A 57,671-nucleotide genomic window follows, 5' to 3' on the forward strand; every position below is an offset into this window, starting at 1 on the left:
CCGCTACCCGGACATGGCCGCCGTCGAACTCCGCGAACGGATCGCCCGGCACCTGGGCGTCACCGTCGACGAGGTGGCAGTGGGGCCCGGCAGCGTGGGCGTCCTGCAGCAGATCATCACCGGACTGTGCGACGCCGGGGACGAGGTGGTCTTCGCGTGGCGCTCCTTCGAGGCCTACCCCATCCTGGTGGAGCTGGCAGGCGCCCGGCCGGTCCGCGTCCCGCTGGACGACGCCGAGGGCCACGACCTCGACGCCATGGCTGCCGCCGTCACCGGCCGCACCAAGGTCATCCTGCTCTGCACGCCCAACAACCCCACCGGAGTGCCGATCAGCCACGGCCGCCTCGAGGCCTTCCTGCAGTCCGTCCGCCCCGACGTCCTGGTGGTGATCGACGAGGCCTACGTGGAGTACGCCGGCGCCGGCAGCGGCCCCGATTCCCTGGCGCTTTACCGCCGGTACCGTAACGTTTGCATCCTGCGCACCTTCTCCAAGGCCTACGGGCTCGCCGGCCTGCGCGTCGGGTATGCCATTACGACGGCGGCAATCGCCGAGGGCTTGCGGCGCACCGCCCTGCCGTTCGCCGTGAGCGCGCTGGCGCAGAAGGCGGCGATCGCGTCGCTGGATGCGGGGGAGGAGATGGCAGCCCGGGTGGCCGCGGTCAAGCGGGAGCGGGCCCGGATGGCCGCGGAGCTGGAGGCGCAGGGCTGGATGCTGCAGCCGAGCCAGGGCAACTTCCTGTGGATTCGCGCCGACGATGCGCTCCTGGCGACGCTGGTGGATGCATTCGACGCCGCGGGCATCATGGTCCGCGCGTACCCGGGCGACGGCATGCGGATCACCGTGGCCGACCCCGCCTCCAACAACCGCGTGCTCCGGCTCCTCGCAGCCCACGCCGCCTGACAACTTCCTGACCTTTCCCCAATCCGTTCCACCCACAACCAGAGGAATCCCCATGGAACAACAGACAAAGACGTCTGCCCGCCCCCTCGGCGCGGCCCTCAAACCCCGGCAGCTCACCATGATGGGGCTGGGCAGCGCCATCGGCGCTGGACTGTTCATCGGCTCCGGCGCTGGCATCCAGGCCGCCGGCCCGGCGGTGCTGATCTCCTACCTCGTGGCCGGCACGCTCATCATCCTGGTGATGTGGGCCCTTGGCGAGATGGCTGCCGCCAACCCGGACAGCGGCGCCTTCTCGGTCTACACCGCCAAGGCCTACGGGCCGGTGGCCGGTGCCACGGTGGGCTGGCTTTGGTGGATCCAGTTGGTGGTGGTCATCGCCGCTGAAGCGCTCGGCGCGGCGGGCCTGCTGGCCACCATCTTCCCGGCGCTGCCGGTGTGGCTGATGGCCTTGGTGTTCATCGTGGTGCTGACCGCCGTGAACCTGACGAGCGTGAAGAATTTCGGCGAGTTCGAGTTCTGGTTCGCCCTGCTCAAGGTGGCCGCTATTGTCGGGTTCCTGCTGGTGGGCTTCGCGCTGCTCTTCGGCCTGATTCCGGGCGTGCAGTCACCGGGCCTGAGTAACTTCATGGGGGAGGGCTTCGCGCCCAGCGGGTTCGGCGGTATTGCGACGGCGTTGTTCGTGGTGGCGTTCGCGTTCGGCGGCACCGAGATTGTGTCCGTGGCCGCAGCCGAAACCGCCGAGCCAGCCCGCAGCGTGAAGAAGGCCGTCCGGACGGTGCTCTGGCGCATCCTGGTGTTCTACATCGGTGCCATCTTCGTGATCGCAGCTGTGGTTCCGGTTGGTTCGGCAGGACTGAAGAGCCCCTTCGCCGCGGTGCTCGAAGCTGCCGGCATGCCCGGCGCAGCCACCGCCATCACCCTGGTGGCCGTCGCGGCCCTGCTCTCTGCCCTCAACGCCAACCTCTACGGCGCCTCCCGAATGGCGTTCTCCCTCGCTGAGCGCGGCGAAGCGCCGCGTTGGCTTGCTTCGGTGTCTTCGGCGCGGGTGCCGGTGGTCGCGGTCCTGGCCAGTGTCGCCTTCGGCGTAGTCACGGTGGTGCTGGAGCTGATGTTCCCCGAGATGGTCCTTGGCGTTCTGCTAAACATCGTGGGGTCGACGTGCCTGCTGGTGTGGACGTCCGCGCTCCTGGCCCAGCTCGCGCTGCGGCTCCGAGCCGACCGGGACGGAACGGAGCTTCCCTTGCGGATGCCCGGGTTCCCGTGGTTCACAGGCCTTGGCCTGCTGATCCTGGCCGCGATCTTCACCGTGGGCTTCATCGGCGAGGACTCCCGCCCGCAGTTGCTCAGCACCTTTGCACTCGTGGCGGTTCTTGCGGCGGCCAACTGGCTGAACCACCGGAAGCGCGACGCTCTGACCCACGTGGAGTCTTCGGACGATGACAAACAGCCGGTGCTCATCGACTGACCATCGTGAGTGGCCGGTCATACGAGTGTGGAGTGTGTCCGTATGGCTTCGACTGCGTCTCTCCGCCCAAAACCCGATTGGGGCGGAGAAACGCATGTCGGATGCTGCGCGGACGGCAGAACTAGGAAGTCATGAAGTCAGAGCGTCTCGCGTATCTCTTCAACTATCCATTCTGACCACTCCAGGAGGTCAGCGGCGGAGGTTGAGTGCAAGGTGCGCGATTCCACTGAGCATGCGTAGCCGGCCCCGGCAGGAAGAGACGCAAGGAGCTGGTTGCGGAGGCGTTTCTGGCCACTCTCAATGCTCTTCATGTCGAAGTCCCCAGCGGTGGTGTTCCAAAGGCCTGAGGCCTTGGCTGTTGCTTCGGAGATCATCGGAATGAAGACCACGCGTTTGTCGTTTCCGCCTAGATACCATCCCCTCGCGGCGCCGACCAGCCTGACTTCAGGATCGCTGGTGTCGCCAGCCGCGTACTTCTTGGCTAGCTTGCGGATGAGGGTGGCCGCCTTCGGAAGCACATCCTGTTCCAGCTTGTCAGGATGGGGCACCCGCGCATAGCGGGAACCGATACAACGACCGAAATTCGCCCGCTGAGGCGCCGAGAGGGGATGGAGGACTTTAACGCTAGGGTGCAGTAGCGCAGTTTTGTCGACACTGGTGAGAAACCTCAGGTCGGCTATGGGGAGCTTTCCGTCCATCCCCGGAAATTTGTCATCCGGAAGTGGGAAGTATCGCGGGGACCTCGGACCTGAGGCCAGGGCTTGCCAGTCCTGGGATGGAACGTACTTGACGGGGCATACGACTAGACACGGCTCGATCTGCGGGGACCGTGCAATATCGCAGTCTTGTGTGATCACTACGTACCACCCCACATCGCTCTCAATGCTAAGAGACCACACTTCCTCCCCTGGCTCTATCTCGGCAAGGCCTTCATGCTGTGCAGTGGAGTTCCAAGCAGCACTGTGGCCTACTCCAACGATATTGACCGCACCCAGAGAAATTACGTCCCCTTGGGAAATGGTGCTCAGGCGAGTCATAACGTTGGCCAAGGTCAGTGAGGACTGTTGTGCGGCCGTTTCGTTCATGTCTTCTCTTCTGCTCGGAGTCTGGTTTGCAATTAGTCATTCATCGGCTGGCTGCGACAAGCACCCTTCGCGAATGACCTAAGACCTCATCAAACACGGAGTTGCTGCTACGGCCATCCGTTATATCGTCGGCCGGGCTTTCCGCCGATTCGAGTGTTCGAGTCGCCCGCAAATCCTCCTGAAGCAAGGACTGTGGGCTGACCTGCACCTCTGGGCCCGCAATGAGCTTCCCACCCTTAAATTCGGGAGAAGCTCCCAGACGCAGAGGCTGGGGAGATAATGCTGAGGCAAGTGCCTCTCGAACCTCCTCGACGTTGTAACGTCGATGTCCCTTGGGGGTTACCTCGAATGGAATGAGGCCTTCCTTAGCGTAACGAGCGACTGAATCAACTGAGATACCTAGAGCTGTTGCGACTTCCTTGGGAAATTGGGTACGTGAAACTACTGCACTCATAAGGAATCCTTTTATTTTTTATTCGTATTATTTGTCGTTTTTAGGATTTTTAGATTTTTATTTTTAGATATTTTATTTGTCTTTTGAGTGGTTTCGCTAGCCGCATCCCGCGCGAAAACCCTGAGCTTGCAGGTGTTGCAGTGCTTGCGGGTCTTGCATGGTTTGCAGGTTTCAAGCATGCGATAGTTCGTGCTGAACGTCAAGATGGGACACCATGCGAGCTGGCTGACCCGCGGCATCCCATGCTCCGACTGTGATCGCTAGTAGCCTGGCGCGGTGACTAACTTCTTTGGGGGATTGGCAGCTGGACAGCTGCCCGAGGGCCTGTACGAGCTGCTCAACACGGATGGGCTCGGCGACCATCTGAAGCAAGAGCAAGGACTCCACCCAGTCTTCGCAGACATAAAGGACGAAGACTCCGCGGACGTACTCGCCCGCCACGTCGCCGACGCCGTCCGGCGCGCCCTCGCCTCGGCCCAACCCACAGACCGCGTCGCCCTCGCCAACAGGCTCCTCCAGGAACTGAACACTCGAGACCGCATCGCCCCGGGTCCAACCCAGCTCCAGTCTCTCCACCGCCCGGATAAGCTCAAAGGTCGCAGCCTGCGCCGCCCCTACACCAAACTGAGCGATTCCGCCTTGCTGACTAACAGCAAGGACGAACCCAACCTGGCCGCGGAACTCCGAGCCGAAATCGGGTCCGCCGACACCGTGGACCTTCTCTGCGCCTTCGTCCGGTGGACCGGACTGAGGCTGCTGGAACCAGCCCTGCAGCAACTCAAGGAGCGCGGCGCCAAGCTCCGGATCATTACCACCACCTATATGGGTGCCACCGAACGCCGTGCCATTGACGAGCTCGTCAGCCGGTACGGGGCCGAAGTCAAGATCAGTTACGAAACCCAGGCCACGAGGCTGCACGCCAAAGCATGGCTGTTCCGTCGCAACACCGGATTCGACACCGCCTACGTAGGCAGCTCCAACCTGAGCCAGGCTGCGCTCCTCGACGGGCTTGAATGGAACGTCCGCCTCAGTTCCATCGCAACGCCCGCCCTCTTGCAGAAGTTCGAGGTCACGTTCGACAGCTACTGGGAGCAGCGGGCGTTCCAGAGCTACGACCCGGAACGCGACGGCGAAAAGCTGGACGCTGCGTTGGAACGGAACGGCGGCCGGCGCACCGCGGCGCCGGATGCAATTACCGGCCTTGAAGTTCAGCCGTTCCTGCACCAGGAGGAGATGCTGGAGGACCTGGAAGCCGAGCGGTTCAAGGGCTTCAATCACAACCTGCTTGTCGCGGCCACCGGGACCGGCAAGACGGTCATCGCCGCCCTGGACTACAAGCGCCTTACCGAGACCGCCGGAAGAAGCCTAAAACTCCTCTTCGTCGCCCACCGGCAGGAAATCCTGAAGCAAGCGATGCGCACTTACCGTGACGTCATGCAGGACGGCGCCTTCGGTGAGCTCTACGTGGGGGACCACAAGCCGCGGGAGTGGAAGCACATCTTCGCGTCCGTCCAGTCGCTGTCTTCCCTCCGCATCGAGCAGCTGGAGCCGGATTTCTTCGACGTCGTCGTCATTGATGAGTTCCACCACGCCATGGCGCCCACCTACCGTCGCCTGCTGGACTACCTGAGCCCGCAACTGCTCCTTGGGCTCACCGCGACACCTGAACGCGGTGACGGCGTCGACGTCGCCAAGCAGTTCTTCGAAGGCCGCACGGCCAGCGAGCTGAGGCTGTGGGACGCTCTGGACGCGGACCTGCTGGTCCCGTTCCACTACTTCGGCGTCTCCGATGACGTCGACCTGAGCCAGTTGGAGTGGAAGCGCGGCAACTACGACACCACGCAGCTGAGCGCCCTCTACACCGGAAACGACGCCCGCGCCGCCAAGGTGATCCGCGAACTTAGGGACAAGGTCACCAGCACCGACCAGATGCGGGCCATCGGCTTCTGCGTCTCCGTCCAGCACGCCCGCTACATGGCCGAGGTGTTCAACCGAGCGGGCATTGCCTCCGTCGCCGTCGACGGGACTACTGACAATGCTGACCGGGAGGAAGCCCTCAGGCGCCTGGGGCGGCGGGAGATCAACTGCATCTTCGCCGTCGACCTTTTCAACGAAGGCCTGGACCTGCCGCAGGTGGATACCATCCTGTTGCTCCGGCCCACCCAGAGCGCCACGGTCTTCCTCCAGCAGCTGGGACGCGGGCTGCGCCGTGCCGAGGGCAAAGCCGTGCTGACGGTCCTGGACTTCATCGGCCAGCAGCGCCGTGAGTTCCGCTTTGATCTGCGCTACCGGGCATTGACCGGCTACGGGCGCAAGGAGTTGGAGAAGGCTGTCGAGGACGAGTTCCCGTACCTGCCGTCCGGCTCGCAGATCGTGCTGGACCGGGTGGCGCAGAAGGTGGTCCTGGACAACATCAAGGCACAGCTGCGGTTCAACCGGGCACAGTTGGTCCGGGATATCGCCTCCTACGCCGAGACCGAGCTGGAGGCCTATCTGGAGCGGTCCGGGAACGACGTGAAGACGATCTACCGGTCCACCAGGGACTCGTGGACCGGGTACCTCCGGCAGGCGGGACTGATCGAGGGGCTCTCACCCCTGGAGACCGTGTTGCGCGGGAAGCTCGAGGAGCTGTCGGACGCGGAGGAGAAGAAGCTGCTGGGCCGCATGGCCGCGCTGATTCACGTGGACGATCCGGAACGTGCGGCCGCCTATTCGATGCTGGTTGCCCCCAACTCGCCCCGCTATGCGGACCTCGGCATGCGTGAAAAGGCTTTCGCGCGCATGCTCTTCTTCACGCTGTGGGATGACGGCGGCGGGTTTACAACGTACGACGGCGGACTGGACCATCTGCGCGGCTACCAGTTTGTGTGCCGCGAGATCCGCCAGGTGGTGAAGCTGGGAGTAGCGGCGTCCAAACATGCAGCGAAGAGCCCGGGTGCAGGGTTGCAGCATATTCCGCTGTTGTCGCATGCCACCTACCGGCGCGAAGAGGTTCTGGCTGCGCTGCAGTACGGCTCGCTGGAACAGGGCAAGAACGTCCAGCACCGGGAAGGCGTTGCATGGTGTCCTGCAACTTCCACAGATGCCTTCTTTGTCACCCTGAATAAGGACGACAAGAAGCACTCCGCGACCACGATGTACAAGGACTACGCGATCAGCCCGGAGCTGTTCCATTGGGAGTCGCAGAACGCTACATCACCGAATAGCCCGACCGGGCGCCGATATCTGGACCGGTCCTCCCACGGCTCGAGGATTCTGATCTTCACGAGGGACACGGCCGACGACGAGACCGGGCTGACAGTTCCTTATACGTGCCTCGGGCAGGTCGACTATGTGCAGCACTCGGGGGAGAAACCGATTGCGATTACCTGGAAGCTCCACCGGCCGATGCCGGCGGATGTGTTCGCTACTGCGGCAGCCGTGGCGCACTAAGGCGGGCGCGGCTAAAGGTTGCCGTCCTCATATCATTATGCAAATATAACAAACATGACAGATCTAGCGATTGATCCTCCGCTCCTGCAAACGATTCGTGCCAACCTCGACCTTACTCAGGCTGAATTGGCTGAGCGGCTGGGTGTATCGTTCGCCACGGTCAATAGGTGGGAGGGGGGCGTGAACAAGCCTCAGAAGGCCCAGCTGGCCAGGATCACTGCATTGGCCGAGGAGGCAGGTGTTGATCTCGACGTTCCTCCTGTCCTTGGAGGCACTATTATCACCCGTCGACGGGGTCGCCTGGCCAAGCCGGCCACTCCGACCACCAAGCCGATGGAACAGATGCTGTGGGATGCGGCCTGCTCGATCAGGGGAGAGAAGGACGCGCCCAAGTTTAAGGACTATTTGCTTCCTCTCTTGTTCCTTAAGCGTTTGTCGGATGTATTCGACGATGAGATTGACCGGCTCTCGGAGGAATACGGCGACCGCAACGTTGCCCTTGAGATCGCGGACAACGATCACGACCTTCTCCGCTTTTACTTACCTGCAGAGGCGCGTTGGGCTGTTATCAGCGGCCGTGCACAGCACGATTGGCCCGACGACGAGCGCGGCCGTTCAACCCGGCCTCGCGACATCGGTGAGCACCTTACCAAGGCCGTGCGGGCGGTAGTCCGGTACAATCCGAGTCTCGCTGGTGTTATCGACGTCGTCGACTTCGCTGCCGAGCGTAACGGCGAGCGTGACATCAATCCGGCTAAACTGAACGGCGTCGTGGAGACGTACTCAGATCCTCGCTATCGTTTGGGTCTCGCTGACGTGCAGCCCGACTTCCTCGGCCGGGCCTACGAGTATCTGCTCCGCAAGTTCGCGGAGGGGTCGGGTCAGAGCGCTGGTGAGTTCTTTACCCCGACCGAGGTGGGGTTCCTGATGGCCCGCATCCTCCGTCCTAAGCCGGGGCAGTCCTGCCATGATTACGCTAGCGGTTCGGCAGGGCTACTCATCAAATTGCAGCTCGTTGCCAACGAGCTAGACCCTACGGCAAAGGTACCGTTGAAGCTTTACGGGCAGGAGCTCCAAGCGGAGAGCTATGCAGTTGCACGGATGAACGCGATCATCCACGACATGGATGTCGACCTGCGCCGTGGTGACACGATGATCAATCCGAAGTTTCGTACCCCGTCAGGATCGCTCGATCGGTTCGACCTCGTCGTCGCGAATCCGATGTGGAACCAGCCATTCGACACCAGCCTCTTCGAAGACGATCCCTACAACCGTTTCATTCCGAATGGCGGCGTAACGTCCGGCAAGGGCGACTGGGCTTGGCTGCAGCACACTTTGTCCGTTCTTAAAGACACTGGACGCGCTGCCGTCGTCCTAGACACGGGCTCGGTCACCCGTGGTTCGGGCTCGAAGAACGAGGACAAAGAGCGCAACATCCGCAAGTGGTTTGTCGATAATGACCTCATCGAGGGAGTCATCGTGCTTCCCGACAACCTCTTCTACAACACGACCGCCTCAGGCGTGATTGTCGTTATCAACAAGCGAAAGCCCGAGTCCAAAAAAGGCAAAATCACGCTGGTTAACGCCAGCAAGCGCTTCACGAAGGGCAAACCCAAGAATCACCTCGCCGAGGCGGACGTTGCCCAGCTTGCCCAGCTCTACAACAATGGTCAGCCTGTCGACGGCGAGGTAGCAGTTATCGATCTCAGTCAGGCTATAGCTAAGGACTACAAGCTCAACCCTAGCGAATGGGCGAGCACCTCCAGCAAAGTCGAGGTGAGACCCCTGCATGAGCTGGTCAGCGAGCTTGAGGCCCTGGAGGATGAGAGCCGCCGGCTTACCGAAGCCCTATCCGCTGTACTGGCAGGAGTCCTCAATGAGTCTGCTTGATCTTGCTTTCCAGGATGGTCGCCCCTGGGCACGGATCGGTGATCGCTTTGGTGTGACCAGGAAGCCCCGTTCGATAAGGCGGCACGAATACGAGACCCTCGCTTTCTTCCCGATGGACGTGATTCCGCAAGGCGGGGCGTACGCTCCAGATAGATTTGTCGTAAAAGCCCCTGGAGAGATCACAAGCGGTACTTATTTCGAGCGAGGTGACGTGCTGGTCGCCAAGATCACGCCGTCGTTCGAAAATGGCAAGCAAGCATTGATCGATTCCCTGGAACAGCCCTACGCCTATGCCACCACCGAAGTGATCCCACTCCACGCCCTGACAGCCAAAGACGATCCACGATTCCTATTCTTCTATCTGCTTCATCCGGATATCCGGCACTACGTCGCCGAACGAATGGAAGGCTCTACTGGACGTCAGCGAGTCTCTGAGGAGTTGCTTCTGAACCTTCCAATGCCTGACATCGGTATTGTCGCTCAGTCACAGGCGGCGGATGCGCTTGAGCTGATTCATGTTGCTGCCACGTTCGAGAAGAACGCAATTGCAGTGGCGTTGGAGACGAAGGCTGCGGCCATGAAGGAGTTATTCACGCGGGGACTACGGAGCGAGGCGCAAAAGGCCACCCAGATCGGTCCTGTCCCCGAGAGTTGGCAACTTGTTCCTCTGGGGGAACTCGGTAGGATTGGCAACGGCTCGACCCCAAAGCGATCCACTAGGTCCTACTGGGACGAGGGAAACTTTCCGTGGCTGAATAGCGCGAAGGTCTACGACCGTGATATTCGGGAGGCGGAGCAGTTCGTGACGGACCTTGCCCTGAGGGAGTGTCACTTGCCTGTGCTCGAACCCGGGGCAGTTTTGGTTGCCATCACTGGACAGGGGAAGACCCTTGGTCATGCCGCCGTTCTAAGCGTCCCAGCGACGATCAATCAGCACCTGGCCTACCTTCAGCCGGATCTCGAAAGGGCCGAACCCAAGTTTATACGCGGGTACCTGGAGACTCAGTACGAATACCTGCGTGCAGTCGCTTCGGGTGGGGGCAGCACCAAGGGGGCGCTGACGTGTGGCTTCCTGCGAGGGATGATCGTCCCGATGCCGCCGACCCTCGAGGAACAACAGGAGATCGTCGCGGCACTGGATGCGATCGATCGCAAGATTGACCTTCACCGCCGTAAGCGAGAGGTCCTGGACCAACTATTCGAATCATTGCTGCACAAGCTGTTGACTGGCGATGTATTGGTCGGGGATCTCGACTTCAGCGCTCTGCACCGGATCAATGGTAGGGCGTCATGACACAGATCAAGATTTCCGAGGCCAAATCGGTGCAATTCCCGATGGTCAACCATGCATCAGGAGTTGGCTGGGAGCAGCTCACCCCCGAAGAGGCGGAGCGTATGCGTCGTGGGCGGGCGAACATGTTGTTCTCAAATGTCCTGGAGAAAAAGCTCCTGGAGCTCAACCAGTGGCTAACTGAGGCGCAGGCGCGAGACATTGTAGAGAGAATTGAAGCACTTCCGGCCACTATCGAGGGCAACCGGGAGGTGCTTCGGTGGCTGCGAGGTGAGCGCCAATGGAATGATGAAAATGAGCATCGTCACCGCCCAGTTTTGGTTGTGGACTACTCCTTCCCCGACAGAAATGCTCTGCATGTCACGTGGGAGTGGAAGATCGAGCCGCCGGCTCGAGCCAAGGGAAATCGTGCTGACGTAATGTTCGTAGTTAATGGCATCCCGGTCACGATCATCGAGCACAAGAACCCAAAGGATCGCGACGCCCTTACCAAAGCCGTCACCCAACTCCGACGCTACGAAATGGAGACCCCCGAGCTCCTCGCCCAGGCGCAACTCCATAACGAGACGCACTTAATCGACTACTGGTACGGCGTCACTTGGAACGTTAACCGTCGCATGCTCTTCAAATGGAAACACACGAGTGACGAGTCCTACCGGGAGGCCGTGCAGGCGTTCTTCGAGCCGCATGACTTCTTGCGAACGCTTCGCGAGTGGGTGCTCTTCTACATGGAGGACGGCGAGACCAGAAAGTCTGTTCTCCGCGAGCATCAGAGGCAGGCCGTCGACGCCGTAGTCGAACGCTGCGAGGACTCGACGAAGAACCGTGGGCTGGTTTGGCACACCCAGGGCTCGGGTAAAACCTTCACATTACTGACCGCGGCTCAATTGATTCTGAGCCAGAAGGACCGTTTCAAGAATGCCACCGTCATCTTGGTCGTCGACAGGACGGAGCTCGAAGGCCAGCTTAAGGAGTGGGTCGAAAGGCTGCTTGGTGAGATGCAGGCGAACGACATCCCGGTCCGGCGAGCCAACAGCAAGGACGATCTGCAGGACATCTTCGACTCAGGCTTCCGCGGGCTCGTAGTTTCGATGATCCACAAGTTCGAGACTATCCGGAAGGACAGCTCCAGCCGCGAGAACATCTATGTCTTCATCGATGAGGCCCACCGCTCAGTAGCGGCCGATCTAGGCTCCTATCTGATGGCCGCGGTGCCCAACTCCACAATCATTGGCTTCACTGGCACGCCGGTCGGAGGAACAGACGGAGGCGGCTCCGGCTCGTTCCAGATTTTCGGCTCTCAGGACGACAAGGGCTATCTGCACAAGTACTCGATCATCGAATCGATCGATGACGAGACAACGCGGCCAATCAAGTACATGTTGGCGCCTTCCTCGATGTCTGTGGGACCCAAGGACCTCGATGAACAGTTCTATGCCCTCGCGTCTGACGAGGACGTGACGGATATATATGAACTCAATAAGGTCTTACAGCGAGCCGTCGGAATACGCACTTTCCTCGGGGCTGACAGTCGTGTCAAGCAGGTGGCCGAGTTTGTCGCCGATCACTTCAAAAAGAACGTCGACCCCCTCGGGTACAAGGCTTTCCTCGTCGCCGTCGATCGCGAAACATGCGCGAAGTATAAGCGAGCGCTCGACGAGCTCCTGCCGGCTGAGTGGTCCGAGGTGGTCTACAGCGACAATGTCAACGATGTGGTCGACCGCCCCGATGTCCATGCACTCCAGTTGTCGGCTGACCGGGAGAAGGAAGTACGCCGACAGTTCAAGAAGCCCGACCAGCATCCTAAGATCCTCATCGTCACGGACAAACTACTCACCGGCTACGATGCGCCCGTGCTTTACGCCATGTACCTCGATAAACCAATGCGCGACCACGTCTTGCTTCAGGCGCTCGCCCGTGTGAACCGACCATATATCGACAGCGAGGGTGTGCAAAAAAAGGTAGGGCTCGTTATTGACTTCGTCGGCATTCTTAAGGAATTAGACAAGGCCTTGCGTTTCGACTCAGAGGACGTGAAGGGTGTACTTGAGGACCTTGATGTTCTCACGGCGGACGTGCTTCGTAAGATCGGCGCCGCATCGAAGGAGTACCTCCAGGTTGATAATGAACAGGGTGCCGACCAACAGCTGGAGAGCCTGGTGTATGGCAAGTTCATTTCGCCGGAGGAACGCAAGAAGTTTTTTGACGACTACCGTGATATTGCGTCGCTGTGGGAGATCCTCTCGCCGTCGGCGGAGCTGCGCGATCACATCGCGACTTATAAGCGGCTTTCTGTCCTGTATGCGGCGGTTCGCAATGCCTACTCTGAGGCCACCAGCTTTACTGCCGACCTTGAGCACAAGACCAAACGCTTGATTGAGGAGAGCGCCACTCAGGAACGTCTTGGTCGTTTCACTAAAGTGGCCACCTTCGACGTGCAGACTCTCCAGGCACTTGGCAACGATGACGGCCCTCCGGAGGAGAAAATCTATAACCTTCTCCGCGGTTTGCGGAAGGAAATGGAGGACAGCCCGGCTTCGGCAGTAGTGCTACAAAGCATCAAGGAGAAGGCGGACCGCGTCATCGAGGGCCTCGAGGAACGCAAAGTTAGCGGCCTCGCCGCCCTGAGCAAGCTGAAGACTATAGCCGAGGAGAAGGACAAGCTGCGTGAATTCGCAAGAAAGAGCGGCCTGTCTGATCGCGCCTTCGGTATCTATACGACTCTAAGCAAGGCGCCGGCGCTGGTGGAGTCGGCCGCGGACATACAGGGAATCGCGACGACAATTGAAATTGCGGTGGATCAGTTCCCACACTGGAAGCAGAACATTGACGAGCGTCGTCGCCTCCGCAGCGGTCTTTACAAGCCGTTACTTGACAGCAAGGTTCCCGTCAAGGAGTGCAACGAAATCATCGAGAACGTCATGAATGTCTTGGATAAAGTCTGATGGCACGACCAAAGATGGTCTTGACCGCCGACCAGATCCTGACGCGAAAGGCGATGGCTTGGGCGACCAAGATTCGCGTGAACCCCTCGCGTATTGTGATTGCCGACATGAAGACAAAGTGGGGCTCGTGTGCCCCCGACGGAGTTGTCAGCTTGGCAGCTGACCTCGTAGACATGCCCAAGGAGTTTCAGGACTACGTCGTCGTGCACGAGCTTCTCCACCTGCGCTATCGCTCTCACGGCAAGGTCTTCACCGCCATGATGACCGCTCTCGTACCCGATTGGCGTGAACTCGAGGGCTCCAGTCAGATCACGGAGGAGCGCAAGTAACTGACCTCAGGACTTTGTTTCGAGGCCGTTCTTGAAACGGGGTCGGCCGCGGCCAGGCATCCCTCGGACCCAAGAGGACAGCGGAATCTGTGTGTTTGCCGGCGATGATATCGGGCGGTTGTGGAGAACTCTAATCCCCAGGATTCAATGATCGCCATGGTGAATCCTCGATGTTGGCCTGCTTCCATGGTGGAGCTGGTCAACCTAACTACACCGTTGGCAGGTGGTCAGGCCGTCGTCGTTCAGCCTGACGCTGCTGACCCAGAAACGGGGATCCTGTCGCGCTTGGCGTGGTTGGAACTGGCGAAGTCGGCGCCGAAGTTAGCCAAGTCGCGGCGGAAGGTTGAGGAGGTCACCTCGGACCGGGCGGAGAGCTCCTCCGCGGAGGCCAAGCCTTTGCTCCTTCAAGGTGGTAGATCTCCTCGCGCTGCGCGTTTGCCCTCAGCCTTCCCGGCCTCCTTTCCGTGGGCAGTTTCGTCCGCCCTCAATAAGGCGCTTAGAGCTCCAACTTACGCTTAGAGTTCCAACTTAAACACCTGCAGCAGCACGTCCTCGCCTGGCACGTACCAGTCCCGCTCCGGCGCGCGGCGGAAGCCCAGCGACCGGTAAAGGCCGTGGGCGCGCTCCATGAATGTGGCGCTGGTGATGCTGATCGCCTCAATGCCGGGGAGCTGCCGGGCGTGTTCTACGATCTGCCGCACCACGGCCCGGCCCACACCGCTGCCTTGGTGCGCCGGGTCGACGGCGAGCATCCGGAACTCCAGCTCCCCGTCCCGGGCGATCTCGCTGTACGGCTGTCCGGCAAACGTCAGCGTCACCGCTGCCGCCACCTTCCCGCCGGCCTCGGCCACCCACACCTGCGCATGCTCGGCGCGGTGCTCCACGTCCTCCAGAACGCTCATGTACGGGTGGTCGGCGGCGAAGTGCCCGGCCCGCAGGTAGGCCTCACGGCTGATCCGCCGGACCTCCGGAAAGTCCGCCGGCACCGCCCGCCGGAACAGAACAGTCACGAGGAAGCGCCGGAAGCAGCCGCGGTCCGCTCCACGTAGTGACCCAGCTGTGCCAAATCCGGCTGCGAGGACGGATCACCCACCGCGTAACCACCGACGGCATTCGCCACGGCCAACGCCCGCGGGTAGTCCAGCCCGCTCCGCAGCGCCAGGACCAGGGCAGCGCAGAACGCGTCACCGGCGCCCACCGTGTTCGCCACCGCCACGGCAACGGACGGCGCCGCGGCCACCTTCCGGCCGTGCTCGAACATCGCCGCACCGTCCCTGCCGTAGGTCACCGCCACCAGCTTCGCCTCCGCCAACGCCGGGATCAGGGCGTACTCGCTCTCGTTGACGATCACCAGGTCGCACCGCTCCAGCAGCTCTGCCGGCAGGTCCATCGCCGGCGCCGCGTTTAGCACAAAGAAGCCCTGTGCCTTCCGCGCTGCCTCCAGCACCACATTCAGGCCGACCTCCAGCTGGCACAGCACCGTCTCCTCCTGGCCGAACTCCACCCCGTCTAGCGACAGGTGCGAGTTGGCGCCCGGGCACACCACGATCTGGTTCTCGCCGTCGCGGTCCACCACGATCAGCGCTGTTCCGGTCGGCTGGGGGAGGGCGGCTACGTCGGAGGTATCAACCCCCGCGGCAGCCAGCGCGTCCAGCATTCGCTGCCCGGACGCGTCCTGGCCCACGGCGCCGACCATCCGGGCGCTGCCGCCCAGCCGCGCCGCGGCCGCGGCCTGGTTGGCGCCCTTGCCGCCGGGCTGCTCGGACAGGACCGCGCCGCCGATGGTTTCGCCCGCCGTCGGAAGCCGTTCGGCGGTGGCGATCAGGTCCAGGTTGATGCTGCCGACCACGGTGACGGCAGGACGTGTTGTGTTCATGGCAAAACTCTCTGAAGGGGGAGGGCCGGAAGCGGCCGGGCTTTCGAAAAAGTGTAGCGCATGGTTGTACTTGTGAGTCATACATGGTTGTATAACAACTCGAATCGCCACGAAAGACGATCCCTTCTGCTCGAACAAAGGAGTTTGATGTGAACACCCCGACCCCCGCCGCAGCCGCGCCGCCCGCGCAAGGAGGCGCCGCCGTCGTACTTCCCGACGACGACGCCACCAGGCTCTCCGGCCGCCGCGCCGCCCTGCTGATCTCCACCCTGCTGCTGGGCGTGCTGTCCTTCCAGCTGAACGCCAGCATGGTCACCCCAGCGCTGCCGCAGATCGCCGCAAGCTTCGGCGAAAGTGCGGACAGCGCCGCCCCCGTCCAGTCCATGTTCTTCCTGGCCGGCGCCATCGCCGGACCCGTGATCGGCCGGTGGAGCGACTTCATCGGCCGCCGCGCCGCGCTGCTGCTGGTCCTGGGCATCATGGGAGCCGGCACCATCCTTTGCATCGCCGCGCCCACCCTGCCGCTGCTCGTCTCCGGCCGGTTCCTGCAGGGCGTCTCCAGCGCCGTGTTCGCGCTCGCCTACATCGTGCTCAGCGAGAACCTGCAGGCCAAGGTCTTCGGCACCTCCGTGGGCATCATCGCCGCCATCAACGGGGGAGTGGGCGGCGTGGACGGCTACGTGGGCGGCCTTATGGCCGAGACCCTCGGCTTCCGGTCCATCTTTGTCGTCGTGCTGGTCCTCACCGCCATCGCCGCTCTGTGCATCTTCCGTCTGGTGCCCGCCGGGCGTCCCGTTGGGGTCCGCGGTGCCATGGACTGGTGGGGCGCCGGCTCCCTCTCGCTGTTCCTGGTGTTCCTGACGTACTTCGTGTCCGACGGTTCGGCCGCCGGCTGGACGTCGCCCACCGCCCTGGCCCTGCTGGCCGGCACCGTGTTGTCCTTCGCGGGATTCTGGTTGATCGAGAAGCGCCGCAGCCACCCGCTCATCGCCGTGCACCACCTGCGCTCCCGCCAGGTGTGGCCGGTCATCGCCACCACCGTCCTCACCCTGGCCGGCATCTTCGCGGTCATCAACTTCACCGTGGTGCTGCTGAGCCAGGATAACGACGGCGGCTTCGGGCTTTCCGCCTCCATCTCAGCTTTGCTGTTCCTCACCCCGGCCGCGCTGATTGGCGTCTTTGCCGCACCTTTGGCGGGGTGGCTCGCGGACCGGCGCGGGTGGGTGCGGACGTTGCGGCTGGGGACGTCGCTGAGCCTGGCCTGTGCCGTGGTGGCCGCCGCGTTTTCCTCCAGCCCGGTGGCGGTGTTCATTGCCATTGCCTGCCTGGGCATCTTCTACAACGGCTTCTTCCTCACCGCCATCAACGGGCTCTCGGTGCTTTTGTCGCCCAAGGAAGCCCCGGCTGCGCTGCCCGGCATCAACGGCGCGTCGTTCGGGATCGGGGCGAGCCTCGGCGTCGTGCTCGTGGCGCCCTTCGCCGCCTTTGGTACTTCCGCGGGCTACGCCACCGCCCTCTGGATCTCGGTGGGCATCACCGCCGCCGCGTTCATCGTCAGCCTCTTCGTCGCCGCCCCCAAGGGCGAGACGGTCTAACCCCTCTATCTGTTGCGAAGGAACCTATTGTGACTGCCCCCGTTTACCTGGACTGCGACACCGGCATCGACGACGCCCTCGCCCTGGCCTACCTGCTTGCCTCCCCTCTTGCTTCCGTGGTGGGGATTGGGACTGTGAGCGGGAATGTCAGTGCCGCCGTTGGCGCCCGGAATACTTTGGACCTGCTTTCGTTGGCTGGTGCAGCTTCTGTGCCGGTGGCTGTTGGGGCGCACGACCCGCTTGCTGGATCCTTTGGCGGCGGGTCGCCGTGGGTGCATGGGGAGAACGGTGTGGGGGAGGCTGCGTTGGAGCCTTCTGCTGCTTCTGTTGTTGGCGAGTCCGCGGCGGAGATGCTGGTGAGGCTGGCTCACTCCTATCCCGGTGCTTTGCGGGTGGTGGCGATCGGGCCGCTGACGAACGTTGCCGAGGCGTTGCGGCTGGAGCCTGCGCTGCCGTCTTTGGTGGAGTCGGTGACCGTGATGGGCGGGGCCGCGCTGGCGCCGGGGAACATCACTCCCGTGGCCGAGGCGAACATCTGGCATGACCCCGAGGCCGCCGCCCTGGTGCTGGCCGCCGACTGGGACGTGACCCTGGTGCCGCTGGACGTGACCATGGCTTCCATTTTGGAGGAGTCCCACCGGCAGGTGTTGCTGGCTTCTGCGGCGCCGGTGCCGCGGGCGCTGGGGGAGATGCTGGGCTACTACTTCCGGTTCTACGAGGGCATCTACGGCCGGCCCTGCTCCGCCATGCACGATCCGCTGGCCGCGGCGCTTGCTGTTGGCGCTGTGCAGCCGGCCCTGGCACCTGTGGTGCGTGCCGCCGTCGACACCACTTCCGGGCCAGGCCGTGGGCAGACCGTGTGCGACATGCGCGGGCTGTACGCGGGGTACCCGGACGTGAAGGGCGCGCGGTGCCGCGTGGTCCTCTCGCTCGAGGAGGACTTCGCCCCGCACCTGGTGGAGACGCTCCTGACCCCGGCAGTTGAGCCAGTCGCAACCACGACGGCGGCGCTCGCCTCAGCAGGTTCCGCCGCCTGACGTGCCCCGTAGGGCATGACAGCCCGCGCCGGAACGATCTAGAGGCGCTAACTGGGTGTTGACTCCGAGTCCGACGCTTCTACAGGGCCCGCCGGCGGCAACATAAGGTAGCGATAGTCCATTCTCCTCTTGAGCACGGAAACTTTCGGTGACGGAAAACCGGCGTCCCGTAGTTCCTGCGCCTTCCATCCGGCGCCCTTGGCCTTCTTGAAGGACTCTATGTAGCGGCGTCTTGCTTGATACAACACACGCTCGGCGTCGTGCATGGTGTTGAAGGCTTCGAGGACGTTGGAAGCGAGCTCGAGTTGTTGCTCTGAATGGCGCTCATTGGTCTGTCGGAGGAACTCCAACGGGTCCTTGCTGGTCATGGCTCATCGTAGCGATCGGCTCCAGCGGCAGACCAGAGTCGAAATTAGGGGCTTGATCCAGCCCCAGAGCCCCGAAACGGCGGGAGGAAATCCTCCCGCCGTTTCGATCTTGTCCGGGTTAGTTCTGCGATCCGATGACCGAATGAGCGATCAGCATGTCGAGCCGGCGAATGTCCACTTTCTTGCCCACCTTGATTTTGATATGGCCTGCCCGCGTCCACAGTTCCAATTCTGCGTCGAGATCGAACTTTCCGGCGTTCTCGGAAGACCACATGTTGATAGCGGAGTACGGCAATGAGTACACTTCCACCTTCTTGCCGGTGATGCCTTGGGCATCGCGGACAATCATGCGCTTGGTGGTGAAGATGGCGCTGTCCCGGAACGTCCTGTAAGCCGCAACCGGCTGCTCACCGGGGAGCATCAGCTCCAGCACATCCTGCGGGATAGGAGATTCCTCGACGAACATCCACGTGGTTACTGCTGCTGCCTCCATAAGGGAGCCCCCTCCTCCTTGGTTCACGAACCCGCCCAGTCTCTCAAACTCCGTGTCAGCGGTGTCCAGGCGCGCGGAGGCTTGGTGCCAGGACCGGAACTGTTGCATCACGGACAGGTGCCCGCCGGGCAGCGATAAGGCACTTGGCCAGCTAAAACGGGATCTGCGACGAAGCGTCCGGGTAAGGGAATTCATGAGGCGCGCCTGAAGGGGCACAGAGGCCACGCCCCTTCAGGCTTCGCCTTAGTTCTTGGATATTGAGGTCAGTTCCGCAACCGTTGGTACGTCCACCCAGGCGCCCTTGTCTGCCGAAGTGACGATGGCGTCGTCGATGAGTGCGGTCTGGTAGCCATCGGCAAAGTTCGGGCTCACGGTGCCGCCTTCGGTGATGGCTTTGAAGAAGTCGTGTGCCTCGACAATCTTCGTTTCGCCGTAGCCGATTCCCAGGGCGGCGATCGGCCAGAGCCCTTCACCGTAGGGATGAGCCGGGCCGGTGTAGACGGTGCGGAATCCACGCCGATCGTTTTGGTCGGAGGCGAAGCAGACCTGCAGTTCGTCGCGCCGTTCGTAGTTGAAGACGATGCTGCCTTCGGTGCCGTGGATTTCGAAGGTGATGAAGTTGTTCCGGCCGTAGGCGTTGCGGGTGGCCTCGATGGAGCCGACCGCGCCGTTGGCGAAACGGACCATGGTCATCACCTCGTCGTCCACGTCAACCTCCCCGCGGGGCCCTTCGCCGCCGCGGACGTTGCCGAGGGCGTCCGCGCCGCCGGTCTGCAATGGACGTTCCGGGATCCAGGTCGAGAGGACCGAATTCACGGACGAGAATTCGCCCACTAGGTAGCGGGCCATGTCCACGACGTGGGTGGCAATATCACCAAGGGCGCCGGAGCCGGCGATGTTTTTTTGGAAGCGCCAGGACAGGGGGGAGTTGGGGTCGGCGGACCAGTCCTGGAGGTAGGTACCGCGGAAGTTGAGGACTCGACCGATCGCGCCTTCCTCAATGTACTTCTTGGCCAGGGCGACGGCGGGTGTGCGGCGGTAGTTGAAGGCGACCATGTGGACGATGTTGGCATCCTGGACAGCGTCGTACATGGCCTTGGATTCCTCCAAGGTGCGGGCGAGGGGCTTTTCGCAGATGATGTGCTTGCCGGCCTGTGCCGCGGCGATGGCGATCTCGGCGTGCAGGTGGTTTGGTGTGGCGATGTCCACGACATCGATCGCAGGGTCATCGATGATCGCTCGCCAGTCAGAGGTGGAATTCGCGAAGCCGAACCGGCGGGCTGCCTCGGAGGCGAGTTGGTCGTTGGCTTCGGCGATGGTGTGGCGCACGGGGAGAGCCGGGGCGGGCCAGAAAAACATGGGCATGGCGGAGTATGCCAGCGAGTGGGCCTTGCCCATGAAGCCGCCTCCGATGAGGCCGACGTTAAGATTCTTCATGATCGTGTTCCTTTTCGGAATTGAGGGGTTAGGGGAGGAGTTCTTCGAGGTACTTGCGGCTGATTTCTGCCGCGGCCCGGGGGTCCCCGCCGTACTCGTCGAGCTCGACCATGAGCCAGCTGTCGTAGCCGCTTTCCTTGATGGCCTGGATGATGTCGGGGAAGTCCAGCTCGCCCTGCCCCAGGGGCAGGAAGGACAAGGTTTCCTTGTGCAGGTCTTTGAGGTGGACGTGATGGATCCGGTCCCGGTATTTGCGGATCGTGGCTGCTGGGTCGGCACCTCCCGCGGCAAGGTGGGCGGTGTCCGGGCAAAAGCCGATCCTGGTGAGCGGCATGATGCGGTCCAGCTCGGCCGGGCTCTCCACAATGGTTCCCAAGTGCGGGTGGTAGCTGGCGGAGAGCCCTGCTGCCTCGGCGATGTCGGTGACGGTGTCCAGAGCCTTACCGAGCCGCTGGTAGTCCTGGTCGGTAGTGCCGGCGGCGCGGCGGGCACCTCCGCCGACAACGAGGCGCTCGGCTCCGAATGTCGCGGCGAGCTCGGCGGCCTGTTGGATGCGGTGCAGCTCGTCCGGGAGTATGTCTGCGTAAATGAAGTTGGCGCCGGTATAGACGCTGACAAGTGAGACGCCGGATTCCGCCATGATGCCGTGGAGCTGTTCCGGTTTGTCTTTATATTCGGCGAGGTTGCCGTCGAACATTTCCACACCTTGGTAGCCGGCGGCGGCGATGTCCTTGACGGCGCCGTCCATCGACCCGTGAGTCAGGTAGAAGAGGTCTTTGACGCTGGTCACGCCAGCCGGGTGGCCGACGACGCCGCCCCAGGTGATGGTGCAGTATCCGAGTCTCATGGGGCTGCCTTTCAGAGTGAGGAAGGGCTTTACGTGAACGTTTACGAAGTTGGGGGTCCGGTCGGCAAGGCGTGCCCAGGCTGGAAACCTTCGGCCCCGTCGGCCGGACCCGGAAGGGGCAGGCAGTTACTTGCGTTGTTCGGCTGCAGCCTGCGCTTTGGCGTTGGCTTCCCGGATTTGGTCGGTCATGTCCGTATAGAACTCGTCCTGCGGGTCCTTGATCCCCCAGCCGCGGCCGAGGTTTTCGATATAGCCGCACCAGTGCCAGCCGATGATCCATGGCTCAGCCATCACCTTGGCGAGCCCGTTCACGTAGTCCGCGCCGCGTTCGGCGTGCGTGCTCATGTCACTGGTCCGGTGGGGGTTCATGTCCGTTGGTACCCAGTTGCCGATGTCAGCGATGACCACGGGCTTACCGGTCAGCTCGTGCCAGCGGCGAAGGTCATCGATCATTGTCTTGTACTCCTCGTCGGACTTGCCGGTGAAGTACTGGACGGAGAGGACGTCCACGAAGGGGACCATCGCGCGCAGGGCCGCTTCCGGGATGCCTTTGTTGCCGTTGTAACGGTCGCCAAGGATCAGGTGGTTGGGGTCATAGCGGCGGATGGCCTCAGTGATGGTCTTGTAGTACTGGGTTGCGACGTCGAATAGCTTCTTGTCGTGTTCCTCTTGGGTGAGCCCGTCGAATCCAGGCCAGAACCTGCCAGCGGCGTGGGGCAGCCAGGCGGGGATGTCCACGAGGAAGTAGCCGATAAGATTTTGGCTGTTCTTGTGGTCGGAGACCATTCGTCGGGCGATCCAGTCCGCGTATTTCTGGAAGTCCTCGCCAAAAACATCCCGGAAGGCAGGGTGGCCGTTCCAGTCCTCGATCTCTTGCACACGGATTTGCACGACGTAGGGCATGCCGGCGTCCAGCAGGTGTTGATCGGGCCAGGGCAGGGAGTGGCCGAGGTCAACGGGGTCACCGAACCAGTCCAGGGCCTCGCCCCAGCCGCCGCTGATGTACTGGGACGTCCAGCCGATCGTGTTGAAGTTAAGGTCGTGGAGGTCCCGGACGACGCCCTTCGCCCATGACTCCCGGGAGCCATATTTACGCTCGAAGATTTCCACGTTGTGGGGGTATCGCAGGTCGGTGTCGTCGATGTGGTTGAGGGCCAGGGAGACGAAGGGCTTGCCCTCGGGGTCAACGAAGCTCCATGCGCCGTCACTGTTTTGGGCTACCCGGAAGAAGCCCTTTCCCGGTGTTTCAATTGCTGACATTTCAATCGCTCCTTTGCGGGGTTTGCTATTTCTTGCTGAGGGACACGGCGGCAATGATGATTGCGCCCTTGATGATTTGCTGCACTGAGGAATCGACACCCATGAGGACCAAGCCATTGTTCATCATGCCGATGATCAGGGATCCGGCAAGGGCTCCAATGACAGTTCCCTTGCCGCCGAAGAGACTGACCCCACCCAGGATCACCGCGGCGATGACGTCCAGTTCCAGACCGACACCAACGTCCGGGCGGGCTGCGTGGGCAATGCCCGTGAACAGGAGGGAAGCCACGCCGACGAGGGCGCCGGTAATGACGAACGACAGAATCACGGTGCGGTGGGTCTTGACGCCGGTGAAGCGGGCGGCCTGGGGGTTGCCGCCGGTGGCGAAGACCCGAAGCCCAAAGACACTCTTGTGCAGGAGCAGGAAGCCAAGCCCAACAATCACGACGGTCCAGACCACTGCGATGGGAACCCCGAGGATGCTGCTATCGCCAAAGATGCTGAAATAGGGCCGGTTGGCGATCAGCACAGGACGGGTGTCCGTGATAAGCAAAGCGATACCACGGGCAACGCCAAGCATGCCCAAAGTGACCAGGAAACTGGGAATTCCCAGTTTCACCGTCAGGAAGCCATTGACGAATCCAAAGACGACACCGACTGCGATGGCCGCCAGAGCACCGAGCAGCCAGAAGTTCGATACGTGCTGGAGTGCCAGGGCGGAGGCCATACCGGACAACGCGAACACGCTGCCAACCGAGAGGTCGATCTGGGCGTTGACAATGACGAGCGTGACTCCGACGGCGATGATGGACACGATTGCCGTCTGTCGGCCCACGTTGGCGAAGTTCTGGACGGTGAAGAAGACAGGCGAGGCGATGGAGAAGAAGAGCACCAGGCCCACGAGCGCGATATACACGAAGTATTCGCGGATGAAGTCCAGGGGGGACCGGCTGCCCCATTGCGGCCGGGTAAGGCTGAAGCTATTAGTGATCGCGCTCATGGCTCTCACGAACCCTTTCATTGAGTCTTGAATAAATGTACTGATCTGTCATGTCGGGCGTGACCCTCTCCGGGTCGCTCATGGACGTGGACGTCATGAAGTAGATCTCATCGCACAACTCCTGGAGTTCAACGAAGTCTGAGGAAGCGACGACGATTGCCGCTCCTTCTTCCGCGAACCGGTGGATGACCCTGTAGATCTCCTGCCGGGCGCGGACATCAACGCCCTGGGTCGGTTCGTCGAGAAGCAGGAGGTGCATGCCAGGCTGAAGCCATTTGGCGAAGACCACTTTCTGCTGGTTACCGCCGGACAATGTCTGCACGGGGCTTTCAACCGAGTTCGTCTTCACCTGCAGCGTCTCCACGAGGCCCTTGATTAGTGACCGTGCCGCCCGGTTATCCACGAGGCCGCCCTTGCGCAGGGACTTGTAGTGGGCCAGGGTGAGGTTTCGCTGGATGGAGTGCTGCATCACGAGGCCGGATCGGTGCCGGTCCTCAGGAACCAGCGCCACTCCTGCGCTGAGGGCCTCCCATGGATGCTTAAAACGGACTGCACGGCCGTTGACCCTGATTTCCCCACCGGTGCTGCGGCGCATGCCGCCGATTGTCTCCAACAGCTCAGTGCGGCCTGTGCCGATCAGACCGGCAATGCCCACAATCCGCCCTGCCTCGGCAGTAAAGCTGATATCCGAGAAACGGTCTCCGGTGAGGTTGGTTACCTGCAGTTTCGGTCCGCCGGAGGAGCGGGCCAGCAGTTCGGGGTGGGCGAACCTGTCGAAGGCTTCCTTCGGCGGCCCTGGTTCTTGGGGTTCCGAGCCGGTGATCTCGCGGACCAGCGAGCTCATCTCCAAATCCGCGACGTCAGCGGTCAGCACTTTCCTGCCGTCGCGGATGATGGTTACGCGGTCGGCCAGATCGAAGACCTCCGTGAGCCGGTGGGTGACGTAGATGATGCCCACGCCTGACTTCTGGATGTCGCGGATGCTCTTGAACAGCAGCAGTTGATCTGCCTTGGTCAGCGTCGAAGTCGGCTCATCCAGCACCAGGACACGGGCGTCCCGGTGGATGGCCTTGGCGATCTCCACAAGCTGTCGGGAGGCGACCGAGAGGTTCTCGACCAATTCCCCGGGCGGCAGGTGCAGCCCCAGCGAGTCGATGAGCTCCTTGGCTACGGCGTTCATCTTCTTCTTCTGCACCATCCCGAAGGCGTTGTGCAGTTCGTTACCCAGGAAGATGTTCTGGGCAACCGAGAGCGACGGGACGAGGCTGAGCTCCTGGAAAACAGTCGCGATGTCCGACTGGACGCGTTCACGACCGTCCACCTCGACAGATCCTTCATCTTGGGGCTGGACGCCATCGAGGATCTTGATCAACGTTGATTTTCCGGCGCCGTTGGGGCCCAGCAGGGCGTGGACCTCGCCGGGACGCAAATCGAAATCGACGTCCTTCAACGCATAGACTCCGCTGAAAGCCTTGCTGACACCACGGGCGTGGAGCAGCGGCCTGCTGCCGACCTGTCCGCCACTGCCGACGTCCGTTGCGTCCGTAGCCGCGTTCATTCCTGTTTCTTCTACTGCTGTTTGCTTGCTGATGCTTGCCATGTCACTGTCCTCCGCAGAGTCCCGAGGAGCCGCAAGCGTCGAGGACTTCCCGTGGGGGTGCGGAATGGAAAATCTCCTCGTACTTCTCCAAGAGGTTTCCTGGCGTCACTGCGACGGCCGGGAGGGCGACCCACGCCGGAACCTTATTGCCGATCAGGGCATGTGCGGCCGCTGTCGCCTCGGCGACTCCCTGGTTGTAGGGCTCCTGCGCGCCAATGGCCTTGATGTAGCCGCCGCTGGCCATCTCTACGGCGACTTCGGTGCCTAGGTCGATCGTCGTGATCGGGACGTTCACGCCGGCGTTTCGGAGTGCGCCCACGGACTGCATGGCGGGCGAATCCCAGATGACAAACAGTCCGTTGACGTCCGGGTTTGCCGTCATGAAATTGGCTGCAGTGGGCCCGACGGCGTTGGTGTCCGTGAAGCCGACTTCCTTTATCTTCACGTCCGGGCGGTTCTCCTTGAACCATTCCTTAACCCGCTGTGTGCGCTGGTTCGTCGTGTAGAAATCAACAGCAAAGTCCACGATGCCGGCTGTACCGTTTTCCGGGATGAATTCCGACAGGCCGGCAGCGGCAATCTGGCCGTTGCCTTGGTTGTCCGGAGCGATCACTGCCTGGTAATCGGTGGGGTACGAGAGCCCGGAAGCAGGCATGTGGATGAAGACGAGTTTGATGCCGGCGGCCGCGACCTTCTTGTAGGTCTGGGCCGTGGCTACATCATCGGTGGGGATACTGATGATCAGGTCCGGTTTCTTGGTGATCAGATTCTCGAGGTCTGCAATCTGCTGCTGGACCTTGAACTTTGCATCCGTGACGCCGACGACGTCAACGCCGAGTTCGCCAAGCGTCTTTTGAATACCTTGGATGGTCAGGCGAGACCAGTCGATGTCCATGGTGTTCATGGAGATGCCGACGGAGAATTTTCCCTCAGCCACCTTTTTCTTGTCTTCGTCGCTGAGCTTGAGGGTATCGGCAAGGGCCGGTTCCTCCCCGTTCTTGCCCTTGCCAACGATTCCTGTGGGTGAGACGGACGCGGCATCGACTGTGACGGCGTCTTTGGATGTCGTGCTGCTGCCGACGTCGCTGGAACATCCGGACAGCGAGATGGCGACCGCGGCGACCAACGCGGCCGTGGCGTAAAGCGTCTTACTGCGTGTCATTACAGTGGTCCTTCTGATGGCCAGGGAAGTCGGTGGGCGGACTTCAGCCTGAGGGATATGGGGTGGATTTAGGGGAAAGAGGTCCCCGGTTGGCAGGGCACCGTTGTCTGGATCCGGGGTGTGCGCGGGGCAGCCGGGCGGCTGCCCCGCGCAGGCGTGGTGTTGTTATTCCTTGAAGAATTGCAGGTAGGCCTCTGCGAGAGCCTCTGGGTCCTCTTCTGCCAACTGGTGGCCCCACGGCAGGATGACGCCACGTACGTCCTCAGCAACTTCGCGCATCTGCCGCTCGTTGTCCGCCCCGATGAAGTACTCACTTCCCACAGCCAGGACCGGCATGGTTAGCTTGGTTTTTGCCGCCTCAAAGTTCTGCTCGGCGTCCTCGAGCGTCGCCCGGTAGATGGCAAACATGCTGCGCAGGCCCCCCGGCGAGGAGTAGCAGCGAACGTACTCATCCAAGGCGTCCGGGGTGATGGCCTGCGGGTTGTGCGTTTCATGCTTGATGAAGTAGTTGAAGTACTCCCGTTCCTTGCCGGTAATCAGCAGCTCTGGGAAATCCGGCACGTTGTAGAAGTTGATGTGCCAGAGCCAGACGTAGGTGCTGACATTCTCTTTGGTCAGGAATGAGTAGTCTTCGAGTCCAAAGCCGGGGAGGATCATCTCCTGGTAAACGAGTTTCTTTACCCGCTGGGGGTACTGGGCGGCGACCTGATAGGCCGTGGAGGCTCCCCAGTCTTCTCCGACGAGATAGAAAGTCTCATAGCCCAGGTGCGTAGCGAGCTGGGCGATGTCTTCGGCCATGTTCTTCATGTCGAAGCCGCCCTGTGGGTGTTCCGAGTCGCCCAGGCCCCGGAGGTCGGGCGCGATGACGGTGTAGTAGGGGGTGAGCAGAGGGATCACCCGGCGCCAGTGATAGGAGGTCTTCGGCACGCCATGCAGCAGGAACAGAGGTTCACCTTCGCCCGCGATGGAGTAGTGAAGCCTGACTCCGTTGACGAAAGCGCGTCCGTGCTTGGCAGGTACTCCGTTGTGGTCCTGAATGATTTCCATGATCTTTAGCTCCTTGTTCTTTCGGGTTCTTCTGATTGGTGGTGGGATTACGAGCAGCCGTCGGTTGACTTGCAGATTTCGGTGAGCTGGGTGGGGGGATCCTGGTGGTAGACCTGCTTCCAGGCGTCGAGGACGTTGTTCTGCAGGACCGGCACAGCCGGGAAAGCAAGCCAGTTGGGAGCGGTGCCGCCCAGAAGGACCTTTACTGCCATGTCGGCCTCGGCGAGCCCCTGGTCGTAAGGAACCTGGGCGCCGAGAGCTTTGATGTTCCCACCGCTGGCAAGGTCGGCAGCCACATCAGAGGCGATGTTGACCGCGGTGATCGGCATGGTCTTGCCCTGAGCGCGCAGCGCCTGGTCAATTCCCACTGCCGGGACTTCCCACTCCGTGAACATTCCCTGGACATCAGGGTTGGCGGTAAGGAAGTTGCCGGCGTCCTTGCCGGAATTAGCCGGATCGAGGAACTCGGCAACCTTGATCTTGATGTCCGGGCGGTTCTGCTTCATCCAGTCAACGAAGCCCTTCATGCGTTCCTTCGTCACAAAGAAATCAACACCGAAGTCGAGCACTCCCACCGTTCCGCCCTGGGGGATGTACTTGGCCAACGCCTCCGCACAAACAGCGCCGTTGCCCTGGTTATCCGAGGAGACCATTCCCTGATAGTCCTTCGGGTACTGAAGGCCAGCGGGGACATTGTCCATCATGATGAGCTTGATGCCGGCAGCGCCGATCTTGCGATAGGCCTCGGCCGTCGCTGTGTCGTCCACAGGGATGCTGATGATTGCGTCCGGCTTCAGCTGGATCATGTTCTCGATGCTGGACACTTGCTTTTGAACGTCGAAGTTCGGATCGGCAACCCCTATGACCTCTGCGTCATATGTTTTAAGCCGGTCCGTGATGGCGCGGACCTGCTCGGTGGACCACTCGATGTTCATGGTCTGCATGACGATGCCGACCCTGAATTTCTTCTGCTTGGCTTGGTTGACTTCGTCGGCGGTGAGCTTGATGTCCTCAAGAATCCCCGACTTTACGCCGTTAGGACCGAGGCCGACGATGTTCTTGGGCACCAGGCTTTCTGCATTTACCTGGGCCAGCGGATTCTCAGCGCCATTAGAAGCACTCCCGGTCTCGGAGGCACACCCTGCCAGCAGTGTTGCGATCGTGGCGAAGGCAACGGTCCAGACTGTTGCTGACCTTCTCATTTGTTATTTCCCTTCAGTTGGTCGACGTTGACCCCGGATGGTGCCCGTTTTGGGTACGGCTTTAGGAGGTGGTGTTGGGGGTATTGGGTGAATGGGTGAAAACGGCTCAGGCGAGGGCAGTCGCCAGAGCAGGGGGCACCGGCGACAGGACGAGCCCGCCGGTGGCTGCTGCCGTGCGGATTGCGGCAGCCTTGTCAGAGGCATGTAAGACGGCGTCAGCATGGAATCGGTCCAGGAAGAGGCCCAGAGAGCACGGTCCGTAGTGGGTTTTGACCCACTCCACCGCCTCGCCAGCTACTGTGCCCATGTCCCCCCGCAGCTCAACCGCGCTGCTGTCCACGGTCGTCATCGACACTGGCGTGCCTGAGGAGTCAACAGAGACAACCAGGCTTGCCCACAGGGCGTCGGCCTCGAAGACGCCGACGACTGCCGTGGAGTGTCGGGGGACGAAGACCTGGATGCCAAGCGCGACGTCTTCGCCTGTGCAGCCAGTCTCGGTGAGTAGTTCTTCGACGTGCGCCCAATGCTCTGCGCCCGGGTTGCGGAGTTCGACGTCGGAGCGGAGCGCGAGGACCTGCAGGATGTTTTCAGTCATTTCGCGCTCCTTCCTCTTCATCGAGGTTCTGTACCGTGATCGTTTACGGTGTAACCATCGTGAACGTTTACGAAGAAGGTGTCAAGGGTCACACCACGAAATGTTTCAAGAAACCAGAAGTTACTTGCGCTGCTTAACGGCAGGGGCGGAACTCATCCTGACCACGAGCGTAGGCGGGCTTGGGGCGCGGTCGACCACGCGGCCGTCGATTGCGCCCAGCAGAACTTCGATGCTCGCGTCCGCGAGAGCGCTGAAATCCTGCCGGACGGTCGTCAGTGGAGGCAGGAAGTAGTCCGATCCCTCGATGTCGTCGAATCCAACGATGCTCACGTCCTCCGGGACACGCACACCTTTCTCAGCAAAGGCGCGGATTACCCCCAGCGCAGTGTGATCGCTGGCGGCGACAATAGCTTGGGGGACGTTGCCCTCCTCAACCAGTCGCAAGCCTGTCTCATAGGCCCATTTCGGGCTCCAGTCGCCCTCAAGGCACAGTCCGGGGAGTAGGCCTGCATCCCTTAGAGCGGCCTCCCAACCCCGCTTGCGGACCCGCCCATCAAACCAGTCCATGGAGCCTGCCAGATGGGCGATGTCGGTGTGACCAAGTTCGATAAGATGCTCGGTCGCCAATCGTGCCCCCAGCTCCTGGTTTTCGGAGTACGTGAAGACGTTTGGTGTCGACGAGGCCCCAGCAGCGATCATTTCGACTGGAACCCGGACAGAGGCGCTCCAGACTGCCGAGGCCATTGACACGATCGGCGCAATGACGATGATCCCGTCCACGCCGATGTCGTCCAATGTGTCGAGCGCCTTCTGCACGGAGTCCTCGTAGGGCTCCTCGACTGTCACGACGGTAGTGGAGTAACCCTTCTTCCGGGCGGTGTTCTCGAGGGCCATCAGCGTGCCCACCGGTCCGAAGCGCGGCGAGCCGTCAGTGAGAATGCCAATCGACGTCGATCGGCTGGTCACCAAGGTGGTAGCTGCGCGGTTACGGCGATACCCGACGTCCTTGATGACTTGCAGCACGCGTTCACGGGTCGCCGCATTGACATCCGGCGCATTGTTAAGGACCCGCGATACCGTCCCGTAGGAGACGCCTGCAATCCGTGCAACATCGGTAATTTTCGGCTTGCGGGGCGAAGATAACCTAGACGGCCTTGCCTCGCCGTCTTGTTGCCTCACTACTCCTGCCACAACCTTCTCCTCTCTGGCCATCGATCCACATGGGAAGGCTGGCTGCGTAGCCAAGCCTACCGACTGTGCATGCTCTGTACGGTGTTCCACGTCTTCCAGGACGGTGATATAGGGTGGCCGCAGGCGAAGTGGTCCTCCCGGAGGTACACGTCGCGGGTGCTGCGGCGGACGTCCGGAAAGGCCAACGGCGCCGCTCGGCGAAATGCGAGGCCTACCGCGGGCCGCCGGTTGCGTCGGTCCGCTTCAAGCTCGTGGCCCAGCTGTACCAGATCCGGCTGGGAGGACGGAACGCCCACGGCATCTGAGCTCACCCGCGTTGGCCAGTTCCGGTGCCCGCCTGTTGTCCAGCCCACGGTGCTGGCCGCCGACTGGGACGTCACCCTGGTGCCGCTGAACGTGACGATGGCTTCTGTTCTGGAGGAGTCGCACCGGCAGGTGTTGCTTTTTCTCCCGGCGCCGGTGCCGCGGGCGCCGGGCGGAGATGCTGGGCTACTACCTCCGGCTCGCGCGGGCAGACCGTGTGCGACATGCGCCGGCTGTACGCGGGGTACCCGGAGGTGAAGGGCGCGCGGTGCCGGGTGGTCCTCTCGCTGGAGGAGGACTTCGCCCCGCACCTGGGGAGGCGCTGCTTTCTCCGGTGGTTGAGCCCGTCGAAACCACGACGGCGGCACTCACCTCGGCAGGTTCCGGCGCGTGAGACGACGTCGCCTCAGGCGGCTACCGGCGGTTGGCCACCAGGACGAGGGCGCACGATGCCAGGACACCCGCCAGGGCGAAGATGAGCATGCCCGTGAACGACCCTCCGCCTGACTGGATCAGTGCCCCGCTGACGATCGGACCGATGGAGAAGCCGGTGCCGATCATCAGGTTGGTGGTGTTCATCAGGTGTCCGCCGTTGGAAAGGGAGGACAGGGTGGACAGCAGGTACGGCAGGATGAAGGTCCAGGCAAACTTGAAGATCACGGCGGCGACGGCGAACTGGATCAGGGCCGGCGCACCGAAAAGCAGCACAATGCTCAGGGCCATGCCTGCGTAGCCTGCCGCCAGGTAAAGCTTCCGGCGCGGAGTCTCACCCAAGGCTGTGGCCACCAGGGCGGACAGGATGCCGCCGACCGTAGCGAGGGAAAGGACAAGGCTGCTGGCGGAAAGGTCGATTCCGGAGGCGGCGGAAATCTGGGCAATGAATGACCAGACGCCGCTGAGCGCAATGTAGAAAAGCAGCACTGCTGCCATTCCTGCTGCCGCCTTGAACACCGGGACTCGATGCGCTGCCTGCCCTGGGGTGGGGGCGGCGCCGGTCCGCAGGACTTCGCCGTCGATACGGTTGACCACCAGGAGGCATAGCACTGCGAGCCCGGCAAGGGTCCAGTAAATCGCCGACACTGCGGCTGCGGCGAACAGTGACGGGAAGACCGCCAGGATCAGTGCTCCCATGGCCAATTGGAAAACGACGAATATTCCGAAGGCGCGGCTGGGGTTCGCGGTCTTGCCGCTGAGGGTCAGGATGATCACGGTGATGGAGCCTGCCGCCAGGCTGGTCACCACCCGGGCGATCATCAACAGGCCGAAGTCGTCCACGAAGCCGGAGACGACGTTGCCTGCAATGACGATTGCCGTGAAGATATAGCTCGCCGTCCGCAGGTTCACTCGCCGCAGCCAGAGATAGGCCGGGACGGTTGCCAGGCTGAACGCTCCAAGCTCCAACGAGAAGAGCGTCCCCACCTGGACAGGGGTGAGGCCGAACTGTTCAATCAGTTTGCCGGCAATGACAGGGGCGATCAGCAGGACGGTATACAGGACGGCACTGAAAACGGCGATGTAGATGTACGTCCCCTTGTCCGAGGAGACGGCTGCCGGAGCAGTTGGTGCGGTAGTGGTCATGGGTTTCGTCTTTCGGGCAGGACGAAGCGGCCGGGGCCGCCTTCGGCGGGAAATGATGTGATGACCCTGCACATGAGGTGGAGCAGGGGTGATGCTGAATCCGTCAGGCGCGCTGCGCTGCGCGTCCTCCGGCCGGTGTCCCTGCGGGTTCCGTAGGACCTGCGTCGAAGATCTTGCGGCCCGCGAACCAGGTCTGGCGGGTCTCGATGTGCGGGAGTTGTTCGATGTTGATCTCGTACGGATTGTCAGTCAGGACGATGAAATCTGCCGACTTTCCCGGGGCCAGGGAGCCGGTGACATCATCCAGGCCCATGGCTTGGGCGGAGTTCGTGGTGTAGATCCGGATGGCTTCCGGGAGTGAAATGGCCTGTTCGGGCCAGAGCGTGCCAGCGAAAAGTCCGGTCGGGTCCTGCCTGGTCACCAGGCCGTAGATCCCTTCCCAGGCGTTGGGCGACACGCTGACCGGCCAGTCCGAGCCGCCGGCGATGCGGGCTCCGGCGTCTAGCAGGGATCGGTTGGGCTGCATTTTCGACGCCCTTTCTGCCGGAAGCACTGAGGCAATCGCCTCGGAGATGACGCCCGGGAACCACAAGGAGGGGGAGATGTCGGCGGTGACATCGAGTTCGGCGAAACGGGGGATGTCCTGTTCCTGGACGAACTGGCCGTGCGCGATGTGGTACTTGGGCTTGAGATGTCCGGCTGCGCGGACCTTGGCCACGGTGTCGAGCACCAGCCGGACCGACGCGTCCCCGGTGCAGTGGATCTTCGCCGAGATGCCGCGCTCGGCCGTGCCCATAAGCCAGCGCTCCAGCTCCGCCGCCGGCATGGTGGTGCCGCCGCAGTGGCACTCCGGGAAGCCGACGCCGGAAAGGTAGGGCTCGATGAACGCTGCAGTCCCCGCCGGCGGAACTCCGTCAAGGAAGATCTTGATGAAGTCCGGCCGGTGGTGCTCGGACCGCGTCTCCTCGCGGTGGGCGATGATGCCCTCCCCGAGGGGAGTGGTGCCGAAGATAAAGTCATTGGCCTGCATGGAGGTCACCACCCAGGCGTCGAGTTCACCGTTGTCATCGAGGTCCTTCAGCGCCCGCAGCAACTGCAGGGATGACGCCGCATCCTGGAAGCCGGTGACGCCGTAGGAATGGAGAATTTCGATACCGCGCGCTGCTGCCCGGGCCAGGTCCCGGGTGGTCCGGGGCTGCAACCGCGCCACCGTCTGTTCCACCAGGACGCCCCCGGCCTCGATCAGGACACCAGTGGGACGCCCCGCAGCGTCCCGAATAATCTGGCCCCCCTCGGGATCCGGAGTGTGCCCGTCGATCCCGGCGAGTTCCAGGCCCCGGGAGTTAACCCACCTGTTGTGCTTGCTGTCGTCCTTGAGGATTACAGGCCGTCCTCCGGTCGCGGCATCGAAACGGGCCAGCGTCTCCGTGGAGTTGAGTTCGCCCAGCAGACCGGAACCCCAGCTTCCGCCGATCACCCACTCGTCGGGGCCCAGGGTGTTTGCGTACTCCGCGATAGCGGTGAGGAAATCGTCGAGCGATCTGGTGGGAGCCTCGTTAAGCTCGAACAGGTCCATTTGCCCTGCGAGCATGTGGTGGTTGTGGACGTCCAGCAGTCCGGGCATCACATACGCGCCACCAAGATCCACGATCTCGGTCCCCCGCCCGGCTGCGGCTTCGGCAGCCGCACCGATGGCGTGTACCTTCCCGTCCTTGACGGCAAGTGATGTGACCCGCGGGCGGTCCTCGTGCAGAGTGTCGATGACTCCGTTGGTCAGAAGAAGGTCAGCTGTGTTGTCCATAACCCCGGTCCCTAAAGGTGTGTTGGATCACAACACTAAATCGCCGCGCGTCGGGCTACTTGACTCTCCGCGCACGGCTTTTGGAAATCCAGGTAGGCCGGTTGGGGTCAGGACTGGAACTGCTGCATCACGGACAGGTGCCCGGCGCGCGCGGACACCAGGCACTTGGCCAGGTAGAAGGGCCGGTTGCCGTGCCGGACGTACTGCGTTAGCACCAGCACCGGGTCCGACGGGCGGAGGTCCAGCAGCTTCGCGCGGCTGGGGCCCACCTGGCTGAGGCTGATCTGGCACTCCCCGGGCCCGGCCAGTCGGCCGAGCTGGTTGTTGAGCGTGGCGAGCAGGGTGGTGCCGCCGGCGTCCTCTATCTCAAGGGGCACGGGGGCACCTTTGCCGAGGCTCACCGGCTGGGCGGTAACGTTCTCCTGCAGGTGCGCGATGGCCTCACCGTCTCGGATCAGCACCGATTCCCAGAGCCAGCAGTCGGTGCCGGGCCCGACGCCGATGCCGGGGGCGACGAATTCGGAGGCGGCCTGGCGGATGACCTGGGTGCGCTTGACCTCCAGCGTCTGGCCGGGGCCGGCGAGGACTTCCTCGAAGGGCCGGATGCGTTCGATGCCGATGCGGGGGAGCGTATCCGAGACGAAGCGTCCGACGCCGCGCCGCGCCCTGATCAGGCCGTCCTCCTCGAGCAGCATGAGCGCTTCGCGGACCACGGTGCGGCTGACTTTCATGTCGGCGCCGAGTTCGGTTTCCGTGGGGATCATGGAGCCGGGAGTGAGGAGGCCGTTGCGGATGGCCTCGGCGATGCGCGAGTACACCGCCACGCGCAGGGGCGAGCCGGGCTGGGCTGCCACCGGCTGGGACAGGAACCGGGCGGCGTCCTGGTGCACGTTCTTGCCTCGCTCTATTTGTTGGGCCGGGGATTCCAGCGTAGAACAAGTAGCACGTGTTTGTTGGACAAGCCGGTTTCTACTTCCGGGAGGCGGCCTGGCGGGCGCTGCTGCGGACCACAAGGGTGGGTGCGATGGGGGTGCGGTCCACGTCGCGGCCTTCCATTGCGCCAAGGAGCACTTCCATGCTCATGAGCGCCAGAGCCGTGAAGTCCTGCCTGACTGTGGTCAGGGGCGGCAGGAAGTAGTCTGAGCCTTCAATGTCGTCGAAACCGACTACACTCACGTCGTCCGGGACGCGGATCCCGTTTTCCGCGAAAGCGCGTATCAGCCCGAGAGCCGTGTGGTCGCTGGCGGCGAAGATAGCTTGGGGTACCTTTTGTTCCCGCACGAGCCGGAGGGCGGTCTCATAGGCCCACCGGGGGCTCCAATCACCTTCGAGGCACAGCCCTGGTGTAAGTCCGGCGTCGCGAAGCGCGGCCTCCCACCCGCGCTTGCGTACCCGGCCGTCGAACCAGTCCATGGAGCCGGCGAAGTGTGCGATGTCGGTGTGGCCCAGGTCTATCAGGTGCTGGGTGGCGAGCCGGGCGCCCAGCTCCTGGTTCTCCGAGTACGTGAAGACGTTGGGAGTTGATGATGCTCCCGCTGCGATCATCTCCACCGGGACGCGGCAGGTGGCATTCCATACGGCTGCTGCCATGTCCACCTTTGGGGCGATGACGATGATTCCCCCCACGCCGGTATCGTCCAAGGTGTCGAGGGCGGCCTGGACCGACTCTCCGAAGGGCTGTTCTACGCTGATGACAGTTGTGGCGTAACCCTTTTTGCGTGCAACGTTCTCCAGGGCCATGAGTGTCCCCACCGGGCCGAACCGCGGGGAGCCGTCGGAAAGTATGCCGATGGAAGTGGACCGGCTGGTGACCAGCGCCGTGGCCGCGCGGTTCCTGCGGTATCCGATGTCCTTGATGACCTGCAGGACGCGTTGCCGCGTTGCCGCGCTCACATCCGGTGCGTCATTGAGTACCCGCGAGACTGTGCCGAAGGAGACGCCGGCCATGCTGGCCACATCGTTGATGGTGGGCTTCCGGCGCCGTGGGGTATCGGGCCGCCCCTCGGTCGCCTCATGGGGAACAGTTATCCCTGCCACGCTCTCTCCTGTCCTGCACGTCACGGACGCAACCTCTCGCCGCGCCTTTCGATCTTACGTCGGCCCGGGATTTCCGCGCCGCCGAACAGCGCCGGTTGTGACGCTTGACACCATTTACCGTAAACGTTTACGATGATGTCCGTAAACGTTCACGGACGTCTCGTAAACGCTTACGGCGATGTTTTCAATGAGGAAAGGGGCGGGATGTCCGACCAGATCGTCCACGCACTCGCGCTCGATCCGAATACCGGGCTTCGGGATGTCGACCAGGCCCACTGGGCAAATCTCGAAATGCTCTTGAAGGACACGGCGCCCGGCGATCTGGCAGTCGCTGTCCGCACCTTTGTCTCCGCCGGCTCGTCGGCGGTCATCGGCATCTTCGATGCAGATCGTCTTTGGGCAAGCCTGGTGGTCTCCGTCGACAACTCAGGCAAACCCGCGTCCGTGTCCACCCTCCCCGGCCCGGCCGCGGACGCGGGCGCTGACATGGCGAAAGCCGCCAGCGAGGCGGTGAGGTGGGTTCAGGCCCACCAAGGACCGTGTTCCCTAGGCTTCTTCGTCGACAAAGTACATGCAGAGGCGCTCCTGAGAGCTTCAGACAAGGCCACTGCCATCCGCACAGCCTCGGCTTCCGGCGGGCTGGTCCTGTCCCCGGTTCCGCCGGCCCTGGCTATAGCCCTCGCCTGAACCATCCCAGGCATCCACCCCAAGCACTGGAGAACAATGATGATCCGCAGGCTTCCCCTCGTGGCCCTTGCCGCAGCCCTGTCCCTTTCCGTCGCTTCCTGCAGCAGTTCGAGCACGGTATCGTCCAATGCTCCCGACGCCGGTGTGTCCAGCAAGGCCCAGCAGGCCCTGGACCAGATCAAGGGACAAGTCCTGAGCAAGGGGCCCAACGGCGAGACGCCCTCCCCGGCGTCCGCAGCAGACCTCACTCCTGACGAGATCCAAAAGGTCAAGGCGCTCAACGCCAAGGCAGCCATCGTGATGCACTACGGCGGCAACGACTGGGCCACCGCCCAGATAAACGGACTGAAGTCCGAGTTTGAGAAGCTCGGAGTCAAGGTCATCGCCACCACTGATGCGAACTTCAAGCCGGACAAGCAGGTCTCGGACATCGAGACGGTCATGTCGCAGAACCCGAACATCATCGTCTCGATCCCCACGGATCCCGTGGCTACGGCCTCCGCCTATAAGAAAGCCGCTGCTGCCGGCGCCAAGCTCGTCTTCATGGACAACATCCCCCAGGGACTGACCGCCGGCCAGGACTATATCTCTGTTGTTTCCGCCGACAACTACGGCAACGGCGTGGTCTCCGCCCACCAGATGGCGAAAGCGCTCGGCGGCAAGGGCAAGATCGGGGTTATCTTCCACCAGGCCGATTTCTTCGTGACAAAGCAGCGCTACCAGGGATTCAAGGAAACGATTACGAAGGAATACCCGGATATCAAGATTGTCGAGGAAAAGGGGATTGCCGGTCCGGACTTCGCCGGTGACGCCCAGGCAGCCGCGAACGCAATGCTCAGCAAGTACGCCGACCTTTCCGGAATCTGGGCGGTCTGGGATGTTCCTGCAGAAGGTGTCATGGCCGCAGCCCGGGCCGCGGGCCGGCCGGATCTGAAGATCGCCACGGAGGACCTCGGCAAGAACGTCGCGATTGCCCTGGCCAAGGACGAACTCGTCGTCGGCCTTGGAGCGCAGGTTCCGTTCGACCAGGGTGTCACGGAAGCCCGGCTGGCCGCGGGGGCACTCATCGGCAAAAAGGCGCCCGCCTACGTGGCATTGAGCGCCCTTCCGGTTGACCACTCCAACGTCCTGGATGCCTGGAAGCAGGTTTACCACGAGGACGCCCCGAAGGACATCCAGGACTCCTACAAGAAGTAGCCAAAACCGGCGGTGCGGGGGCTCCCGTCCCCGCACCGCGCCGAAAGGGCAACGATGAATACCGCAGACAATGTCGTCGAGATGCGCTCGATTTCCAAGAGCTTCAACGGCGTTCCCGTATTGAAGGATGTCAGTTTCGACGTCCGCAAGGGTGAAGTCCACGCGCTCGCAGGAGGAAACGGCGCAGGCAAGTCGACACTCATGAAGATCCTCCAGGGCGTCTACCAGGCAGACGCCGGGGAGATCCTGATCGGCGGCAAGCCGACCGCCATCAACTCGATCCAGGATGCGAAGGCCGCCGGGATCGGAATGGTCTTCCAGGAGTTCAGCCTCGTACCGAGCCTGACCGTTGCGCAGAACATTTTCCTCGCCGCCGAACCGCTTGGCACGGGCGGGCTCATTGACGACCGTGCCGCGGTGCGCCGCGCAAGGGAAGTGTTCAGTGAGATGGAGGTCGACGTCGACCCGCGCGCCGAAGTCTCGCGGCTGGGCACTGCTTACTGGCAGCTGACCGAGATCGCCAAGGCACTCGCACAGAATGCCCAGGTGCTCATCATGGATGAGCCCACTGCCAGCCTTGCCCGGCATGAGTCCGAAGCGCTCTTCGAACTCATTGACCGCCTCAAGCAGCGTGGGATCTCCATCATCTACATTTCCCACCGCATGGATGAGGTATACCGGCTCGCGGATCGGATCACCATCCTCCGCGACGGCCGCCACCTCCTCACCGCGGCGCTGACGGATGTCACTCCCGAACAGATCGTGGAAGGCATCGTTGGCAAGAAGATCGAGGGCCAGCTTTCCTACCGTGCGCGTGATCATGTGGCTCACGACGGGGCGCCGCTGCTGGAAGTACGTGGATTGAATGCGGGCCACCGGGTGCGGGACGTTTCGTTCACGCTCCGGCCCGGTGAAATCCTCGGCCTGGCCGGACTGATGGGCAGCGGGCGGACAGAGCTGGCCCGTGCCCTCTTTGGCATTGACAAGGTGGACAGCGGCGAGGTCCTCCTGCGGGGCGAGAAGGTCAACCTGGGCTCGCCCCAGCAGGCCATCAATGCCGGTGTTGCCCTCATCCCCGAGGACCGCAGGGCCCAAGGCCTTGTCCTGGAGCACTCCGTCCAGGACAACCTGCTGCTTCCCCTCCTCGGCCAGATCCAGCGGGGACCTCTCCTGGACGGCGCGAAAGGGAAGGAATTGTCCTCGTCGCTGATCAAAAGGTTCGCAGTGAAGGTGGCGCACCCCCACCGACCGGTCCGGCTTCTCTCGGGCGGAAACCAGCAGAAAGTGGTCATCGCCAAGTGGCTGGGCACGGATCCGGACATCCTGATCCTGGACGAGCCAACGGCCGGGGTCGACATCGGCACCAAAAGCGAAATTCTGGACATGATCCGGGAGCTTGCCAGTGCCGGTAAGGCCGTCATCGTCATCTCCTCCGAGTACCCCGAACTACTCGCGGTCAGCGACCGCGTCCTCGTCGTCAAGGACGGCTCCATCATCCGTGACATCCCCCGCAGCGAAATCGCTGACGAGGAATATCTCCAACTTGCAGTGCAAGGAGTCTGAAAGTGAGCAAGGCAAACACCATCGCGCCCCGGGACACCGCGGCCCCCCGAAATTTCGGCACCATGCTCAAGGAACTCGACTGGCGGCGCTACGTCATCTATATCGGCTTCGTCGTTGTCTTCCTGTTCTTCGCCGTTCTGCTCCGCGACCAGGGCTTCCTGTCGCCGAACAACCTGCTGAACATCTTCCGGCAGACCGCCACGATCACCGTCATTGCCGTCGGCATGACGTATGTGATCGCCTGCGCCGAAATCGACCTCAGTGTTGGATCCGTGGCCGGCCTCTCCAGCGTGTGCACGGCGATGGCCCTCTCCCAGTGGGGCCTGGTCCCCGGCATCCTCGCCGGCCTCGCCGTCGGGCTCGTCGTCGGATCGATCAACGGTGCCCTGGTCAGCCTCCTTGGCATCCCATCGTTCCTGGTCACACTCGGCATGCTGGGCATCGCCGTCGGCGTCGCCCAGTGGATCACGGCATCGGCGCCCCAGCCCATCCTGAACGACACGTTCAACACGCTGTTCGGCTCCGGCAATTTCGGTCCAGTTCCGGGCCTGGTGGTCTGGAGCGCCATCTTCGTGGCCATTGGCGCCGTCGTGCTGAACCGCACCAGGTTCGGACGCCAGGTCCTGGCCACAGGAGGCAACCGCAACGCCGCGGAATTCACCGGCATCAATACCAAGCGCATTAAGTTCCAGGTACTCCTGATCTCGGGCATGGTGGCAAGCGTCGCGGGCATGCTTTACGCCGGCCGGCTGCAGTCCGGACGGTTCCAGTGGGGATCGGGAGACGAACTTTCCGCCATCGCCGCCGTCATCCTGGGTGGAACCAGCCTCTTCGGCGGGTTCGGCTCCATCATCGGCACCCTCTTCGGTGCCCTGCTGATCGGCCTGATCAACAACGGGCTGATCCTCGCTGGACTCGACAGCAGCCAGCAGCAGGTGGTCCGCGGCGCGATCATTATTCTGGCCGTCGCCCTCGCCCGTAAGAAGTAGCACCGTGAGTGACCAACTACGGGCCGGAATAATCGGAACAGGATTCATGGGTTCTGTCCACGCCCACGCGATACGCGCAGCAGGCGCTGAGGTCACTGCAGTCGCCGGGAGCAACAAGGCTTCCGCCGAAGCCGCAGCATCCGCGTTCGGCGCTTGGACCGCAGCCGAATCCGGCGACGCACTGATCGCGCGGGCAGACGTGGATGTGGTCCACATTTGCACTCCCAACGCGACCCACGCGGACCTCGCACGCAAGGCCATCGCAGCTGGGAAACACGTTGTCTGCGAGAAACCCCTCGCCACGAGCGTTGAGGACGCCCGGGAACTGACGGAGCTCGCCGAGCGGGCAGGTGTGGTCACCGGCGTGCCCTTCGTGTACCGGTTCTATCCCGCCGTCCGCGAGGCCCGGGATCGTATCCTCGGCGGCGACGCCGGCCGCCTCTGGCTCCTGCACGGTTCCTACCTGCAGGATTGGCTGGTCGGCGCGGAAGCCACGAACTGGCGGGTAGATTCACAGCTCGGAGGAGCCTCCAGGGCGTTCGGTGACATCGGCGTGCACTGGTGTGACCTGATGGAGTTCACCACCGGACACAGCATCACCAGGCTTGTGGCGAACACCAGCCGGGCGTACGACCAACGCGAAACCGGCGGACAGTTGTCCTCCGTAGCTACCGAGGATGGCGCCACGCTCCTGTTCGAGACGGACAACGGTGCCACCGGATCCCTGGTGGTCAGCCAGGTCAGCCCGGGCCGCAAAAACCGCCTGTGGTTCTCCTTTGACGGAACCGAAGCGTCATTCAGCTTCAACCAGGAGCGGCCGGATACCCTGCACGTCGGCCGCATTGACTCAAGTTCCGAAGTCCCGGTTGGCCCACAAACACTTACGACGCCGGGTGGCCGGCGGTACGCCAAACTTCCCCCAGGCCACCCCCAGGGTTACCAGGACAGCTTCAACGCGTTCGTCGCGGACACATACGCAGCTATCCAGGGGCAGACACCTGAAGGCCTTCCCACGTTCCGGGACGGCCTGCGCGCAGCCCTCATTACCGATGCAGTGGTCACCTCCGCAGCACAACGGTCATGGGTCGATGTTCCCGGCACTGACGCCCCGCTCGAATTACTCAAGTCCTCCTCCGCAGTCGAAAGGCCGAAGCAATGAAACTTGGTTACTGTTCCATCACCTGGGGCGGCGTCGTCGGCCACCCGCAAGGCGTGACGAGCGTAAAGGACCTTTTCTACATGACCCACGGGTCCATGCAGCAAGCAGTCCAGGACATCGCATCAGCGGGCTACCAGGGCGTTGAAATGTTTGACGGCAACCTCGTGGAATACGCAGGGAAGCCCGAAGAACTCAAGGAAATCCTCGGTACCGCCGGAGTCGAACTAACAAGCGTCTATACCGGGGCCAACTTCATTTACGCCGACATACTTCCCGACGAAATGCACCGCATCCACCGCGCCGCCGAATTGGCGGCCAGCTTCGGAGCGGAACGGCTCGTGGTGGGTGGCGGAGCGCGCCGCGCCGCCGGGACCACCGACGAGGATTACCGCCGGCTCGGTGAGGCTCTGGACGGCGTCACGGACATCGCGGAGGGCTTCGGCCTCTCGGCAAGCTACCACCCGCACCTGAGCACTATCGTCGAAAGCCCGGAAGAACTGGACCGGCTCATGCCGCTCACCCGGATCGGCTTCTGCCCGGACACCGCGCACCTTGCAGCCGGCGGAGCAGACCCGGCCGCAGTGATCCGGAAGTACCCCGACAGGATCCGGCACGTCCACCTCAAGGACTTCCAGAAGGACCCTTTCAATTTCCTGCCACTTGGGCAGGGCGAGCTCGACTTCCCGGACATCATCGCCGCGATCGTGGAAAGCGGATATGACAGCTGGCTCATGGTCGAACTCGACAACTACGACGGTGACCCCCGCGAAGCCGCAGCCCTCAGCAAGAAGTACCTGGAAAAGCTCCTCTCTCACTAATTTTCAACCGCAGGGACTGCCACCGACGGCAACTGCCCTGCCTTTCCGGAAGGAACAGGATCTACATGCAGAACCTCAACGTCGGCCTCATCGGAGGCGGCTTCATGGGCAAGGCCCACTCGCTGGCCTACGCCGCCATGCCCATGTTTTTCTGGCCCGCACCGGCACTCCCGGTCCGCAAAGTCATCGCTGAAGCCAACCCGGATCTCGCCGCGGAAGCGGCCCGCCGCTTCGGCTTTGAAAACTCCACCGCGGATTGGCGCAGCATCATTGACGATCCGGACATCCACGTCGTAGACATCGCCACGCCCAACCATCTTCACGCCGAAATTGCCATCGCCGCCGCGGAAGCAGGCAAGCACATCATCTGCGAAAAGCCCCTGGCACGTACGGGTGAAGAATCCAAGGCCATGTACGACGCGGTCAAAGACAAGAACCTCGTCCACATGGTCGCCTTCAACTACCGGCGGACCCCGGCCGTAGCGCTGGCAAAGAAATACATCGAGGAAGGCGCCATTGGCCGGATCCTCAGCTTCCGTGGCACCTATCTGCAGGACTGGAGTGCGGACCCCAACTCGCCGCTCTCGTGGCGGTTCCAGAAATCCATCGCCGGCTCCGGCGCCCTCGGCGACATCGCAACGCACGTCATCGACATGGCCCGCTACCTTGTCGGCGAGTTCAGCGCAGTCAATGCCCTCCTGTCTACCTGGATTCCCGAGCGGCCGCTCCAAACCGGAGGTGCCGACGCGCTCGGAACGGTACGGGGCGGAGAAGGTCCCCGCGGCCAGGTTGACGTGGACGACGAAGTCATGACCATGATCCGCTTTGCCAACGGTGCCGTGGGTTCCGTGGAAGCAACACGCAACGCCCACGGAAGGAACAACTACATCACCTTCGAAATCCACGGAACCGAAGGAAGCATCGTCTTCAACTACGAACGCCGCGACGAACTTCAGGTCTGCTTCGCGTCCGACCAGAGCGACCGCCGTGGATTCCGAACCGTTTACACCGGACCCGCGCACCCCTACGGAGATGCACTCTGGCCCATCCCGGCCCTTGGCATCGGATACGGCGAAACGAAGATCATCGAGGCCCACGACTTCTTCAAGGCCATCGCAGAAGGCGGCAGCGTAAGCCCGAATTTCGCCGACGGATATCAGGTAGCCCTCATCGACGACGCAATCGTCGAGTCGGCTGCAAAAGAATCCTGGGTCGAGGTCCCGCAGATCAATAGTTGATCTGACTACCCCGGGAGGGACGGCCCTGAGCCGTCCCTCCCGGGTTACAGGAACAGCGTGAGGAGGTAAAAGTGCCACACAAAGCTGTCAGTAACGAAGAAGCGCAGGTCTGGCTCATGCCAGTGTTCACCGCAAAGGCGGGGTCCGAAGCAACGCTTAAGGAAGCGCTCCTGGGGTTACAGTCTGCGAGTCGAGCTGACGCCGGATGCCTGGAATACACCGTATTCTCCGACGACCAACGGGCAGATACCTTCATCCTCTTCGAGGGATGGGCCAGCGACGAGGACCTGAAGGCCCATAACGAAGAACACCACGTAAAGGCATTCGTGGCACGGGTGCAGCCCCTGTTGGCCGTACCGTTCTCTGTAACGCCCATTACTCCTCTCGCCTGATACCTGCAAAGGAGAGGATGGACGACGGCGCGACGCAAGTTCCGCCGTCGTGCATGCTCCTGCCACGGTCCCGCCGAATGGACGCACGCCGCCAACAGATGCAAGGGTGGACGCGTGGATGCCGACATCAACTTCTACTTTGACCCGGTCTGCCCCTTCGCCTGGATGACCAGCAAATGGGTGCGGCAGGTGCAGGCGCAGCGCGACTACACCGTGGATTGGCGGTTCATCTCGTTGCGCCTGGTCAACTCCAACGTGGACTACGGCGCGCATTTCCCGCCTGAGTACGAGGCCGGCCACACCGCCGGCCTCCGGCTTCTGCGGGTGGCGGCCCGTGCGCGTGCGGAGCATGGCCGCGAGCCGGTTGCCCGGTTGTACGAGGCGTTCGGTTCCCACATCTTCGAAACCGCACCGGACCCGGCCGAACAGCGCACGGAGGGCGAAGTACGTGAGCGGCGCGGGACACGTGAGTTTGTCGAGCCGATCCTCGCCGACGCAGGCCTGCCCCTGGCACTGGCGGAGGCCCTCGACGACCAGTCCTGGGACCGGGAGATCCGCCAGGAGACGGATGAGGCGCTGGCACTGACGGGCAAGGATGTGGGCACCCCCATCATCCACTTTGAGCCCCCGGCCGGGGTGGCCTTTTTCGGTCCGGTGATCAGCCGGCTGCCGGGCGAGGATTCGGCTGCCGAGCTGTGGGACCACGTGGTGGGGCTGGCGCGCTTCCCCGGTTTTGCCGAACTCAAGCGGAGCCTGCGCGAGCAGCCGCAGCTTGCTGCCTTCGGAGTCGATGCCGACACTGTGGGTCAGCAGGAGGACTGGCATGGCGGCAGCCGGCGGTAGAAGAAATAACGTCTGTAAGGATGGACCCATGAACCAGACAAGCACCCGCGAACACCAAGAGTCCGTCACGGTCCAGGCCTCGGCCGAGACGCTGTACGACCTCGTCTCCGACATCACCCGCACCGGTGAGTGGAGCCCGGTCTGTACATTGTGCTGGTGGGACGATCACGACAGCCTGGGCCAGGTGGGCGCCTGGTTCACCGGACGCAACGAGCTCCCGCACCGCACCTGGGAGACCCGATCGCAGGTGGTGGCCGCCGAGCGCGGCCGCGAGTTCGCGTGGGTGGTGGGCGGCCGCTTCGTCCGCTGGGGCTTCACAATGACCCCAGCAGACAACGGGACCACGCTGACCGAGTCGTGGGAATTCCTGCCGGACGGGATCGCCATGTTCGGGGACAAATACGGCGCTGAGGCAGACGCCGAAATTGCCGAGCGTACCCGGCAGGCGCTGGACGGCATCCCGAAGACGCTCGCCGCGATCAAGCAGATCGCCGAGTCCATCGCTCCAACTGAACCGGCCCGGCGCTAGGACCGCTGCCATCAGAATGGGAGAAGCCAGCCAGCCCGCCTAGGGGAGTGGCTGGCGTTCGCCCACGCTCGGGGAGGTCGACGGCGGCAGGTACTCCCGCCGTCGTCGTTCCATCCTGCGCTGCTGGCCTGGCGAGGGGATCCGTGCACGCTTGGCGCGATTGCACCTCGCACACGCGGCAACGAAGTTCTGCAGGCTGGTGGAACCGCCCTTGGACCACGGATAGAAGTGGTCGCCGTGCTCAGCGGGGCGGCCACAGCGCCGCCCGAACCCGGCTTCCAGCTCGCACAGGCCGCCGGCGCGGGCCATCCCTTCGCGGCGCTGCTGGCGGGTGAAGCGCCGGACCGGATCCCGGCGTCGAACATCCCGGCCGGTGATGACGGCCGCGGCGACGCCGAGTACGGCGGCAACCACAACGGGGAGCGCAGCTGCGGAGACGACGCGGTCGAACATCCCACGAAGCACGTCACCGGCGACGTAAGGCCCCGCTCCGGAAACCGGTGCTGCCTTGGCCAGGAGAGCCGTCATCACTGAGACGGCGAGCCATAACAGCACCGCCGAGCTCGCCAAACGAAGCCCTAGCCGGGTCCAATAGATGCGGCCGAGTTCCGGCATAGATTCCCCCAAATTTATTGCGCCGGAAACCGCTGGTTCCGGAGATCAAAGGAATCGTATCGGCCGCGTGAGGGCCGGTGTGCCAGGTTTGGCTCAGTTTTTGCTGAGCTTCCGAGTGCGGGGTCATACACCGGGGGAGTGGCAACCACGCTCGTTCCGCCGTGGGTTCGGCAGGCTCAACCACCGCGGGCCGTGTCCTTGTCAGGAATTCCGGCCGGGAGCAAACTAGGCCTACGGAATCCTTGGGGCGTGGCAGGGCGGGAAGCCATGGATGGGCCTGGTGCCAGGAATGAGTTCATCGTCGTCAGCGGGGAGGCGGCGGGGAACAGACTTGTGATTCCGCGCGGGGAGGTCACCGTGGGCAGCCAGGACGGCTCCCGGCTCCGCCTGCCCTTCTACGGAGTCAGCCACCGCCACGCGCTCCTGAGCTCCGCGGACGGCCGCACCGTCCTCACGGACCAGCAGTCCCGGAACGGCAGCTGGGTGAACGGGCACCGCATCACCTCACCCACGGAACTGGCGCACGGGGACCTGGTCCAGTTCGGCGAGGTGAGGCTGCGGTTCATCGACCGGAATGCCGACGGCGGCACGCCCCGGGAGAGCGATGGCGCGCCCCGCCAGGGCGCCGGCAAGAAAGCTGCCAAGCCGGGCCCGCAGCAGCCCAAGGAGCGGTTGGGGACGGCCCTGATGTTCGCCGCGGGGATCAACGTCGTTGGCCTCCTGGGGAACAGCCTCACCTCCTTCCTCACCGAACTGACCCCTACCTGGACCTGGTTCGTCACGCCGCTAGTCGGCCTGCTGGTTGCCTTGGCCATCGAAATGCTCGGGTTCTACCGGAAGAACCAGGCCGCCGCGAGGCAGCAGCCCGCCGGCCCCGGCCACGGGCCGCGGGGAGAGCCACAAGCCGGGCCCCGGGCCGAGCCCCGGCGGCCGCTGGCCGTAACGGTCCTGCTGACCCTCCTGCTGCTTGGCGGCGGCGGCTGGCTGGTCACCGCGGGGGCGAGCTACGCCGTCGGCTATTTCTCCGGCAACGAAAGCGGCGTGCAGCGCCTGGAAAGCCAAGTGGTGGCGGAGGCTCAGGGGGTCAGGGTGACCATCCTGGGCGTCCAGAGCACGGCGCACTTCACCCGGGCGGAGATCCTGGTGAACAACGGGACTACCAGCACCATCACCCTGCCGCTGTTCCAGAACGCAATGCTCACCGGACCGGACGGCACCACGTACGACGCGGACTCCTTCCGCAGCAACTGGCAGCCCCAGATCCCGCCCGGCGGCCAGCGCAAGGGCACCCTCAACTTCGAAAGCCAGCTGCCCGAAGAGGCGACAACGGTGTCCCTGAGCTTCGCCACCGTCTTCGTCCAGGGCTTCGACGGCCCCAGGACCCTCACTGTTCCGGACATCCGCCTGAAGCCGCTGGCCGAGTCGGAACCGGCGGCGCAAAGCCGCATAGGTGCTGGCCGGTAACCGCGGAGTTGGCGCCCCTACCGTCCTTCAGAGCGGGCTGGAACCTGTTGCCAGCTGCTGGTGCCGGCCCGCGCGCAGGTAAGGTCCCGCCTTGGCCAGGTACAGGTAACGCTCGTGCTTCAGCGCCGCGGCCGTGGAACGGTAGGTGATCCAGCGCTCCTGGAACTGGTACAGGTGCTGGGCGCCCTCCGGGGACGGGCGGGGGAAGCAGCCATAAGAGCACGCCTTTGCGACCGAGCCCAGCCCCCGAGGGCATTCCACCGCTGCGGGCGTTACTGGCGCGTTACAGGCCCGGCGGCACTTTGTGCGCTCCCCGCCTAAGCCGACCCTTCCGCCGTCGTGCTTTAACGCTCGGTAGCATCCCCTGGCTGCTCGTCCACGCCGCACCAATCGGCGATGAACAGGGCGATGCTTTTGGTGATCCGGCGGATGGATTCGACCGAGACGCGCTCGTCAAACCCGTGGATCGCCTCGGAGACGGGGCCGTAGACCAGCGCCGGCGTACCGGCGTAGAGGGCGAAGACCCGGCCGTCGAGGTAGCCCGGTGTGGTGAAGCTTTCCAGCCTGCGGCCGAACACCTGCGTGTGGGTCCGCTCCAGCAGTGCTTCGGCCTCGCTCCCGGGCTCCAGCACGTAGCCTTCGGAGAAGAATCCGGTCCGTGTGCCGACGGCGGTGATGGGCGCCGGCCCGTGGCCCAGGGACTCGAGGCACTCCTGCAGTTCCTGCCAGGCCTGCTCGGCGGTGATGCCGGGATAGATGGCCGCGCGCACATCGAACTCGCACCACGCCGGGACGCTGGAGGGCCAGTCCCCGCCCGCGATCCCGCCGAAGTTGAAGTTGATGGGGTGGTCAAGATCCTCGAAGTAGCGGTGCTGACCCCGGTCCGCGTTCCACTTTTCCTCCACTTCGCGCAGCGCCGAAATCGCCGTATAGGCTGCGTCGATGGCGTTGAAGCCGGTGCCCATCTCGCGGGGGTGCGTCGGGTTGCCGGTGACCCGGACTCTGAACCAGATCACGCCCACGTTGGCGCGCACCAGCATGTCCTCCTCTGGTTCGGGGATGATGACGGCGTCGGCCCGGTAGCCGCGCATCAGGGCGGACAGCGAGCCGTTGCCGGTGCACTCCTCCTCCACGACGGACTGGAAATGGATGCGGCCTGCCGGCTCGAATCCGGCGGCGCGGACGGCGTCGAAGGCGAAGACGTTGGCCGCGAGGCCTGCTTTCATGTCGCCGGCGCCGCGGCCGTACAGCCACCCGTCGATGATGGGCGCGTCCCACGGGTAGCGGGACCACGCCTCGGACGGGCCTTCCGGGACCACGTCGATGTGGCCGTTGAGGATGAGGGACCGGCCCCGCTCTTCAGCCGGGCGGTACGTGCCCACCACGTTGGTCATCCCGTCATAGGAAACCGTCACGGGCCCGAAGCCGGGGTGGGCGGACAGGTCCTCGGCATCGAGCGCCCACCGGTCCATCTCCAGGCCGCGGCCGGCCATGGCCCCATACATCAGGTCCTGCGCGCTGCCCTCCCGGGTGCGCGGCGACGGGTGCCTGACCAGGTCCTGGGTGAAGGAAAGCTGCGCGTCGAAGGCGGCGTCCACGGCGTCCAGGATGCGGCGGGTTTGGTCGTCAGTGAGCATGGTGGTCTCCTCATGGAAAGGGGAGCCGTCCGCCGGACGGCTCCCCTTCGGTGGTTGGTTTCTGTCGCGCCGCGGGTCCGCGGCCGCCGGTCCTAGCTGACGAGCTGCTTGTCCTGGACGCGCAGGCGCTCGCCGAAGAACCCTCCGACGGCGGTCAGCAGGGAGATGATGGCCAGGATCAGGGCCGCACCCCACGACTGGTTGCCGGAGACACCCAGCATCGCGGTGGCCAGCAGGGGCATGAAGCCGCTGGTGGCACCGGCGATGTTGTAGCCCAGGGCCACGCCGGAGTAGCGCAGCTTGGGCGGGAACAGCTCGGTGAGGAGGGCGCCGTTGACGGCGTAGGCGACGGCGATGAGCATGATGCCGATGGTGATGGCCAGCGTGATCATCAGCGGGGACTTGGTGTCGATCATCGCGAAGAGCGGGAAGGCCATGACGGCGCTGACCACGCCGCCCCACATGGTGACCTTGCCAGGCCCGATCTTCTCGGCAAGCCGGCCCATGAGGAAGGTGACGCCGATCTGGGCCACCGCGGCAACCAGCGTTGCGTTGACCATGACGCTCCGGTCCACCTTCAGGGTGTTGGAGCCGTAGCTCACCGCGAAGGTGGTGATCATGTAGAAACCGCCGACGCCGAGCAGCGCTGCGAGTACGGCAATGAGCAGGCGGCCGCCGGCGTGGCGGAACACCTCGAACGCCGGGACCTTCGCCGTCTCGCCCTGGGCCAGCAGGTCCTTGAAGATGGGGGATTCCTCCACCTTGAGGCGGATCCAGAGCGCGATGCCGAGCATCGGGAAGGCTACCAGGAACGGGATACGCCAGCCCCAGGCATCAAAGGCTTCGGACGGGAACAGCAGCACCAGGGAGAAGGCGCCGGAGGCCAGCAGCGTGGCCACCGGCGAGCCCACCTGTACCAGCGCCGCGTACCGGCCGCGCTTCTCGACGGGTGCGTGCTCGACGGCCATGGTCACAGCGCCGCCCCACTCGCCGCCGACGGCCAGGCCCTGCACCAGCCGCAGAACCGCGAGCATGGTGGGCGCCGCCAGGCCGATGGTGCCGAAATCGGGCAGCAGGCCGATGAGGGCGGTGGCCGCGCCGATCATGACGATGGTCATCAGCAGCGCCGGGCGGCGTCCGTAACGGTCGCCGACGAAGCCGAAGATGATGGCGCCGATCGGGCGGGCGGCGAAGCCGACGCCGAACGTGGCAAAGGAGGCCAGCAGCGCGGCGGTGGGGTCCATGTTGGTGAAGAAGAGCCTGTTGAAGACAAGCGCAGCGGCCGTGCCGAAGAGGTAGTAGTCGTACCACTCCAGTGCCGTCCCGACGAAGGCGGCACGGGCGATCTTTCCGGCGTCCTTGCCGGAGATCACCGGTGGAGCACCTGCGGCGGCGGAAAGTGAATTTGAGGTCGTCACTGTTTGAGCCCTTTCGAGCGGGTTGAGTGTTGCATCCCGGATCCCGCGGCGGTCAAAAGGCCATGCCTGCGCTGCAGCGGTGGTTATTCGAGAGTAGATCAGTGAGAAAGCCCTGAACAATGACAATATCCACCCACTTTTCGCTCGTTAAATGGGCATCTTCACAAAGTTAGTCCGTGAACTCGCTGTAGCGGCTGAGGGCCACGAGGGCCCGCGCGGCCTCGGCCGGCACCGTGAGGTCAAGGCCGATGACCTGGTGCAGGCTGTGCAGGCGGTTGACCACGGTGTTCCGGTGGCAGAAGAGCTCCTCGGACGTTTCCTTGATGGAGCCGGTCCGCGCGTAGCTGCGTGCCACCTGCAGCAGGCGCTGGCGTTCAAGGGGGGTGCACCTGTCCAGGGCATCCTTCACTGAAGCGGAGAAGCCGGGAAACTTCTGCTCAAGGAGCCGTCCGGCAATCCCCATCCAGGCATCCTCCATGGTCGCCAGCCCGGTGCCCTGGCGCCTCTGCTGCGCCAACACCAGTGCGGACGAGGCGGCGGCCGGGACGGCGGCCAGGCCGGTGACGCCGGCCATGTATCCGGCGGGGAACCCCGGCCCTTCATGCTGCCAGGTCCGTCCCTGCCGCTGCTGGCGGAACAGGTACAGGGCCCCGGTGTTCTCGTACAGATAAACGCTGTGGTCCTGCTCGAACTGCCGCTGGGCCTGGGTTACGGCGTCCGAGGTGACTGCCAGCACCTCAAAAGTGCCGTTTGCCTGCACCCCGAGGGCCTCGGCGAGGTCCTGGGCTTCGGCCGCGCTGCCCAGTTCCGCGTTGAACAGCCGGGACAGCAGGCGCTGGCGATACAGCTGCTTGTTGCGCGTCAGCCGGGCCTCTTCCTCCGCATAGGCCTGCTGGATGCTGCTCACATAGCCTTCAACGGCGTCGAGCACGCGGTCCATGTTGGCCACCAGCACGCTGATTCCTTTGTCCCGAGCGACCCGTTCGAGGCCCTTCCAAAGAACGCGGAAGTCATTGCGGATTGCTTCCAGGAACGCGTCCAAGGGGACGCCCTGGCGTGCCCGGCGGGCGGCCACCTCGCGCGGAAGGGTCTGAAGGTTCGGGGGAAGCTCCAGCCCGGCCATCTGGTACAGGAACATGTCCATGGTGTCCGCGGCGGTCCTATACACGTCATCTTCGGGAACGAGGGCTTCACCGTAGGAAATGGCTGAGAAGCGCTCCAGGAAGTCGCTGACGAGCAGGGAGCGTTCTTTCCACAGGCTTTCCAGCAGCTCTGTCCACTCGGGTTCCATGGGCCGGCCCGGACGGAACTCGCGGGGTGTGGTCTTGGCGGGACGGGCGGTCACGCCGTCGTGTGCTGTCATGCATCCATATTATGCAAACGCCTAAGTTCTGTCCCCAAGACGGCGTTGGATGTCTCTTGAAGGCAGCAATGCTACAGAGTTGAATGGAGCGCAGACCCGCTTCCAGGCCGCTGACCGCACCTCCGCCGTGAGGTTTGGGGGCCATATCAAAGAGGATTCATGCCCTTCGATCTCCTGATTCGCAACGCACACATACTGACCCAGGATGCCTGCCGCCCTACGGCGGCCAGCCTGCTCATCCACGACGGCAAGATCTTCGACGTCGACCCCGATGACGACCTTGCCAGGCATGCCGCCCTGACGATCGATGCCGCGGGGACCACGATTGTCCCCGGCTTCGACGACGTCCACGCGCACAGCGTGTGGTTCGGCCTCGGGCTCATGGAGGCTAACGCGGGGGCGGCGGCAAGCCTGGACGAGGTGTACGGGATCATCGCCGAGGCCGCAGCCGGAAAGGCTCCCGATGAATGGGTCATTGCGTCCGGCTACAGCCCGCTGCTGCTCGGCGGCCAGCAGCCCGATCGTGACAGGCTGGATGCCGCCGCCGGGGGACGCCCGGTGTGGATCAAGCACTCCTCGGGCCATGCCTGCACGCTCAACGGTGTGGCACTGGATCTCGTCGCGGCCCACGCGGACCTGACGGCCCCGATCGACGGCGGGGCCGTGGTGGTGGGCGACGACGGCCGGCCGACAGGGCTGCTCGAGGAGAACGCGATGCGGCTGGTGCAGGACCTCCTGCTGCCGTATCCGCTGGAAACTATCGAGCGCGCGCTGGACCTCGCGACGTCGCACTACCTCTCCGAAGGAATCACCAGCGTTACGGATGCGGGCATCGCCGGGGGCTGGATCGGCTACTCGCCCCGCGAGTTCGCGGCCTACCTGAACGCCCGGGACAAGGGGCTGCTCAGCGTCAGGATGCAGCCGATGCTGGTCATGGATGCCCTCCACGATGTGCCAGGCCATGCCGATGACCCCGCGTCCAGGACCCTGGACGCCGGCATCCGCACCGGACTGGGCGACGACTGGCTGCGTGTGGGCCCGGTGAAAATCTTCAGCGACGGCTCCCTCCTGGGCAGCACGGCCTACATGACCGAAGACTACGTAGGCTGCACCCACAACCACGGCTACCTGCAGATGGACGCGGAGCAGCTGCGTGAATCAGCCCTGGGCGCGTACCGGGCCGGCTGGGCGATCGCGATGCACGCGATCGGCGACCACGCCGTTGACCATGCCATCGACATCATCACCGAGGCGCAGGAAAACTACGGGCTCAATGCACAGCCCAACCGGATCGAGCACGGCGGGGTGGTCCGTCCCGAGCAACTGGACCGGATCGCCGCCGCCGGCATCGTGCTGGTCCCGCAGCCGCACTTCATCACCGAATTCGGGGACGGCATGGCCCGCCTGCTGGGCCCGAAACGCACGGCCTGGTCCTACCCCGGCAAGAGCCTGCTGGATCGCGGCGTCACCCTGCCGGGAAGCTCGGACCGTCCCGTCTCCAACGGCAGGCCGCTGGACGTCATGCAGTCCTTCGTGGAGCGGCTGACCCCTTCGGGCGAGGTCTACGGGCCGGACGAAAGGATCACCGCCGCCGAGGCATTGGCCGCGTACACCACGGGGTCCGCCGCCGCGACGGGAACCGGACACATCAAGGGGCGCCTGGCGCCGGGGTACCTGGCGGACCTGGTGTTCCTCGACCAGGACCCTACCGCCGTCGACCCCTCCAGCATCTCCGCCACCCGCGTGCTGGCCACCATGGTGGGCGGGCGCATCCGTTTCGGCGCCGAAAACCTGCCAGCGCCGGCCCGCATGGCAGACCTTGAGGCAGCACTGACAGGGAAGGAAACCCCATGAGCACCGCCAACGAGCAGTTCCTCGCCGATTTCGCCACGATGTCGGGCTTCGGCGCCACCCCCGGCGGCGGCGTGGACCGCCAGGCGGGAACCCCGGAGGACCACGCCACCCGGGCCTGGTTCAGCCAATGGCTTGCCCGCCACGGGTACACCGAAACCGTGGATGAAGCCGGCAACCAGTTCGGCACCATGGAACTGGTGCCTGGCGCCCCCTACGTGCTGGTGGGCTCGCACCTGGATTCCCAGCCGCTGGCCGGCCGGTACGACGGCGCCTACGGCGTGCTCGCCGCGGCGCACGCCGGAGCCCGCGTTGCGGCCGAAGCCCGGGCCGGAAAGCTCCAGCCCACCTACAACCTGGCGGTGGTGAACTGGTTCAACGAGGAAGGCAGCCGCTTCGCGCCCAGCATGATGGGGAGCGGCGTCTTCACCGGGAAACTGCGGCTGGAGGACGCCCTCGCCACCACCGATCCGGCGGGGACAACCGTGGCGCAGGCCCTTGCCGCAGGACACGCTGAGCCGGGCGGCAATGCGCCCGTCCTTGCCCAGGTTGCCCGGTACGCCGAAATCCACATCGAGCAGGGCCGGAACCTGGAGGAGAGCGGGACTCAGGTGGGCATCGTGGGCAGCACCTGGGCCGCCAGCAAGTACCGGGTGACCGTGGACGGAGCGCAGTCGCACACCGGGGCCACCCGCATGGAGGACCGCCGTGACGCGCTCTTCGGGGCGGCGCTGGTGATCGCCGCCGCGCGTGAGCTGGCGGCGGAGTTCGAGCCGGGGCTGTTGCACACGTCCGTCTCCGAGCTGTACGTCCTGCCGAACTCGCCGGTCACCATCGCCCGGCAGGTGCTGATGAACCTGGACCTGCGCTCCCCGGACGAGTCCGTGCTGGCCCTCGCCATGGAGCGGCTCGAAAAGAGGATCATCGACGCCGGGACGGACTCCCGCACGGAGATCCGCCTGGACCTGACGCACAACTGGGGAGTGGTGTCCTACCAGCCCCGGGGAGCGGCCCTGGGCAGGGCCAGTGCGGAGAGCCTTGGCTACACCCACGCGGACGTGATGACCGTGGCCGGCCACGATTCGACCAACATGAAGGACGTGGTTCCCACCGTGATGCTCTTCGTGCCGAGCGTGGAAGGCATCTCGCACAACGAGGCGGAGTACACGCACGACGACGACGCGCTGCGGGGCGTCGAGCTCCTCACCGACGTCACGCGCCGCCTTGTCCGGGGCGAGTTGGAGGAGGACTAGCAGGCCGGGCGGGGACCGGGCCGCCTTCCGGCGCCTTAGGCGGTGTTCCGCCCGCCGCTGAGGTCCAGCACCTGCCCCGTGGTGTAACTGGCCTCCGGGGACAGGAGCCAGGCGGCAAGTGACGCGAACTCCTCCGGTTCGCCCACCCGGCCCATCGGCACCCTGGCGAGAAGCTCGGCGTTGCGCTCCGGCGAAAGGTCCGCCAGGAGGCGTGTCCGGAACATCGACGGTGCCACCGAATTCACCGTCACCCCGTCCGCCGCGGCCTCCTTGGCAGCCGTCTTCACCAGTGCCACCACCGCTGCCTTGGAGGCCGAATACGCAGCCATGTTGGCGTTGCCCTCACGCGCGGCGATGGACGCGAGCACGGCGATGCGGCCATATCCGGGGGCCCGCATGACGGGGAGCAGTGCGGCCAGGCCGTGGAAGCACCCGTCCAGGTTGATGGCGAACGTCCGCGACCAGCCCGCAAACGGCATGTCCTGCACCGCGGTTTCAGGCCCCTGCACGCCGTGGGCAAAGAGTGCACCGTCGATGCGCCCGTGCTGCCCCAGCACCTCGGCCACTACGGCATCCCATTCCGGGCGCTGCGTGACGTCCAGGCGGAGTGACGTTCCGGGTGCCTCTCCGTTGCCGGTGCCGAGTGCGTCGGTGTTAATCACTGTTGCCCCCTCGGCCCGGAGGCGCCCGCTTGCCGCCGATCCCAGGCCTCCTGCGGCCCCGGTCACCAGGATTACCTGGCCACGGAAGCGCCCGGGCCACACGGGCGACGGCTGGGCCGTTTCATTTCCGAGGGTCATCGGAGCTCCCCGTTCATGGCGGGACCGGACGCGGCAGCGGCCGCGAGCGGTGCAAGGGTTTGCGCCAGGTGCTCGCCGACGGCGAAGGCCCGGGTGATCGCCGAGCCAAGGGTGGCGCCGCCGCCGGGGTAGTTGTTGCGGAACACGCTCGCCGATACGTTGCCTGCGGCGTAAAGCCGGGGGATCGGCTGGCGGTGGCGGTCCAGGACGCGTCCGTTGAGGTCGGTGTCCAGGCCGCCGGAGGTGCCCAGGGTCCCGGCCGACACCGGCACCGCAAAGAACGGTCCCGCCGTGAGCGGCGCCAGGCAGGGGTTGGGGGCCACCCCGGCGTCGCCCAGGAAGCGGTCCTGCGGGGTGGAGCCGCGGTGGAACTCGGTATCGACGCCGGCGGCCGCGTCGGTGTTGAACCTGGCCACAGTCTGTTCCAGCCCGGCCGGATCGATGCCGGTCTTTCCCGCCAGGTCCCGGAGCGTGTCCGCCTGCACCATCCAGTCCGCGGGTTTCCCGGGAGTGGAGCCGGCCACCGGGTACTTCGCCATGTAGGTGGAGTCGAAGACGAGCCAGGCTGGGTTGTTCTGCTGGCCCAGGGAGTGCGGGTCGATGGACGCGAACAACCGGGAGGCGTCATGGTAGTTCAGGGCCTCGTTGACGAAGCGCTTCCCCGCGGCGTTGACCGTGATGGACCCGGGCAGGGTCATTTCCACGTTGCCCATCCGTCCGGACTGGACGCCGTCGTACCGGTGCGCAGGGGTGCTGATGACCGGCACGCCCCACACCGCGGTCATGTCCGCCACGGCGGCGCCAGCCTTGAGGCCCAGTTCCAGCCCGTCGCCCTCGTTGGAGGGTGCGCTGATGGGGGTGACGGGGAAAGGCAGGAAGGCCTTCCGCAGCCGCGGGTTCCATTCGAAGCCCCCGGAGGCAAAGACGACGGCGGCCGCTTCAACCGTCCTGCTGCCTCGGCCCGCGCCGATGGCCACCTTCCAGCCGTTGCCGCGCCCGCCGTCGGGCCCGTTGCCCAGCGGGACCAGGTCCTGGAGCGGCGCCGACACGGCGATGTGCACGCCGCGGTCCAATGCGCTCGCGAGCAGCCGGCCCACCAGCGCGCCGCCCATGGTCCGCACGCCGGCGGCGGCCCGGCGCGCCAGGAGCGCGGGGTCGGCCGCCCGGCCGTTCAGTTCATCGCGTTCGGTCATGGTCAGCAGCGGAAAATACGAGGACGGGCGGATCAGCTCCGCTATGCCGGGATAGTCCGCGGGATCGAACGCATCATTGTCCAGGCCCCTGCCACCATCAGTGGCCCCCGCCCACTCCATGTGGTAGTCCGGCCGGGCGATCGGCGTCATGGACACCCTGGTGTTGGTGACCAAATATTCGACGGCGCGCGGGGCCGTGCTGACGTACCATCCGATTTCCGCATCCGTCAGCACGTTCCGGCCCGCCTCGGTGAGGTAGGCGACGGCGCCGGCATGGCTGTCAGCGAACCCCGCCCTCCGGGCAAGATGGTTGTTCGGTGCCCACATCACGCCGCCGCCGGCTGCCGTGGTGCCGCCCAGTTGCGGGGCCTTCTCGACCACAAGGACGGAGAGGCCGGCGTCGGCGGCGCGTACCGCTGCCACCAGCCCGGCGGCACCGCT

General features: G+C 63.8%; 51 protein-coding genes (2 of these 51 cut by a window edge). 23 read left to right on the forward strand and 28 right to left on the reverse strand.

Features of this window, described 5'->3' with window-relative positions:
- On the forward strand, positions 1–901 hold the 3' portion of the coding sequence (hisC, locus tag ACYSM9_RS02965; protein WP_461855512.1) for a histidinol-phosphate transaminase. It extends 197 nt beyond the left edge of the window; the window shows 901 of its 1,098 coding nt (coding positions 198–1,098); the start codon falls outside the window, past its left edge; it ends in the stop codon at positions 899–901.
- 52 nt (positions 902–953) lie between these two features.
- Complete coding sequence (locus tag ACYSM9_RS02970) at positions 954–2,366, forward strand: amino acid permease (RefSeq protein WP_461855513.1); 1,413 nt, start codon at positions 954–956, stop codon at positions 2,364–2,366.
- Between the two features lie 137 nt (positions 2,367–2,503).
- On the opposite strand, the gene ACYSM9_RS02975 is transcribed toward ACYSM9_RS02970, so the two are convergent.
- Positions 2,504–3,451, reverse strand: a complete 948-nt coding sequence (locus ACYSM9_RS02975) for a hypothetical protein (protein WP_461855514.1) — start codon at positions 3,449–3,451, stop codon at positions 2,504–2,506.
- 40 nt (positions 3,452–3,491) lie between these two features.
- The gene (locus ACYSM9_RS02980; RefSeq protein ID WP_461855515.1) at positions 3,492–3,905 is read right to left on the reverse strand and encodes a MerR family transcriptional regulator; all 414 of its coding nucleotides are present in this window, start codon (positions 3,903–3,905) and stop codon (positions 3,492–3,494) included.
- 312 nt (positions 3,906–4,217) lie between these two features.
- Between ACYSM9_RS02980 and ACYSM9_RS02985 the strand changes: the two genes are divergently transcribed.
- Genes ACYSM9_RS02985 through ACYSM9_RS03005 form a run of 5 tightly spaced genes read left to right on the forward strand, consistent with a single transcriptional unit; the run spans position 4,218 to position 13,792 of the window.
- Positions 4,218–7,337, forward strand: a complete 3,120-nt coding sequence (locus ACYSM9_RS02985; protein ID WP_461855667.1) for a DUF3427 domain-containing protein — start codon at positions 4,218–4,220, stop codon at positions 7,335–7,337.
- A gap of 54 nt (positions 7,338–7,391) precedes the next feature.
- Positions 7,392–9,227, forward strand: coding sequence for an N-6 DNA methylase (locus ACYSM9_RS02990; RefSeq protein WP_461855516.1), 1,836 nt, complete (start codon positions 7,392–7,394; stop codon positions 9,225–9,227).
- Positions 9,214–10,521, forward strand: a complete 1,308-nt coding sequence (locus tag ACYSM9_RS02995) for a restriction endonuclease subunit S (protein ID WP_461855517.1) — start codon at positions 9,214–9,216, stop codon at positions 10,519–10,521. Before ACYSM9_RS02990 ends, ACYSM9_RS02995 begins: the two co-directional genes overlap by 14 nt.
- Entirely contained in the window at positions 10,518–13,463 is a 2,946-nt protein-coding gene (locus ACYSM9_RS03000; protein WP_461855518.1) for a type I restriction endonuclease subunit R, read from the forward strand. Before ACYSM9_RS02995 ends, ACYSM9_RS03000 begins: the two co-directional genes overlap by 4 nt.
- 20 nt (positions 13,464–13,483) lie before the next feature.
- Positions 13,484–13,792 carry a M48 metallopeptidase family protein gene (locus ACYSM9_RS03005; RefSeq protein ID WP_461855519.1) on the forward strand — a complete coding sequence of 103 codons (309 nt, stop codon included), beginning with the start codon at positions 13,484–13,486 and terminating at the stop codon, positions 13,790–13,792.
- A gap of 242 nt (positions 13,793–14,034) precedes the next feature.
- Here ACYSM9_RS03005 and ACYSM9_RS03010 read toward each other — a convergent pair whose 3' ends face one another.
- From ACYSM9_RS03010 to ACYSM9_RS03020, 3 genes are all read right to left on the reverse strand, one after another.
- On the reverse strand, positions 14,035–14,184 hold the full coding sequence (locus ACYSM9_RS03010) for a hypothetical protein (protein WP_461855520.1): 150 nt from the start codon (positions 14,182–14,184) through the stop codon (positions 14,035–14,037).
- A gap of 123 nt (positions 14,185–14,307) precedes the next feature.
- Positions 14,308–14,793: a GNAT family N-acetyltransferase gene (locus ACYSM9_RS03015; protein WP_461855668.1), complete on the reverse strand. Its 486-nt coding sequence runs from the start codon at positions 14,791–14,793 to the stop codon at positions 14,308–14,310.
- A 5-nt stretch (positions 14,794–14,798) separates the two neighbouring features.
- On the reverse strand, positions 14,799–15,668 hold the full coding sequence (locus tag ACYSM9_RS03020; protein WP_461855521.1) for a ribokinase: 870 nt from the start codon (positions 15,666–15,668) through the stop codon (positions 14,799–14,801).
- Positions 15,669–15,817: 149 nt separating this feature from the next.
- On the opposite strand from ACYSM9_RS03020, the gene ACYSM9_RS03025 reads away from it, so the two are divergent.
- Together ACYSM9_RS03025 and ACYSM9_RS03030 are read left to right on the forward strand one after the other, a co-directional pair.
- Complete coding sequence (locus tag ACYSM9_RS03025) at positions 15,818–17,263, forward strand: MFS transporter (protein ID WP_461855522.1); 1,446 nt, start codon at positions 15,818–15,820, stop codon at positions 17,261–17,263.
- 29 nt (positions 17,264–17,292) lie between these two features.
- Positions 17,293–18,300, forward strand: coding sequence for a nucleoside hydrolase (locus ACYSM9_RS03030; RefSeq protein WP_461855523.1), 1,008 nt, complete (start codon positions 17,293–17,295; stop codon positions 18,298–18,300).
- A 47-nt stretch (positions 18,301–18,347) separates the two neighbouring features.
- Here the strand turns inward: ACYSM9_RS03030 and ACYSM9_RS03035 are convergent, their stop codons facing one another.
- From ACYSM9_RS03035 to ACYSM9_RS03090, 12 genes are all read right to left on the reverse strand, one after another.
- Positions 18,348–18,668, reverse strand: coding sequence for a hypothetical protein (locus tag ACYSM9_RS03035; RefSeq protein WP_461855524.1), 321 nt, complete (start codon positions 18,666–18,668; stop codon positions 18,348–18,350).
- Between the two features lie 118 nt (positions 18,669–18,786).
- Positions 18,787–19,161 (reverse strand): PH domain-containing protein, encoded by a 375-nt coding sequence (locus ACYSM9_RS03040; protein ID WP_461855525.1) that lies wholly within the window; start codon positions 19,159–19,161, stop codon positions 18,787–18,789.
- 243 nt (positions 19,162–19,404) lie between these two features.
- Positions 19,405–20,598 carry a levoglucosan dehydrogenase gene (locus tag ACYSM9_RS03045; protein ID WP_461855526.1) on the reverse strand — a complete coding sequence of 398 codons (1,194 nt, stop codon included), beginning with the start codon at positions 20,596–20,598 and terminating at the stop codon, positions 19,405–19,407.
- 28 nt (positions 20,599–20,626) lie between these two features.
- On the reverse strand, positions 20,627–21,445 hold the full coding sequence (locus tag ACYSM9_RS03050; RefSeq protein ID WP_461855527.1) for a sugar phosphate isomerase/epimerase family protein: 819 nt from the start codon (positions 21,443–21,445) through the stop codon (positions 20,627–20,629).
- A 126-nt stretch (positions 21,446–21,571) separates the two neighbouring features.
- Positions 21,572–22,705 carry a glycoside hydrolase 5 family protein gene (locus tag ACYSM9_RS03055; protein WP_461855528.1) on the reverse strand — a complete coding sequence of 378 codons (1,134 nt, stop codon included), beginning with the start codon at positions 22,703–22,705 and terminating at the stop codon, positions 21,572–21,574.
- Positions 22,706–22,730: 25 nt separating this feature from the next.
- Positions 22,731–23,705 (reverse strand): ABC transporter permease, encoded by a 975-nt coding sequence (locus ACYSM9_RS03060; RefSeq protein ID WP_461855529.1) that lies wholly within the window; start codon positions 23,703–23,705, stop codon positions 22,731–22,733.
- The gene (locus tag ACYSM9_RS03065; protein WP_461855530.1) at positions 23,689–25,305 is read right to left on the reverse strand and encodes a sugar ABC transporter ATP-binding protein; all 1,617 of its coding nucleotides are present in this window, start codon (positions 25,303–25,305) and stop codon (positions 23,689–23,691) included. The genes ACYSM9_RS03060 and ACYSM9_RS03065 overlap by 17 nt, the downstream gene beginning before the upstream one ends.
- Position 25,306: 1 nt before the next feature.
- Complete coding sequence (locus ACYSM9_RS03070; protein ID WP_461855531.1) at positions 25,307–26,467, reverse strand: substrate-binding domain-containing protein; 1,161 nt, start codon at positions 26,465–26,467, stop codon at positions 25,307–25,309.
- A gap of 165 nt (positions 26,468–26,632) precedes the next feature.
- Positions 26,633–27,514 (reverse strand): alpha/beta fold hydrolase, encoded by an 882-nt coding sequence (locus ACYSM9_RS03075; protein ID WP_461855532.1) that lies wholly within the window; start codon positions 27,512–27,514, stop codon positions 26,633–26,635.
- A gap of 47 nt (positions 27,515–27,561) precedes the next feature.
- Complete coding sequence (locus tag ACYSM9_RS03080; protein WP_461855533.1) at positions 27,562–28,716, reverse strand: substrate-binding domain-containing protein; 1,155 nt, start codon at positions 28,714–28,716, stop codon at positions 27,562–27,564.
- Between the two features lie 106 nt (positions 28,717–28,822).
- A complete protein-coding gene (locus tag ACYSM9_RS03085; RefSeq protein WP_461855534.1) occupies positions 28,823–29,311 on the reverse strand; it encodes a hypothetical protein in 489 nt (162 codons plus the stop codon).
- 120 nt (positions 29,312–29,431) lie between these two features.
- Positions 29,432–30,523: a LacI family DNA-binding transcriptional regulator gene (locus ACYSM9_RS03090; RefSeq protein WP_461855535.1), complete on the reverse strand. Its 1,092-nt coding sequence runs from the start codon at positions 30,521–30,523 to the stop codon at positions 29,432–29,434.
- 92 nt (positions 30,524–30,615) lie between these two features.
- Between ACYSM9_RS03090 and ACYSM9_RS03095 the strand changes: the two genes are divergently transcribed.
- Positions 30,616–30,807: a hypothetical protein gene (locus ACYSM9_RS03095; RefSeq protein ID WP_461855536.1), complete on the forward strand. Its 192-nt coding sequence runs from the start codon at positions 30,616–30,618 to the stop codon at positions 30,805–30,807.
- A 412-nt stretch (positions 30,808–31,219) separates the two neighbouring features.
- Here the strand turns inward: ACYSM9_RS03095 and ACYSM9_RS03100 are convergent, their stop codons facing one another.
- The 4 genes from ACYSM9_RS03100 to ACYSM9_RS03115 all read right to left on the reverse strand — a co-directional run bounded on the left by ACYSM9_RS03100 (position 31,220) and on the right by ACYSM9_RS03115 (position 36,221).
- On the reverse strand, positions 31,220–32,383 hold the full coding sequence (locus ACYSM9_RS03100; protein ID WP_461855537.1) for an MFS transporter: 1,164 nt from the start codon (positions 32,381–32,383) through the stop codon (positions 31,220–31,222).
- A gap of 103 nt (positions 32,384–32,486) precedes the next feature.
- On the reverse strand, positions 32,487–34,184 hold the full coding sequence (locus ACYSM9_RS03105; RefSeq protein ID WP_461855538.1) for an amidohydrolase: 1,698 nt from the start codon (positions 34,182–34,184) through the stop codon (positions 32,487–32,489).
- Between the two features lie 107 nt (positions 34,185–34,291).
- Positions 34,292–35,074, reverse strand: a complete 783-nt coding sequence (locus ACYSM9_RS03110; RefSeq protein WP_461855539.1) for a GntR family transcriptional regulator — start codon at positions 35,072–35,074, stop codon at positions 34,292–34,294.
- Between the two features lie 79 nt (positions 35,075–35,153).
- The gene (locus ACYSM9_RS03115; protein ID WP_461855540.1) at positions 35,154–36,221 is read right to left on the reverse strand and encodes a LacI family DNA-binding transcriptional regulator; all 1,068 of its coding nucleotides are present in this window, start codon (positions 36,219–36,221) and stop codon (positions 35,154–35,156) included.
- Positions 36,222–36,425: 204 nt separating this feature from the next.
- Between ACYSM9_RS03115 and ACYSM9_RS03120 the strand changes: the two genes are divergently transcribed.
- The 10 genes from ACYSM9_RS03120 to ACYSM9_RS03165 all read left to right on the forward strand — a co-directional run bounded on the left by ACYSM9_RS03120 (position 36,426) and on the right by ACYSM9_RS03165 (position 45,636).
- Positions 36,426–36,908: a hypothetical protein gene (locus ACYSM9_RS03120; protein WP_461855541.1), complete on the forward strand. Its 483-nt coding sequence runs from the start codon at positions 36,426–36,428 to the stop codon at positions 36,906–36,908.
- Between the two features lie 36 nt (positions 36,909–36,944).
- Positions 36,945–38,105, forward strand: coding sequence for a substrate-binding domain-containing protein (locus ACYSM9_RS03125; protein WP_461855542.1), 1,161 nt, complete (start codon positions 36,945–36,947; stop codon positions 38,103–38,105).
- Positions 38,106–38,159: 54 nt separating this feature from the next.
- Entirely contained in the window at positions 38,160–39,668 is a 1,509-nt protein-coding gene (locus tag ACYSM9_RS03130) for a sugar ABC transporter ATP-binding protein (RefSeq protein ID WP_461855543.1), read from the forward strand.
- A 2-nt stretch (positions 39,669–39,670) separates the two neighbouring features.
- Complete coding sequence (locus tag ACYSM9_RS03135) at positions 39,671–40,657, forward strand: ABC transporter permease (protein ID WP_461855544.1); 987 nt, start codon at positions 39,671–39,673, stop codon at positions 40,655–40,657.
- A gap of 4 nt (positions 40,658–40,661) precedes the next feature.
- Positions 40,662–41,816, forward strand: a complete 1,155-nt coding sequence (locus ACYSM9_RS03140; RefSeq protein WP_461855545.1) for a Gfo/Idh/MocA family protein — start codon at positions 40,662–40,664, stop codon at positions 41,814–41,816.
- A complete protein-coding gene (locus tag ACYSM9_RS03145) occupies positions 41,813–42,634 on the forward strand; it encodes a sugar phosphate isomerase/epimerase family protein (RefSeq protein WP_461855546.1) in 822 nt (273 codons plus the stop codon). Before ACYSM9_RS03140 ends, ACYSM9_RS03145 begins: the two co-directional genes overlap by 4 nt.
- Positions 42,635–42,699: 65 nt before the next feature.
- Complete coding sequence (locus ACYSM9_RS03150) at positions 42,700–43,872, forward strand: levoglucosan dehydrogenase (RefSeq protein ID WP_461855547.1); 1,173 nt, start codon at positions 42,700–42,702, stop codon at positions 43,870–43,872.
- Positions 43,873–43,943: 71 nt separating this feature from the next.
- Positions 43,944–44,264 carry a putative quinol monooxygenase gene (locus tag ACYSM9_RS03155; RefSeq protein WP_461855548.1) on the forward strand — a complete coding sequence of 107 codons (321 nt, stop codon included), beginning with the start codon at positions 43,944–43,946 and terminating at the stop codon, positions 44,262–44,264.
- A 114-nt stretch (positions 44,265–44,378) separates the two neighbouring features.
- Entirely contained in the window at positions 44,379–45,107 is a 729-nt protein-coding gene (locus ACYSM9_RS03160) for a mycothiol-dependent nitroreductase Rv2466c family protein (RefSeq protein ID WP_461855549.1), read from the forward strand.
- Between the two features lie 28 nt (positions 45,108–45,135).
- Positions 45,136–45,636: an SRPBCC family protein gene (locus tag ACYSM9_RS03165; RefSeq protein ID WP_461855550.1), complete on the forward strand. Its 501-nt coding sequence runs from the start codon at positions 45,136–45,138 to the stop codon at positions 45,634–45,636.
- A gap of 39 nt (positions 45,637–45,675) precedes the next feature.
- On the opposite strand, the gene ACYSM9_RS03170 is transcribed toward ACYSM9_RS03165, so the two are convergent.
- Complete coding sequence (locus tag ACYSM9_RS03170; RefSeq protein WP_461855669.1) at positions 45,676–46,164, reverse strand: HNH endonuclease; 489 nt, start codon at positions 46,162–46,164, stop codon at positions 45,676–45,678.
- 354 nt (positions 46,165–46,518) lie between these two features.
- Here ACYSM9_RS03170 and ACYSM9_RS03175 point away from each other — a divergent pair, with 354 nt between their 5' ends.
- The gene (locus ACYSM9_RS03175; protein WP_461855551.1) at positions 46,519–47,715 is read left to right on the forward strand and encodes an FHA domain-containing protein; all 1,197 of its coding nucleotides are present in this window, start codon (positions 46,519–46,521) and stop codon (positions 47,713–47,715) included.
- Between the two features lie 27 nt (positions 47,716–47,742).
- Here ACYSM9_RS03175 and ACYSM9_RS03180 read toward each other — a convergent pair whose 3' ends face one another.
- The 4 genes from ACYSM9_RS03180 to ACYSM9_RS03195 form a co-directional block, all read right to left on the reverse strand.
- Positions 47,743–47,976: a DUF4231 domain-containing protein gene (locus ACYSM9_RS03180; protein WP_461855552.1), complete on the reverse strand. Its 234-nt coding sequence runs from the start codon at positions 47,974–47,976 to the stop codon at positions 47,743–47,745.
- A gap of 83 nt (positions 47,977–48,059) precedes the next feature.
- Complete coding sequence (locus tag ACYSM9_RS03185) at positions 48,060–49,352, reverse strand: ArgE/DapE family deacylase (RefSeq protein WP_461855553.1); 1,293 nt, start codon at positions 49,350–49,352, stop codon at positions 48,060–48,062.
- A gap of 92 nt (positions 49,353–49,444) precedes the next feature.
- A complete protein-coding gene (locus tag ACYSM9_RS03190) occupies positions 49,445–50,770 on the reverse strand; it encodes an MFS transporter (protein ID WP_461855554.1) in 1,326 nt (441 codons plus the stop codon).
- Positions 50,771–50,939: 169 nt separating this feature from the next.
- Entirely contained in the window at positions 50,940–52,133 is a 1,194-nt protein-coding gene (locus ACYSM9_RS03195) for a helix-turn-helix domain-containing protein (protein WP_461855556.1), read from the reverse strand.
- Positions 52,134–52,292: 159 nt separating this feature from the next.
- Here ACYSM9_RS03195 and ACYSM9_RS03200 point away from each other — a divergent pair, with 159 nt between their 5' ends.
- Entirely contained in the window at positions 52,293–53,987 is a 1,695-nt protein-coding gene (locus ACYSM9_RS03200) for an amidohydrolase (RefSeq protein WP_461855557.1), read from the forward strand.
- Positions 53,984–55,237 (forward strand): M20 family metallo-hydrolase, encoded by a 1,254-nt coding sequence (locus ACYSM9_RS03205; RefSeq protein ID WP_461855558.1) that lies wholly within the window; start codon positions 53,984–53,986, stop codon positions 55,235–55,237. The genes ACYSM9_RS03200 and ACYSM9_RS03205 overlap by 4 nt, the downstream gene beginning before the upstream one ends.
- 35 nt (positions 55,238–55,272) lie before the next feature.
- Here the strand turns inward: ACYSM9_RS03205 and ACYSM9_RS03210 are convergent, their stop codons facing one another.
- Together ACYSM9_RS03210 and ACYSM9_RS03215 are read right to left on the reverse strand one after the other, a co-directional pair.
- A complete protein-coding gene (locus ACYSM9_RS03210; RefSeq protein ID WP_461855559.1) occupies positions 55,273–56,037 on the reverse strand; it encodes an SDR family NAD(P)-dependent oxidoreductase in 765 nt (254 codons plus the stop codon).
- Positions 56,034–57,671: the 3' portion of an FAD-dependent oxidoreductase gene (locus ACYSM9_RS03215; RefSeq protein ID WP_461855560.1), read on the reverse strand. Its footprint extends 63 nt past the window's final position; the window shows 1,638 of its 1,701 coding nt (coding positions 64–1,701); its start codon lies off the right edge, out of view; it ends in the stop codon at positions 56,034–56,036. Before ACYSM9_RS03215 ends, ACYSM9_RS03210 begins: the two co-directional genes overlap by 4 nt.

This window comes from Arthrobacter sp. C152 (genome assembly GCF_054890965.1).

What these genes read in the sequence shown, in the direction of transcription:
- ACYSM9_RS03045 (WP_461855526.1), bottom strand. Translation starts at nt 20,598, where the DNA reads ATGAAGAATCTTAACGTCGGCCTCATCGGAGGCGGCTTCATGGGCAAG.
- ACYSM9_RS03090 (WP_461855535.1), bottom strand. Translation starts at nt 30,523, where the DNA reads ATGGCCAGAGAGGAGAAGGTTGTGGCAGGAGTAGTGAGGCAACAAGAC.
- ACYSM9_RS03120 (WP_461855541.1), top strand. Translation starts at nt 36,426, where the DNA reads ATGTCCGACCAGATCGTCCACGCACTCGCGCTCGATCCGAATACCGGG.
- ACYSM9_RS03165 (WP_461855550.1), top strand. Translation starts at nt 45,136, where the DNA reads ATGAACCAGACAAGCACCCGCGAACACCAAGAGTCCGTCACGGTCCAG.
- ACYSM9_RS03205 (WP_461855558.1), top strand. Translation starts at nt 53,984, where the DNA reads ATGAGCACCGCCAACGAGCAGTTCCTCGCCGATTTCGCCACGATGTCG.
- ACYSM9_RS03020 (WP_461855521.1), bottom strand. Translation starts at nt 15,668, where the DNA reads ATGAACACAACACGTCCTGCCGTCACCGTGGTCGGCAGCATCAACCTG.
- ACYSM9_RS03210 (WP_461855559.1), bottom strand. Translation starts at nt 56,037, where the DNA reads ATGACCCTCGGAAATGAAACGGCCCAGCCGTCGCCCGTGTGGCCCGGG.
- ACYSM9_RS03080 (WP_461855533.1), bottom strand. Translation starts at nt 28,716, where the DNA reads ATGAGAAGGTCAGCAACAGTCTGGACCGTTGCCTTCGCCACGATCGCA.
- ACYSM9_RS03075 (WP_461855532.1), bottom strand. Translation starts at nt 27,514, where the DNA reads ATGGAAATCATTCAGGACCACAACGGAGTACCTGCCAAGCACGGACGC.
- ACYSM9_RS02975 (WP_461855514.1), bottom strand. Translation starts at nt 3,451, where the DNA reads ATGAACGAAACGGCCGCACAACAGTCCTCACTGACCTTGGCCAACGTT.
- ACYSM9_RS03130 (WP_461855543.1), top strand. Translation starts at nt 38,160, where the DNA reads ATGAATACCGCAGACAATGTCGTCGAGATGCGCTCGATTTCCAAGAGC.
- ACYSM9_RS03055 (WP_461855528.1), bottom strand. Translation starts at nt 22,705, where the DNA reads ATGTCAGCAATTGAAACACCGGGAAAGGGCTTCTTCCGGGTAGCCCAA.
- ACYSM9_RS03195 (WP_461855556.1), bottom strand. Translation starts at nt 52,133, where the DNA reads ATGACAGCACACGACGGCGTGACCGCCCGTCCCGCCAAGACCACACCC.
- ACYSM9_RS03125 (WP_461855542.1), top strand. Translation starts at nt 36,945, where the DNA reads ATGATGATCCGCAGGCTTCCCCTCGTGGCCCTTGCCGCAGCCCTGTCC.
- ACYSM9_RS03070 (WP_461855531.1), bottom strand. Translation starts at nt 26,467, where the DNA reads ATGACACGCAGTAAGACGCTTTACGCCACGGCCGCGTTGGTCGCCGCG.
- ACYSM9_RS03000 (WP_461855518.1), top strand. Translation starts at nt 10,518, where the DNA reads ATGACACAGATCAAGATTTCCGAGGCCAAATCGGTGCAATTCCCGATG.
- ACYSM9_RS03060 (WP_461855529.1), bottom strand. Translation starts at nt 23,705, where the DNA reads ATGAGCGCGATCACTAATAGCTTCAGCCTTACCCGGCCGCAATGGGGC.
- ACYSM9_RS03185 (WP_461855553.1), bottom strand. Translation starts at nt 49,352, where the DNA reads ATGCTCACTGACGACCAAACCCGCCGCATCCTGGACGCCGTGGACGCC.
- ACYSM9_RS02970 (WP_461855513.1), top strand. Translation starts at nt 954, where the DNA reads ATGGAACAACAGACAAAGACGTCTGCCCGCCCCCTCGGCGCGGCCCTC.
- ACYSM9_RS03150 (WP_461855547.1), top strand. Translation starts at nt 42,700, where the DNA reads ATGCAGAACCTCAACGTCGGCCTCATCGGAGGCGGCTTCATGGGCAAG.
- ACYSM9_RS03105 (WP_461855538.1), bottom strand. Translation starts at nt 34,184, where the DNA reads ATGGACAACACAGCTGACCTTCTTCTGACCAACGGAGTCATCGACACT.
- ACYSM9_RS02990 (WP_461855516.1), top strand. Translation starts at nt 7,392, where the DNA reads ATGACAGATCTAGCGATTGATCCTCCGCTCCTGCAAACGATTCGTGCC.
- ACYSM9_RS03050 (WP_461855527.1), bottom strand. Translation starts at nt 21,445, where the DNA reads ATGAGACTCGGATACTGCACCATCACCTGGGGCGGCGTCGTCGGCCAC.
- ACYSM9_RS03170 (WP_461855669.1), bottom strand. Translation starts at nt 46,164, where the DNA reads ATGACGGCTCTCCTGGCCAAGGCAGCACCGGTTTCCGGAGCGGGGCCT.
- ACYSM9_RS02980 (WP_461855515.1), bottom strand. Translation starts at nt 3,905, where the DNA reads ATGAGTGCAGTAGTTTCACGTACCCAATTTCCCAAGGAAGTCGCAACA.
- ACYSM9_RS03175 (WP_461855551.1), top strand. Translation starts at nt 46,519, where the DNA reads ATGGATGGGCCTGGTGCCAGGAATGAGTTCATCGTCGTCAGCGGGGAG.
- ACYSM9_RS03200 (WP_461855557.1), top strand. Translation starts at nt 52,293, where the DNA reads ATGCCCTTCGATCTCCTGATTCGCAACGCACACATACTGACCCAGGAT.
- ACYSM9_RS03040 (WP_461855525.1), bottom strand. Translation starts at nt 19,161, where the DNA reads ATGGAGGCAGCAGCAGTAACCACGTGGATGTTCGTCGAGGAATCTCCT.
- ACYSM9_RS03100 (WP_461855537.1), bottom strand. Translation starts at nt 32,383, where the DNA reads ATGACCACTACCGCACCAACTGCTCCGGCAGCCGTCTCCTCGGACAAG.
- ACYSM9_RS03035 (WP_461855524.1), bottom strand. Translation starts at nt 18,668, where the DNA reads ATGACCAGCAAGGACCCGTTGGAGTTCCTCCGACAGACCAATGAGCGC.
- ACYSM9_RS03085 (WP_461855534.1), bottom strand. Translation starts at nt 29,311, where the DNA reads ATGACTGAAAACATCCTGCAGGTCCTCGCGCTCCGCTCCGACGTCGAA.
- ACYSM9_RS03145 (WP_461855546.1), top strand. Translation starts at nt 41,813, where the DNA reads ATGAAACTTGGTTACTGTTCCATCACCTGGGGCGGCGTCGTCGGCCAC.
- ACYSM9_RS02995 (WP_461855517.1), top strand. Translation starts at nt 9,214, where the DNA reads ATGAGTCTGCTTGATCTTGCTTTCCAGGATGGTCGCCCCTGGGCACGG.
- ACYSM9_RS03065 (WP_461855530.1), bottom strand. Translation starts at nt 25,305, where the DNA reads ATGGCAAGCATCAGCAAGCAAACAGCAGTAGAAGAAACAGGAATGAAC.